Source organism: Myxococcota bacterium, from assembly GCA_041389495.1.
Lineage (GTDB): Bacteria > Myxococcota_A > UBA9160 > UBA9160 > UBA4427 > JAWKRT01.
Genome location: JAWKRT010000001.1, coordinates 1 through 55,471, shown reverse-complemented (window position 1 = coordinate 55,471; position 55,471 = coordinate 1). Strand labels below are relative to the sequence as shown.

Below are 55,471 nucleotides of genomic sequence, written 5' to 3'. Positions count from 1 at the left end.
CCGTCGCGCGCGCGTTCGGCGCGCTCGGCCTGCACCGCGTCGAGGCGAACATCCAGCCGGCGAACGCGCGCTCGATCGCGCTCGTGCGCGCGCTCGGGTTCCGCTGCGAAGGGCTCTCGCCGCGCTACCTGAAGGTGGGCGGGCGCTGGCGCGACCACGAGCGCTGGGCGCTCCTGCGCGAGGAGTGGCGCGCGGCGCCCCCGCGCCGCGCGTAGCCACGCAGCGCTATCGTCGGCCGCCGTGATCGCGGGCGCCGCCTACGTCCACACCAACATCGTCGCGCGCGACTGGCGCGCGCTCGCGCGCTTCTACGAGGCCGTGCTCGGCTGCGTGCCCGTGCCGCCCGAGCGCGACTACGCGGGCCCGGCCCTCGAAGCGGGAACGGGCCTCGCGAGCGCGCGGCTGCGCGGCGCGCACCTGCGCCTGCCCGGCTGCGGCCCCGACGGGCCGACGCTCGAGATCTACACCTACGACGAGCAGCTTCCGGGCCTTCCCACGGCGGTGAACCGCCCGGGCCTCACGCACATCGCGTTCGCCGTGGCCGACGTCGCGGCGGCACGCGACGAGGTGCTCGCGAACGGCGGCGCGCCGGTCGGGGACGTCGTCGAGCTCGTCGCGGCGACGGGGGCGCGCGTCACCTGGTGCTATGTCGCGGACCCCGAAGGCAACATGATCGAGCTGCAGTCCTGGCGGCCGCCCGAACCCGCGGCGGCCGACCGCGGCGCGTGACGCGGTGACGCTCGACGTCGCCGTCGTCGGCGCAGCCGCATTCGGCGCGTCGCTCGTGTCGCTCTTCTCGGGCTTCGGGCTCGGCACGCTCCTGATGCCGGTCTTCGCGCTCTTCTTCCCGGTCGACGTCGCGATCGCGTCGACGGCGGTGGTGCACGCCGCGAACAACCTGTTCAAGTTCGGGCTGCTCGCGCGCGGTGCGCGGCGCGAGGTCGTCGCGCGCTTCGGCGTGCCGGCCGTCGTCGCCGCGTTCGCGGGCGCGGCGGTGCTCACGGAGCTCGCGCAGTCCGACGCGCTCGCGCCGCTCGCGACCTGGCAGCTCGGCGGGCGCACGGCGCACGTCACACCGCTCGGCCTCGTCGTCGGCCTCGCGATCGTCGCGTTCTCGCTCGCCGACCTCGTGCCCGGCGTCGCGCGTCTCGAGGCGCCGGCGCGCTGGCTGCCGCTCGGCGGCGCGCTCTCGGGCTTCTTCGGCGGCCTCTCGGGACATCAGGGCGCGCTGCGCGCGATCTTCCTGGCGCCGCTCGGGCTCGCGCCGGCCGAGTTCGCGGCGACGCAGGCGGTGATCGCGCTGCTCGTCGACGGCGCGCGCCTCGCCGTCTACGGCGTCGCGTTCGGCGCGACGATGCGCGGCGACGCGTCGATCCCGTGGACGAACGTCGCGGCGGCGACCGCGTGCGCGTTCGCGGGCGCCTACCTCGGGAAGCGCCTCCTCCCGAAGACGACGGTCGGCGCGCTGCGCGCGCTCGTCGGCGCGCTGCTCCTCGTCGTGGGCGCGGCGCTCGCGACGGGCCTCGCCTAGCTTCTGCGCCCCCGCCGCGCCCCTCGCGGCACACCCGGAGCGCGCGATGCCCGCCGTCGTGAAAGCCGTCCTGCTGCTCGTCCTCTCCAACGCGTTCATGACCTACGCCTGGTACGGCCACCTGCGCGACCTCGCCGGCCGCCCGGCCTTCGTCGTCGCGCTCGTCGCCTGGGGCGTCGCGTTCTTCGAGTACCAGCTCCAGGTGCCGGCGAACCGCATCGGCTACACGGCGCTCTCGCTCCCGCAGCTCAAGATCCTGCAGGAGATCGTCTCGCTCGCGGTGTTCGCGCCGTTCTCCATCTTCTACATGCGCGCGCCCATCCACTCGGACTTCCTGTGGGCGGGGCTCTGCCTGCTCGGCGCCGTGTTCTTCCTGTTCCGCTCCTCGTGGCTCGGCGCGCCGGCGGCCTGACGCGGCCACCCACGCATGCTCCCCCTCGGCGGCGCCGCGTTCCTGATGTTCGGCTTCTCGCTCGTGCTGCTCGGCGTGTGCCAGCCGGGCATCGCGCAGTCGCTCGCGCTCGACCACACGCGCTTCGGCCTGCTCGGGTCGGCGCTCTCGGCGGGCATCGGGACGAGCGTGCTCGCCTCGGGCTGGCTCGTGGATCGCTACCCGCGCCGGCCGATCTTCGTCGGCTCGGCGCTGCTCGCGGGCGCCGCGCTCGCGAGCGTCGACGACGGCATGGGCTTCGGCCGCGCGCTCGCGCACGTGGCGCTCCTCGGCGCGGGCTGCGGCGTGTACGACACGCTGCTCAACACGGTGACCGTCGAGCGGTGGGGCGAGAACGCGGTGCGCCCGATGTCGCTCCTCCACGCGGCCGTTCCCCTCGGCGCCGTCGTCGCGCCGTGGCTCGTGCACGCGGCGGGCGGGAGCGGCGAGTGGATCGCCGTCTCGCGCGCGGCGGGCGCATGTTATTTCGCGCTCGCGGCGTGGGCCGCGTTCGTGCCGCTGCCGCCGCCCTCGGCGCGCGCACCGGGCGCGGCGCGGGCCGCGCCCGGGAGCTTCACGAGCGCGGCCTTCCTCGCGCTCTGCGCCGTCGCGTTCGCGTACATCGGGATCGAGGCCGCGCTCACGCTGTTCGCGACGCCCTACGCGATGGGCGCGCTCGCGCTCGGCGAGGCCGAGGGCGGCCGCGCGATCAGCGGGCTGTGGCTCGGCATCGGGCTCGGGAGGCTCCTGCTCCTGCTGCCGACGCGCGGCGTCGACGCGCGGCTCATGGCGGCGTCGGGCCTCGCGGCCGCGGCCGTGGTCGGGCTCGGCGTGCTCTTCGAGGTGCGCCTCGTCGACTGGCTGCTCGGCGCGTGCGGCGTCGCGGTGTCGGCCGTCTTCCCGCTCATGATCGCGCTCGCGGGAAGGCTCGTGCCGCAGGCGCCGGGGCGCGCCGTCGGCCTCGTCGCCGGCCTCGGCTCGATCGGCGGCTTCGCGCTGCCGTGGATCACGGGCGCGCTGTCGGACGCGGTGGGCATCGCGGCCGGCTTCGGGAGCCTCGCGCTGTGGTGCGCGGCGATCGCGGCCGCCGCCGTCGTCGCGCACCGCGCGCACCCGACGACTCGTTAGGCGCGCGGCCGTGCTCCCGCCGGCCGCTCGTTCGCTCGTTGGGCGCGGCACCGCGCCCGGTCGGCGGGCCGCGTCAGACCGAGACGGGCAGGACGGCCGCGAGCACCCAGCCGAGCACGACCGCCTGGAACGACGCCGCGAGCAGCGCGCGGCCGCCGCCCGCGCGCATCGCCGCGCACGGCAGCTCGAGCACGAGCAGGAACGAGCCGAGGATCGGCAGCATCAGCGACACGACGCGCGGCAGCACGCCGAGCGCCGTCGCCGCGGCGAGCGCACCGACGACGAGGAGCCGTCCCGCGAGCGAGAGTGCGACGCCGCGCGCGAGGCCGCCGCGCCGCACGCCGCCCTCGAGCGCGAGGAACGCGGGCAGGAGGAGCGCCGCACACGCGAGCGCGATCGCCGCGCGCGCCGGCGTGAGCGCGAGCCCGTGGAACACGCAGCCGAGTGGCGCGAGCAGGAGCAGGAGCGCCACTCCGCCGGCCGCGCCGGCGGCGAGCGCGGCCGCGGGCTCGCGCACGAGCGCGCGCACGTCGAGGCGGCCGAGCGCGGCGAGCCCCGCGAGCGCGAGCGCGCCCGCGATCGTCAGGTAGGGAACGGCGAGCTCGCCGATCTCGAGCGAGAGCGCGGGCAGCGGCGAGCCGAGCGCGATCGCGGGAAGCGCGGCGACGAGCGAGACGACGAGCACGCCGAGCTCGACGGCGCCGGCGGGCGCGTCGCCCGGCCGCGCGGGCGCGGCGGGCGCGCGCGCGCCGAGCGCATCGCCCGGCGCGAGGCGCGCGCACGCGAGCCCGAGCCCCGGCAGCACGAGCACGGCGAGCAGCGCGCCGAGAGCGGCCGTCGCGCGCCGCGGGTCGTCGAGGCCCGCGGGCTGCGCGCGGTCGCGCCCGTCGATCGCGTCGAGCCAGCGCACGATCTCGCGCACGGCCGCATCGTCGGCCACGATGCCGACGTGGCTCGCGCCCGCGACCATGACGTGCGCGACCGCCGTTCCGTTCGCGAAGTCGCCGTGCACTTCGCCGTCCGCGAGCGACGCGCCGCCCGCGAGCCGCGACGCCAGGCGCTTCACGCCGTCGTGGAGCTCGCGCCGGTCGCCCTCGGCGTAGACGAAGAGCGCGTTCGCGGGCGCGTGCGGGCCCGCGATGCGCCAGCCGCCCGCGATCATCACGGCGCCGTCGATCGTCGGGTCCCACGACGCGTAGCCGAGCGCGGCGCCTGCGCCCATCGAGTGGCCCATCACCGCGATGCGCGCACCGTCGACGAGCGGGCTCGCGCGCAGGTAGTCGACCGCCGCCTCGAGCTCGTCGTGGAAGTCGCTCTTCGGGTGCGAGCGCGCGGCGCGGAAGCCGCCCGCGCGGCGGTTCTCGCCGTGGCCGGCGAGGTCGAGCGCGAGCACGGCGTAGCCGGCGTTCGCGAGCGAACGCGCGAGCGGGCTCATGTTCGCGCGGTCGGACGCGAAGCCGTGCGCGAGCACGACCGCCATCGGGCGCTCGCCTTCGGGCGCGGGCTCGGGCAGGCCGAACGCGCGCGCGCCGGGACGCGGCGGCAGGTAGAGCGTCGCGGGCGTCCACTCCGCGATGCGCAGGTCGACGTGGGTGGGGCCCTCGGCCTGCTGCGCGGCGAGCCGGAGCAGGAGGCCGAGCAGCAGCACGAGCGCGCCGGCGCTCGCGAGCGAGAGCATGCGTTGCATGCGCACAGGAGACCGCTCGCGCGCGCGGAAGTCAACGCGCGTCGGAGGGCGCGGGCCCGATGCTAGGATCGGCCGCCATGCCCGTCCTCGTCACCGGCGCGAACGGCCACCTCGGACGCGCGCTCCTCGAACGGGCGGACGACGGCGCGCGCTTCCGCGCCGCCGTGCGGTCGCAGCGCGCGGCCGCGCAGCTCGAAGCGCTCCCCGCGAGCGCGCGCCCGCCCGTCGCGCTCGTCGACTACGCGGACGAAGCGGCGATGCGCGAGGCCGCGCGCGGCTGCGAGGCCGTCGTCCACCTCGTCGGCATCCTCAAGGAGGCGAAGGGCGCGAGCTACCGCGACGCGCACGAGGAGAGCTGCCGCGTGCTCGCGCGCGCGGCGGCCGCGGCCGGCGTGCGGCGCATCGTGTACCTGAGCATCGTCGGCTCGCGGCCCGGCGCGCGCAACGCGTGCCTCGCGTCGAAGGGCGCGGCCGAGGAGACGCTGCTCGCGGGCGCGGTACCGGCCACGATCCTGCGCGTGCCGATGGTGCTCGGGCGCGGCGACTACGCGGCTTCCGCGCTGCGACGCCAGGCGCTCGCGCCACGCGCGCGCCTCGTCGGCGGCGGCCGCACGCTGCAGCAGCCGATCGACGCGCGCGACGTCGTCGACGCGATCCTCGCCGCGGCGGCCGACACGGGCGACGAGCGCGCCGCGCTCGACCTCGGCGGCCCCGAGTGCCTGCCGCACCGCGAGCTCGTGGCGCGCGCGGCGCGCGCGCTCGGCCGCCCGGCGCCGCGCATCGCGTCCGTGCCGCTCGCGCTCGCGCGCGCGTTCGCCGCCGCCGCGGGCGCGCTGCTCGCGAACCCGCCGATCACGAGCGCGATGCTCGGCGTCCTGCAACACGACGACCGCGTCGACCCGCAGCCCGCGTGCGCGCGGCTCGGCATCGCGCTCACGCCGCTCGACGACACGCTCGCCCACTGCCTGCGCGCCGACGACGCCGCGCCGGCCCCGGAGACGCGATGACCAACGCTCCCGCTCCCGCCGCTCCGCGCAGCTTCGCCGCGCGCGGGGTGCGCCTGCTGCCGTGGCTCGTCACGATCGCGTGCTTCGCCTATCTCTACACGCGCATGGCGGGCGCGGCCGCGCGCGAGCACACGACGGTGCTCGCCTACCTCGGGCGCGCGTTCGCGAACGTGAGCTGGCCGCGCTGGCTCGCGCTGATGGTCCCGTACTCGTTCCTGTTCTTCCTCGTCGACTCGGCCGTCGTGTGGCGCGTCGTCAACTGGTTCAACACGCGCGTCGCCTACCGCGACATCCTGCCCGTGCGCGGAAGCTCGTACATCCTGTCGATCCTGAACGAGCAGGTGGGGAAGGGCGCGATGGGGCTCTACCTCTATCGCCGCCACGGCGTGCCGGGCTGGGAGCTCGGCTCGAGCATGCTCTTCATCATGCTGTGCGAGCTGCTCTACCTGTCGACGTGGGCGACGGTGGGCTGGTGGATCTCGGGCGACGCGCTGCCCGAGGTGTTCGCGCTGATCCCGCGCGTGTACGTCGGCATCCTCGTCGCGTTCGCGCTCTTCCACCTCTTCATGACCGGCGCGATCGCGCCCGGCGTGAGGCTGCGAGAGCGCCCCGTCTTCCGCGCGTTCCGCGAGGCGCGCTGGCACTACTACCCGACGATCATCGCGCTGCGCTCGCCCGCGCTGCTGACGGCGGTCGTCGTCTACACGCTCGCGCTGCACCTGTTCGGCGTCGACGTCGGCTTCGGCTCGATGCTCGGCTACCTGCCGGTGATCTTCTTCGGCGCCGCGACGCCGGGGCCGATGCGCTCGGTCGCGATCACGCTCTGGGTCGTGCTCTTCCCGAACCAGGACCCGGGCGCGATGACCGCCTTCGGCCTCGTGCAGCACAACTTCTTCATCTTCTTCAACGCGGCGATCGGGCTGCTCTTCCTGCGCCGCGCGAACCGCGAGCTGTTCGGCGAGGCGCCCGCCGGCGGCGGCGCCTAACGAGCGCGGCGCGCGGCGAGCGCGCGGTCGAGCATCGAGGCGAGCGTCGTCGCGACGAGCGCGAGCCCGAGGGCGTGCACGAGGCCCGCGGGCGGCCACCCGAGGCCGAGCCCGTCGCGCACGACGGGAACCCCGAGCAGCGCGAAGTAGGCGATGCCGTTCCAGCGCCCGAGCGCGCTCGCGCGCAGCGCGCGCCCCCGCGTCGCGCGCGAGTCGACGACGTACTGCACGAACGCCGCCGCGACGAGCGCCGGCAGCGCGAGCGGCGCCTCGCCGCGCAGCGCCACGGCGAGCAGGCCGAGCGACGCGAACGTCGCGTCGGTGGCGTGGTCGAGGAGCCCGCCGAGCGGCGATGCCTCGCCGTAGCGGCGCGCGACGCGCCCGTCGACGAGGTCGGTCGCGACTGCGAGCCAGAAGAGCGCGAACGCCGCGCCGTGTGCGCCGCTCGCGATCGCGAGCGCGCACGCGGGCGCGGCCGCGAGCCGCACGGCCGTGAGCGCGTTCGCGCGCGTGCGCCAGCGCGGCGCCGCTTCGCGCGGCGACCCGCTCGGCGCATCGACGGGGCCCGGGTGCTCCACGGCGCGAACCATAGATCGCGCTCCGCGCGCTCGCGCGCGCCCGCGGCGCGGCTACTGTCCGGGCCGCAATGCGGAGAGGAGCCCGGGCGACGATGCGGAGAAGAACGACGGGAAGGGCGATGGCTGCGGCGGGCGTGCTCGCGCTCGCCGTCGCGGCGTGCGGCGGGGGCGACGAACCGAACGCGAACGCGCGAGCGTCCGAGCCGGGTGCGCCCGCGCGAGCCTCGAGCGCGGGAGCCGAAGCGCCCAAGGCGCGCGGCGCCACATCCGATGCATCCGCCGGCGCAGCGTCGGGCACGCCGTCGCAGTCGGAGCTCGTCGCGCGCGGCGAGCGCATCTACAACGTGAACTGCATCGCCTGCCACCACCGCGACCCGACGCAGGACGGCGGCCTCGGCCCGGCGATCGCGGGCTCGCCGCGCGCGCTCGTCGAGGCGCGCGTGCTGCGCGGCGAGTACCCGCCCGGCTACACGCCGAAGCGCGACACGCGCCTCATGATCCCGCTTCCGCACCTCGAGCCCGAGATCGACGCCCTCACCGCCTTCCTCGCGAGCCGCGCGCAGGGCGGCGCGAACTAGCGAACGACCGCCGAGAACGAAGAAGGGCCCCGGAGCGCGGCGCTCCGGGGCCCTCTTCGTCCGGTCCGCGCGCGCGGCGCGCCGCGGTCAGCTGTTCAGGAAGAAGCCGATCGCCCAGAGCACGGCCGCGAGGCCGAGGCCCCCGTGGATCGTCCCCGAGACGGTGGTGAGCGGCTTCTGCGTCGCGGCGCCGGGCCCGATCAGCCCGTTGATCTCGACGAGCACGATCAGGCCGCCGGCGACGAGCCAGTAGAGCATGTCGTTCGCGCCGTTGTTGAGCGACTGCAGGTGGCTCGCCGACGCCATGAAGAAGAGCATCGGGATCGAGAAGAGCGTGTTCGTGCGCGAGGCCATGCCGGCCTTGCCGCCGCGCGCCGGCGCTTCGGGGATCGCCTGGCCGCCGCCCGCGACCTGCTCGGCCGAGCGGATCACGACCTGCTGCGCCGGCCAGATCACGAACCACACGTTGGCCCACATGAACGTGCCCATCAGACCGCCCGTGAGGATGCGCGTCATGTAGCCGTCGGTGAGCGAGAAGCCCTGGTGGAGCTTCATCAGCACGATGGTCCAGCCGGAGAGGAACGTGAACATGGCGCCCCAGCGGAACCACCAGAGCGCGTTCGGCACGAGGCCGCGCGTCATCGCGCCCTTGGCCTGCCCACCGAGCTCGCTGCCGAAGAACGGCGTCTGGATGAAGTTGAAGTAGTAGAGCACGCCGATCCACGTGATCCCGGCCAGGAAGTGGATCCAGCGGAGCAGGAACTCGCCGTATTCCATGGTGCTTCTCCTCGGGGCTGGGGCCGGGGGCGGTGACATCGCGCCGCACCGGGCCCGGGGCGGCGGATTCTATCCGCGAATCCCTCGCAGCCGCGAGCCTTTTCGGGGAGAGCTGCAGGACGCCCCGCGCGCCCGCCGCCGCCGCTCGGCGCCCACGGCGCCGGCCTCGCGCGCGCGAAGCGGTGCTCCGGGCGGGGCTCAGTCCGCCCAGACGGGGATGCGGCTCGCGATGCGCCCCCAGCCGAGCTCGGCGAAGAGCGGCTCGACGGCCGCGCGATCGGCGCCGCGCAGCGCGAGCTCGCGCAGCCCGGCGCGCAGGCCGGGCACGTCGGCGCGCACCGTCGCGAGCGCGCGCGTCGCGAGCGCGGCGTCGCGGTGCGTGGCGATGCGCAGGGCGGCGCGCGCCGCGCCGCGGATGCCGAGCCCGTCCCAGCGCGCCGCGTCGGCCGGGATGTCCTCGATGCGCCGGAACGCGCGCAGCGCGGCCGCCGCCGTCTTCGCCCCGACGCCCGGCACGCCCGGCAGGTTGTCGACCTTGTCGCCGACGAGGCCGAGGTAGTCGGGGATCTGCGCGGGGTCGACGCCGAACTTCGCGCGCACCGCGTCCGCGTCGACGACGTCGTCCTTGCCGAAGTCCGCGAGCCACGCGCGCCCGTCCTCGCGCACGAGCTGCGAGAGGTCCTTGTCCGTCGTGTGGATCGCGACCTCGACGTCGGGCTTCGCGAGCAGCCCTCGCGCGAGCGTCGCGATCACGTCGTCGGCCTCGAAGCCCTCGCACTCGAAGACGGGGAAGCCGAGCGCCGTGGCCGCCCGCCGGCACAGGTCGAACTGCAGCTCGAGGTCGGCGTCGGGCTCGCCGCGCTGCGCCTTGTAGGCCGGGAACAGCTCGTTCCGGAAGCTCGTCATCGCGTGGTCGAAGCAGACGGCCATGTGCGAGGGCCGCCGCTCGCGCAGGTGCCGCAGCAGCATGTTCGCGAAGCCGTAGGCCGCGTGCGTCGGGCGTCCGTCGGGCGCGCGCATCTCCGACATCGCGAACCAGGCGCGGAAGATGTAGACGTGCCCGTCGACGAGGTGGACGGTGCGCGGGGCCATCGCTAGTCGCCGGTGCCGCGCGGCGCGGGCGCGGCGTCGAGCGGCACGAGCCGCAGCGGCGTCGACGCGTCGTAGTCGCGCAGCCAGCCGATGGCGCGGTCGGCGAAGCCGTACTTCGCGCGCATGCGCGCGTTCACGTCGCGCCGCGCGTCGTCGCCCGGGCGCTCGACGACGCGGTAGCGCCGCGTCGCGCCCGCGCGGTCGAGCTCGACGGTGCCCGCGCGCACCGCGTCGGCCACCCAGCCCTTGCCGGCCGACCCGCGCACGAGGAGGCCCGCGTCGTCGTCGACGACCCAGATGCGCGTCGCGCGCGCCCCCGCGCCGCCCGCGGCCGCGCTGTGGATCACGACCACCTCGCCCATCTCGGAGAGCCCGATCATCGACGCGGCGAGCGCGACGAGCACGCCGCCCGCGCCGCCCGCGATGCGTCCGAGCCGCCCGACGGCCACGTCCGCGCCCCGCCTAACGCCGGCTCTCGAGCACGAGCTCGGCGACGTGGTCGGCGGCCTTCTCGACGTCGAGCTTCGACGTCTCGCCGTCGCGGCGGCGCACCACCTCGACCTTGCCCTCGGCGAGGCCCTTCGGGCCGACCGTGATGCGGAACGGGATGCCGACGAGCTCGGCGTCCTTGAACTTGACGCCCGGCCGCTCGTCGCGGTCGTCGAGGATCGCGTCGATGCCGGCGGCGAGGAGCTTCTCGTAGATGCGCTCGCCGGCCTCGAGCGGCTCGACCTGCTTCGCGTCGAGCACGCTCACGACCACTTCGTAGGGCGCCACGTTCACGGGCCAGCAGATGCCCTTCTCGTCGTGGTGCGCCTCGACGACCGCCGCGACGTTGCGGCCGATGCCGATGCCGTACGAGCCCATGATCACGGTGCGCTGCTTGCCGTCCTCGCCGAGGACCTTCACGTCGAGCGCTTCCGCGTACTTCGTGCCGAGCTTGAAGATGTGCCCGACCTCGACGGTCTTCGCGACGCCGAGCGCGCTCTCGCACATCGGGCACGCCTCGCCCGCCTTCACCTCGCGCAGGTCGAGCCAGCCCTTCACGTCGATGTCGCGCTCGACGTCGACGCCGCGCAGGTGGAAGTCGTCCTCGTTCGCGCCCGTCACCATGTTCGCGCGTCCGCGCAGCGCCTCGTCGGCGATCGCGAAGTGCGCGACGCCGACCGCGCCGAGCGAGCCCGCGTGCGCGCCCATCGCCGCGACGATCTCGTCGCCCGTCGCCGGGCGCAGCTCGCTCGCCTCGACCTGGTCGCGCAGCTTCTGCTCGACGAGCTGGTGGTCGCCGCGCAGCAGCACGAGCACCGTCTTGCCGTCGACGACGTACACGAGCGTCTTCACCTGCCGCTCGGCCGGCGCGCCGCCCTGCATGCGCGCGAGGTCGTCGATCGTGCGCACGCCGGGCGTCGGGAACTTCTCGGGTGCGGCGCTCGCCGCGGGCGCGTCCTCGACGGGCGCGAGCTTCGACGTCGCCTTCTCGAAGTTCGCCGCATACCCGCAGCTCGCGCAGACGGCGACCCAGTCTTCGCCGGCGTCGCTGCGCGCCATGAACTCGATCGAGTCGCTGCCGCCCATGTTGCCCGACGACGCCTCGACCGCGATCGCGTCGAGCCCGAGCCGCGCGAAGATCTTGCGATAGGCCTCGAAGTGGCGGTCGAACGACGCGTCGAGCCCGGCCTCGTCGAGGTCGAACGAGTACGAGTCCTTCATCGTGAACTCGCGCACGCGCAGGAGCCCGCTCTTCGGACGCGCCTCGTCGCGGAACTTCGTCTGGAACTGGTACCAGGCCTGCGGCAGCTGCTTGTACGAGCGCAGCTCGCTCGCGATCACCGAGAAGATCTCCTCGTGCGTCATGCCGAGCGCGAGGTCGGCGCCCTTGCGGTCGCGCAGGCGGAAGAGCTCCTCGCCCATCGTCTGCCAGCGCCCCGAGCGCTCCCACGGCTCGCTCGGCTGCAGGCACGGCAGCACGAACTCCTGTGCGCCGATCGCCTCCATCTCCTTGCGCACGATCGCCTCGACCTTGCGCGCGACGCGCTGGCCGAGCGGCAGCAGCGCGTACGAGCCCGCCATCAGCTGGCGGATGAAGCCGCCGCGCACGAGCAGCTTGTGGCTCGCCGCCTCCGCATCGGCCGGGTCGTCGCGAAGCGTCGGAATGAAGGCCTTCGACCAGCGCACGAGGTTCTCCGTTCGGGCACGACCGCGAGGGAAGGGGCGGCGGCCGGCGGAGAATAGCCGCGCGCCCTCAGAACGCCGTGCCGCGCTCCTTCGTGTAGGGGCCGAAGGCGTCGTCGATGCGCTGCGTGACGGGGCCGCGTCCGCCGAGGCCGACGACGGCGCCGTCGAACGTGCCGACGGGCACGATGCGCGCGCCGCTTCCCGTCAGGAAGACCTCGTCGGCGGCGAACAGGTCGAAGCGGCCGAGTGAGGCCTCGCGGGCGGCGATGCCGAGGCGCGCGGCGAGCTCGAGGACGCTCGCGCGCGTGATGCCCTCGAGGCAGCCGTCGGACGGCGGCGGCGTCGTCAGCACGCCGTCGCGCACGGTGAACACGTTCGCGACGGCGGCCTCGGCGACGAGGCCCTGCGCGTTGAGGATGAGCCCCTCGTCCGCGCCCCGAAGCCTCGCCTCGCGCTTCGCGAGCACGCTGTTGAGGTAGTTGAGGCTCTTGACGCGCGGGTCGAGCGCGTCGGCCGCGGGGCGGCGCACGCTCACGGTGACGAGGTCGATGCCGCGCGCGAGCTTCGCGGCGTCGTAGAGGCGGATGGCGTCGGCGATGCAGAAGAGCGTCGGGCGCTCGCATAGCGTCGGGTCGACGCCGAGCCCGCCCGCGCCGCGCGTCGCGACGAGCCTCAGGTAGGCCTCGTCGCGGCCGTAGGCGCGCGCCGTCTCGAGCACGGCCTTCTCGACGCCCTCGATGCCGCCGGGCAGCGCGAGGCCGATCGCGTCGAGGCCGGCGCGGAAGCGGCGCAGGTGGTCGGCCAGCCGGAACACGCGCCGGTGGTAGACGCGCATGCCCTCGAAGACGCCGTCGCCGTAGAGCAGGCCGTGGTCGGTCACGGAGACGCGCGCGTCGGCGGCCTCCACGATGCGTCCGTCGATCCATACCTTCATCGGGAATCCTTCATCGGGAGTCTCCTGGTGCGCTTCGCGCGCGGCGGGGCACCGGCGGCGCGCGGCGCGCGCCGTTCGCGTCGGCGGCCCGCGCCGCCGGACGGGGGTCGAGTTCGAGGCGCGCGGCGATCGCGTCCGCCGTCTTCCGCACGCGCTCGCCGAGCGCGCCGACGCCGAGCTCGGCGACGCGCGGCGACGACGCGGCGAGCGCGACCTGCGCGACGAGCTGGCCGCCGCGCAGCACGGGCGCCGCGATCACGGAGAGGCCCGCGATCCACTCGTCGACGTTCGCCGCGTAGCCGCGCTCGCGCGCGAGCTCGACTTCCCGCGCGAGCGCGCGCGCGTCGACGTGCGTCGCGGCGGTGAAGGCCTCGAGCGGCGGCGCGCTCGCGCCCGCGTTCGCTTCGGCGGGCTCGAGTGCGTCGGGCGCGAACGCGAGCTGGAGCTTGCCGACGGCCGTCGCGTGCGCGGGCACGGCCTGGCCGACGCGCGGCGCGGCGCGCAGGAAGCCCGTCCCCTCGACCTTGTCGAGCACGACGAGCCGGCCCGCGCGCGCGGCGACGAGGAAGAGCGTCTCGCCGAGCGCCTCGGCCTCGCGCTCGAGCACGGGGCGCGCGGCGGCGACGACGGGCTCGCGCTCGAGCACGCCGAGCCCGAGCGCGAGGAGCCCGATGCCCGGCCGGTAGCGCCCGCGCTCGTCCTGCTCGACGAGGCCGCGGTGGCGGAGCGCGCCGAGCAGGCGATGCACGCTCGACTTCGGCATCGCGAGCGCGCGCCCGATCGCGCTCACGCCGGTGGAGCCGCCCTGCGCGTGCAGGTGGAAGAGGATGTCGATCGCCTTGTCGACGGTGCCGAGCGGCGAGTCGGCGCGGAGATCGGGAGGGGAGGCCATGCGAGGGTCCGGGGGCTGCGGGCGAATTCGTTCCGGATATCAGAACTACTGTCTCATATCCGGAACAACAGCTACCACGGACCGCCATCGGGCTGCAAGGGGTCGGGCTCCGCGCCGCCGAGCGCGGCGAGGACGCCCGTGTGCGTCATCAAGGATGGATGGAGCGCAGCGGCCGCCGGGCCCGCCCCGCCGCACGGCGCCGGCCCGACCTGCCACGCGCCGACGAGCCCGAGCCACGGCGCGGCGCCGAACGCCCGCGCCAGGTAGGCCGCCTCGAGCCCGTCCTCGCCGAAGAGCGCGGTGCCGCGGCGCGCGCACGACAGCGCGAGCCCGAGGGCCGCGGGCGCGGCGCGCGGCGCTTCGCGAAGGCGCTCGGCCGCGGCCGAGAGCGCGTCCCGCGCGGCGAGCGCGTCGCGGTGCGCGAAGGCGAGGAGCGAGCCCTCGCGAACGGGCTCGGGGAGCGCGATCGCGCCGGCCGCGGCGTCGATGCCGACGATGGCGCGGACGTGCGCCGGGTGCGGGGCCGCCTCCAGCGCGGAGCCCGCTTGCGCCGCGTGCGAAGCACACGCCGCGTCCGCGCACGGCGGCGGCGGGAGCGCGACGAGCACGCTGCGCAGCGCGCGGCGCTCGTCGTCCCAGAGCGCGCCCGCCGCGTCGCGCAGCTCCTCGAGCGCGCTCGCGCCCTCGAGCTCGTGCACCCAGTGGCCGCTCGCGCGCCCGACGCGCAGCGGCGGGCCGAGCCGCACGCCGGGCGCGAGCTCGACGGCGGGCGGCGCACCCCCGCGCACGCGCACCCCGAGCACGCCGCCGCGCACCCGCTCGCCGTTCGCGACGATGGTGGCCGCGCCACCGCCGGGCCCCTCGACGCCCGCGCCTAACACACGCGCCGGCGCGCAGGCCGCGAGGCCGCGCACGAGCGCGCGCGCGTCGAGCTCGCCGGCGCAGGCGACGACGAGCAGCGCGTCGCGGCCCGCGGCGTCGAACGGGCCGAGCGCGTGGGCGAGCTCCTCGCCGACCTCGGCCTCGCGACCGCGCGCGTCGTCGACCGCGTGGACGCGCGAGCCGCCGCGAAGCGCGACGATGCCGACGCCCGGGAGGCCGACCCGCTCGTGGCCGGGGGCGAGCAGCCCGCCCACCTGTGCCGCCGCGACCTCGCGCGCGCCGAGCGCACGGCCGAGGGCCTCGGCCGCGTCGCGCTCGAGCGCGCCGTGGGAGGAGGTCGCGAAGAGGAGGGCGAGGTCGCAGCCCGGCGCGGCGCCCGAAGGCCGCGCGCCCGCAGGCCCATCGGCGGGGCTGCCAGCGAGCTGGCCGGCGAGCCGCTCGGCCGCCCGCTCGATCGCCTGCTCCGGGCGCGGGCTGCCGTCGACCTCCACGAGCGCGTGCACGGCCGGCGAGTATAGGGGCGGACTTCGCCCGTTTCGGGGGCATGGGGCGTCGGCTAGAGTCGGCGCGTCCGGCCGACGCCCTCCTCGACGCCGGACGGGGCCCCGGAGAGCCTTCCCTCCATCGCCGGGCCCGACCGCGGTTTCTTCGAGCTCGAGCAGAAGGATCCTGGCTTGGATCCAGTCGAGGGCATGGTGGCAGATTTCGTGATCATCGAGCGGCAGAGCGACCTCGAGGCTCTCGCTCAGGATCTCCTGAAAGAGAAGATCGTCGCCGTCGATACCGAGGCCGACAGCTTCTACCACTACTTCGACAAGACCTGCCTCGTCCAGATCGCCACCGCGAAGAACACGTACCTCGTCGACCCGCTCGCGCTCGGCGGGCCGTCGGAGCTGGCGCCGCTCGCGCCGCTCTTCGCCTCGCCCGACGTGCGCGTCGTCTTCCACGCCGCCGAGTACGACATCTACGTGCTGAAGCGCGACTGCGGCTTCGAGTTCGCGAACCTGTTCGACACGATGGTGAGCGCGCAGCTGCTCGGCTACCCGGCCGTCGGGCTCTCGGCGCTGATCGAGCACCACTTCGGCGTGAAGCTGCCGAAGGACGAGCAGCGCTCCGACTGGTCGCGCCGCCCGCTCACCGACGAGCAGCTCACCTACGCCGCGTCCGACGTGCAGTACCTCATCCGCCTGACGGACAAGCTCGAGAGGGAGCTGCGCAAGGCGAAGCGGCTCGAGTGGGCGCAGGCCGAGTTCGAAGCGCTCACGAAGCGCCAGTGGCCGAGCCGCGGCTTCGACAAGCTCGGCTACCTGCGCATCAAGGGCGCCAAGAAGCTCGACCCGAAGTCGTTGGGCGTGCTGCGCGAGCTCTATCTGCTGCGCGACAAGCGCGCGAGAGAGATCGACCGCCCGCCCTTCAAGGTGCTCGGCAACCGCACGCTGCTCGACATCGCCGAGGCGAAGCCGCGCACGCAGGCCGCGCTCGCCGAGATCAAGGGCGTCTCCGAGCTCATCGTGCGCCGCATGGGCAGCGACCTCCTCGAGGCCGTGCGCGAGGGCAAGAAGGAGGGCCACGGGCCCATCCCGAAGCTCGAGGGCAACGGCCGCCGCCGCATGGACCGCCGCGCCGAGCGCCGCCTCACCCACCTCAAGCGCTGGCGCACGACGCGCGCCGGCGAGCTCGGCCTCGACCCCGGCGTCCTCTGCCCGAACTCCGCCCTCGAGGCCATGGCCATCGACCCGCCCGATTCCGCCGCCGCCCTCGACGGCCGCAAGGAGATCAAGGGCTGGTTCGCGAAGGAGTTCGGCGACGAGGTCGCCGGCGTCCTCGCCGACCGCGCGGGCGACGCCGAGGACGACGGCGCGGCGGACTAACGTCGGCCGCGCTTTCGCGCGCGGCTCGCGGCTCGCGGTCGCAGCCTTCCCGCGCCAGGAGCGAGTGCTCCTCGGCCTCGCTCGCTGCTCGGGAGGGGAGGCCTCGATGCTCCGGCCGCGTTCGTGCCCGCTGCGCCGCATCGTCTCGCGGCTCCCGCTGCTCGGCGTGCTCGTCGGTCTCTCCATCTCACCTAACGAGGGTTCTGCAGTCTCGTTCACGGGGCTCGGGGATTTCGCGGGTGGGGCCTTCCACAGCGTTGCGCTCGCTGCGTCCGCCGACGGCTCCAGCGTCGTCGGCTACGGCACCAGTGCATCTGGATTCGAGGCGTTCCGCTGGACTTCGGGCGGTGGCATGGTCGGGCTCGGCGAGCTCGCCGGCGGACGCTCCCATAGCGTCGCCTACGGCGTGTCCGGCGATGGCTCGACCATCGTCGGCTACAGCATCAGCGCGTCCGCTGGCGAGGCGGTCCGCTGGACCGCGGGCGGAGGCATCGTCGAGCTCGGCGGCCTCACCACCTTCTTCATCGGTACCAGCGCGAACGACGCCTCTGCCGATGGCAACAGCATCGTCGGGTACAGAAGCAGCCCGTTCGGATCCGAGGCGTACCGCTGGACGGCGAGCGGCGGCATGGTCGGCCTCGGCGACCTCGCCGGCGGGAGCTCCAACAGCCTGGCCACGGGCATCTCCGCCGATGGCCTCACCGTCGTCGGCTACGGCACCAGTGCATCCGGAATCGAGGCGTTCCGCTGGACCGAGGGCGACGACATGATCGGGCTCGGTGATTTCGCCGGCGGGGACTACTTCAGCGTTGCCAACCGAGTGTCCGCCGATGGCTCCACGATCGTCGGTGCGGGCACGAGCGCATCCGGACTCGAGGCGTTCCGCTGGACGACGGCCGACGGCATGGTCGGCCTGGGCGACCTCGCCGGCGGCAGCTTCGACAGCGTCGCCTATGGCGTATCCGCCGATGGCGCGACGATCGTCGGCAAGGGCAGCAGCGCATCCGGAGACGAGGCGTTCCTGTGGACCGCCGGCGACGGGATGCGAGAGCTCGACGTCGTGCTCGGCTCACTCGGCGTCGATCTCGCGGGCTGGATCCTCTCCTACGCCTACGGAGTCTCGGCCGACGGAAGGACGATCGTCGGCTACGGCACCAACCCGAGTGGCTTCACCGAGGCATGGGTCGCCGTCATCCCCGAGCCGGGCACGGGCGCGCTCGCGGCCGTCGGGCTCGCGGCGCTCGCGGCTCGGTCGCGGCGTCGGCAACGGCGCTGAGTCGGCGCGGCGTGCGCACTCGCATCCGCTCTCTCGCTCGCGCCCGGAACGAAAAAGGCCCCGGCTGACCTTCAGCCGGGGCCCGTGGTTCGGGTAGATCTGTCTGGCGAGGAAGAGGGAAGGATGCGATCTGGGGGAAAGCGCCTTGGGTCTCGGGTCCTCGGCCAGGAAACCGACCGGGCCGGGGAACGCGCCCGTTTAATCCCCGACCCGGCCGTATCAGATCTCCTGACGGTCGGGGGCTAGAGCAGGATGCGTGCCAAGGCGTGGGCGCGGTGATCGCGGGCCAAGTCCGCGATTCATCGCGGTCCGGCGGCCCGGCCCGGCGCCGTCCTCTGCCAACCACGGATGCACCCACGACGAGTGCACCCTCCGGATGCGGGGCGACCCTGTCTCGGAAACATGTTCAGAATCGTATGTTTGGGATAGATGCCACATCCGGCGGCGGTGCCACTCGCGGCGGCGCCCTGGCCGGTCGGCGGTGCGGCGCGGTCATGGCGGGCGGGGCGACCTCGGGCGCGATCGCGTTCGCATTCCGGGTCCCACGCGCGGCCCGCGCGGCAACGGCGCGCGCCGCGACCGCCGCGGCGACGCTCGCTGCGGCCGGCGGGGCCCCGCTCGCTGCGACAGGCAGGGCCGCGCTCGCTGCGGCCGCCGCGGCCGCGCTCGGGTTGGGCCTGCTCGGAGCGGCGGGCGGCTGCGCCGGGCACGCCGCGACGCCGCCCGAGCCCGCACCGGCCGCGCGGCGCTCCTTCCACTTCCTCCCGCCCTCCATCCTCGAGAGCGCGAGCGAGCGGTACTGCGCCTGGTACGGCGAGGCGCGCGACGGCGTCCTCTACTTCGGGATGGCGCCGTTCTGGAGCGCGATGCGCGACGCGGGCGGCGACCCGTCGGGCGACCTGCGCGCGCCCGGCCCGCAGGCCGTCGGCCGCTTCGACCTGCGGAGCGAGCGCATGCTCGCGCCGCTCGACGTCGCTGCCGCGGCCGGCGCGCGCGCCGGGACGTGGGACGTGCTCCCGCACCCGAACGGCCGCGTCTACTTCACGACCTTCTTCGAGCCGGCGGGCTGGGTCGAGCCCGCGAGCGGCGCGGTCGTGCACCTGGGCGCGCTCGGGCTCGGGCTGAACGAGCTCGCGCTCGGGCCCGGCGGCGCCATCGGCGTGTCGCGCTACGGCGGCACGGGCGGCGACCCGGACGCGACCGGCTCGCTCGTCGTGTTCGCGCCCGACGGCGCGCTCGTGCTCGAGGCCCCGCTCGCGCCGCCCGACGGCTTCGTCGTCGCACCCAAGACGATCGCCTGGGATCCGGGCGGCGCGCGCTGGTGGATCGCGACCGACCTCGTCCGGCGGCGCGACGACGCGCCCGCGCCCGCATCGCTCCACCCCGCGATCGTGCTCGACGCGCACGGACGCGAACGGGCGCGCATCGAGGCCGACGCCGAAGGCCGCGAAGTCGAGCTCCAGTTCGTGCGCTTCGCACCCGCGCCCGCGCCGCAGGCGGGCAGAGGCGCGGGAGACGGCGCGGGCGTCGGCGCGCGCGGCGTCGGGGCGGTCGTGGTCGGCGACGAGCTGCGCCTCGCCGAGCTCGCGGGCGGCGCGGATCCGCACGCGCTCGTCGCGCCGGGCCGCGGCCTGCTCCTCGACGCGCACTTCCCGCGCGCGCTCGACTTCGTGCAGGACGTCGCGTTCGCGGGCGACGGCGCCGTGCTCGTGACGCGCTGGTCGGGCATCGTCCACGTCGTCCGCGAAGGCCGCGTCGAGTCGCTCCGCATGCCGCGTCACGCGAGCGCGCGCGACGGCGCCGCGGGGCTCTACTACGCAGCGGCGGCGACGCCCGCCGGCGACCTCTGCGCCACCGTGTGCGACGACGCCGTCGCCGTCGAGTGCGCGGCGGCCGCGCCGCCGCGATAGCGCGTGTAGACTCCGCGCGTGTTCGCCGAACGCCGACAGCGCGTCCTCGACGCGATGGGCCGGGACGCGGTCGCCGTCGTCGTCGGCGCGCGGCTCGCGACGCGCGCGAACGACACCGAGTACCCGTTCCGCCAGGACAGCGACTTCTGGTACCTCACGGGCTTCGACCATCCCGACGCCGTCGCCGTGCTGCGCACCGACGGCGGCCCGCCGTTCACGCTCTTCGTGCAGGCGCGCGAGAAGGAGGCCGAGATCTGGACGGGCTACCGCCCGGGCGTCGAGGGCGCGAAGGCCGACTTCGGCGCCGACGAGGCGTTCCCCGTCTCGGAGCTCGCGGACGAGATCCCGAAGTGCCTGGCGAAGGCGAAGCGCGTCTACCACCAGCTCGGCCGCGACGCGAAGCTCGACGCGCTCGTCGTCGGCGCGCTCGACTCGATGCGGCGCCGCTCGCGGCAGGGCGTCGTCGCGGCGCCCGGCATCCTCGACCCGCGCGAGCTCGTGCACGAGCTTCGCCTGTTCAAGAGCGAGGACGAGCTCGCGCGCATGCGGCGCGCGGCGGCCATCACCGCCGAGGCGCACCGCGAGGCCGCGCGGCTCGCGCGCGACGGCGTCTTCGAGTACGAGCTCGAGGCCGTGCTCGACTACACCTATCGACGGCGCGGCGGCTGGGGCCCGGCGTACGGCACGATCGTCGCCGGCGGCGCCAACGCCACCGTCCTCCACTACGTGCGCAACGACGCGCGCCTGCGCGCGGGCGACCTGGTGCTCGTCGACTCGGGCTGCGAGCTCGAGGGCTACGCCTCCGACGTCACGCGCACGTACCCGGTCGGCGGACGTTATTCGGCGCCGTGCCGCGCCGTGTACGAGGTGGTGCTCGAGGCGCAGCGCGCCGCGCTCGCACTGTGCCGGCCGGGCGCCACGCTGCCCGAGATCCACCGCGCGACGGTGCGCACGCTCGTCGAGGGGATGGTGTCGCTCGGCCTCCTGCACGGCACGGTCGACGACCTCGTCGCGAAGGAGGCGCACCGCGCCTACTACATGCACAACACCTCGCACTGGCTCGGCCTCGACGTCCACGACGCGGGCTCGTACACGAAGGGCGACGACGCGCGCCCGCTCGAGCCCGGGATGGTGTTCACGGTCGAGCCCGGGCTCTACGTGGCGAAGGACGACGCGAACGCGCCGGAGAGCCTGCGCGGCATCGGCGTGCGCATCGAGGACGACGTCGTCGTGACCGCGGACGGCTGCGAGAACCTCAACACCGCGATCCCGAAGCGCATCGACGAGGTCGAGGCCTGGATCGCAGGCTAGGCGAGAGCGCGCGAACCGCGGACGGGAGCACACCGACGACATGGCCGACATCGAGTCCCTGCTGAAGGAGAAGCGCGTCTTCAAGCCGTCGAAGGAGTTCGCGAAGGAGGCGAGCTGGAGCCGCAAGCAGGTCGCGGAGTACCGCGAGCTCGGGAAGAGCCCGCAGCGCTTCTGGGCGAAGATGGCGAAGGAGCACGTCTCCTGGTTCTCGCCCTGGAAGAAGGTGCTCGACTGGAAGCCGCCCTTCGCGAAGTGGTTCGTCGGCGGGAAGCTCAACGTCTCGTACAACTGCCTCGACCGGCACGTCGAGGGGCCGGGCGCGTGGCGGCGCAACAAGGCCGCGATCGTCTGGGAGGGCGAGCCGGGCGACACGCGCGTCCTCACGTACGGCGAGCTCCACCGCGAGGTGTGCAAGTTCGCGAACGTGCTGAAGGCGCAGGGCGTCGCGAAGGGCGACCGCGTCGCGCTCTACATGCCGATGATCCCCGAGCTCGCGATCGCGATGCTCGCCTGCACGCGCATCGGCGCGCCGCACTCGATCGTGTTCGGCGGCTTCTCGGCCGAGGCGCTGCGCGACCGCATCGAGGACGCGGGCGCGAAGGTCGTCGTCACGGCCGACGGCGGCTTCCGCAAGGGCGAGCCCTTCCCGCTCAAGCCCGCCGTCGACGCGGCGGTCGACGGCGCGTCGTGCGTCGAGCGCGTCATCGTCGTGCAGCGCACGAAGAGCGGCACGGCGATGAAGGCGGGGCGCGACCTGTGGTGGCACGACCTGATGGCCGAGGCGTCGGCCGACTGCAAGCCCGCGAAGCTCGACGCCGAGCACCCGCTCTTCATCCTGTACACGAGCGGCACGACGGGGAAGCCGAAGGGCATCCTGCACACGACGGGCGGCTACCTCACGCACGTCGCGACCACGCACAAGGCGATCTTCGACATCCGGGACAGCGACGTGTACTGGTGCACGGCCGACATCGGCTGGATCACCGGGCACAGCTACGTCGTGTACGGGCCGCTCGCGAACGGCGCGACGACGCTGATGTACGAGGGCACGCCGACGCACCCGGCGCCCGACCGCTGGTGGGACATCATCGAGCGCTGGCGCGTGAACGTCTTCTACACGGCGCCGACGGCGATCCGCACGTTCATCCGCCTCGGCGACTCGCTCCCGAAGAAGCACGACCTGTCGTCGCTGCGCCTGCTCGGCACGGTCGGCGAGCCGATCAACCCCGAGGCGTGGATCTGGTACCACGAGGTCATCGGCGGCAAGCGCTGCCCGATCGTCGACACGTGGTGGCAGACGGAGACGGGCGGGATCATGATCTCGCCGCTCCCCGGCGCCGTCGGCACCAAGCCGGGCTCGTGCACGCTGCCGTTCCCCGGCATCCACCCCGAGGTGCTCGGCGAGGACGGCAAGGTCGCGAAGCCGCCCGGCGGCGGCCTGCTCGTCCTGCGCAAGCCGTGGCCCGGCATGCTGCGCGGCATCTGGGGCGACCCGGCGCGCTTCCGCGAGACCTACTGGTCGAAGTTCGAGAACACCTACTTCGCGGGCGACGGCGCGCACCGCGACGGCGACGGCTACTTCTGGGTGATGGGGCGCGTCGACGACGTGATGAACGTGTCGGGGCACCGCATCGGAACGATGGAGGTCGAGAGCGCACTCGTGTCGCACGACGTGGTCGCCGAGGCCGCCGTCGTCGGACGACCCGACGACATCACGGGGACGGCGATCGTGGCCTTCGTCACCCCGATCGGCGGCACGCACGCCGACGATGCGCTCGCCGCCGACCTGCGCAAGCACGTGACGAAGGAGATCGGCGCGATCGCGCGCCCCTCCGAGATCCGCTTCACCGAGGCGCTGCCCAAGACGCGCTCCGGCAAGATCATGCGCCGGCTGCTGCGCGACATCGCCGCCGGCAAGGAGACCGTCGGCGACACGACGACGCTCGAGGACTACAGCGTGCTCGCCAGGCTGCGCGCGCACGAGGACTAGGAGGCGCGATGCCGGAGAGCGGTGCGCTCGAATCCCTGATGCGCGAGGTCGCGGCGCGCAACCCCGGCGAGACCGAGTTCCACCAGGCCGTGCACGAGGTGATGTCGGACGTCGTGCCGTTCCTCGAGGCGCATCGCGAGTACGACCGCGACGCCATCCTCGAACGCCTCACCGAGCCCGACCGCGTCATCTCGTTCCGCGTCACGTGGGAGGACGACGAGGGCCGCGCGCACGTGAACCGCGGCTACCGCGTGCAGTGGAGCAACGCGATCGGCCCGTACAAGGGCGGCCTGCGCTTCCACCCGAGCGTCACGCAGAGCGTGCTCAAGTTCCTCGCCTTCGAGCAGACGTTCAAGAACTCGCTCACGACGCTCCCGATGGGCGGCGGGAAGGGCGGCTCGGACTTCGACCCGAAGGGCAGGAGCGACCGCGAGGTCATGCGCTTCTGCCAGGCGTTCATGACCGAGCTCTTCCGCCACGTCGGCGCGACGACCGACGTGCCGGCCGGCGACATCGGCGTCGGCGCGCGCGAGATCTCCTTCCTGTTCGGGCAGTACAAGCGTCTCTCGAACCGCTTCACGGGCGCGATCACCGGCAAGGGGCTCGCGTTCGGCGGCAGCCTCGTGCGCACCGAGGCGACGGGCTACGGCGCCGTCTACTTCGCCGAGAACATGCTCGCGGCGCGCCGCGACGGCCTCGCCGACAAGGTCTGCGCGATCTCGGGCTCGGGGAACGTCGCGCAGTACGCGGCCGAGAAGCTGATGCAGCTCGGCGCGAAGGTCGTCACGATGTCGGACTCGTCGGGCTACGTGTACGACGCCGACGGCTTCGACGAGGAGAAGCTCGGCTTCGTGATCGACCTCAAGACGCGGCGCCGCGGGCGCATCTCGGAGTACGCGAAGGAGTTCGGCGCCGAGTTCCACGAGGGCGAGCGTCCGTGGCGCGTGCCGTGCCAGCTCGCCTTCCCGTGCGCGACGCAGAACGAGCTCGACGAGGACGACGCGCGCGCGCTCGCGTCGAACGGCGCCATCGCCGTCATCGAGGGCGCCAACATGCCGACGACGCCGGCGGCCGTCTCCGTGCTGCGCGACGCGCGCGTCGCGTTCGCGCCCGGAAAGGCCGCGAACGCGGGCGGCGTCGCCGTCTCCGGCCTCGAGCAGACGCAGAACATGCTGCGCACGACGTGGACGCGCGAGGAGGTCGACCTCGAGCTGCGCCGCATCATGAAGCACATCCACGAGCAGTGCGTGACGATGGGGCAGCCGCGCGACGCGTCCGCGCCCGTCGACTACGCGCGCGGCGCGAACGTCGCGGGCTTCCGCAAGGTGGCCGACGCGATGCTCGCCTACGGGCTCGTCTAGCCGCGCGCCCGCCTAACGTCCGGCCGCGGCCTCGCCCTCTGCAGCGGCGCGCAGGCGCGCGACCGCCTCCGCGGTCTCGCGGTAGAGCGCGTCGACGTCGACCGCGCCGTAGCGCGGGCCGCCGTCGTCGAGCAGGCCCTCGTCGCGCGAGCGCGCGTGCGCGCCGTAGCGCCGCGAGATCATCGTGACGGGGAAGAACCAGTTGCCGGTCTTCCCGAGCCGCAGCGCGCGCGAGCGGCCGAGGTCGTCGTCGACGATCGCCCACTCGAGCCCGAGCTGCTCGGCCATCACGTCGCCCAGCACGACGCCGAGCGCCTGCTGCGCGTACGCGTCCGTCGGCGCGACGACGTGCGCGTCGACGAGCTGCTGGAGGATGGGGAGGTCCTCGAGCGCGCCGCCGCGCGGCGCGAGGCCGACGTGCTCGCGCGCGAGCTCGCGCACGAGCGCGCGCTGCTCGTCGAGCGACGCGCGGTCGTCGGGCGAGAGCGCCGCGGACGCGTCGTCCTCGCTCTCGCGGAAGCGCGGGAACATGTCGCGCGCGGCCTCGCGCAACGCCGCCTCGCGCGGGCTCGCGCGTTCGGCCGTGCGCGCGCCGAAGCTCTGCGCATTCCAGTACGCGGCGGCGAGGCCGACGACGGCGAGCGCGTAGACGACCATCTGGCGGCGCGCGGCCACCTCGCGCCGCCGCCGTCGCTCCGCGCGCCGCGCGCGCGCGGCCTCGCTCTCGTCTCCGTCCGTCGTCCGCTTCATCGCCACCGGCCCCGCTGCGCGGCCGTGCGCGCGTTCCCTACGATGCGGCGCCATGGACGCCGACCGCAACTCCGCCGATTCCTCGGACTCCGCGCGCAGCGCCGACGGCGCGGTCGTCGCGCCGCACGGCGTCGTCCTGCTCGACGACCCCGACAACCTCTGCTTCGGCTGCAGCCCGTTCAACGAGCGCGGGCTGCGGCTCGTGTGGCGTCGCGCCGGCGGCGAGGTGCGCGCGCGCTACACGGCCGACGCGCTGCTGCGCGGCGCGCCCGGCGTCGTGCACGGCGGCATCCAGGCGACCCTGCTCGACGAGACGCTCGGCGTCGCCATCCACCAGGCGATCGGCGACCCGTCCGACCTCCATCTCGTGACGGCCGACTTCGAGCTGCGCTACCGGCGACCCGCGCCGACGGCAACGCCGCTCGAGCTCGTCGGCCGGCTCGACCGCCGCGAGGGCCGCAGCTACTTCGCGTCGGGCGAGATCCTCGCGCTCGACGGCACGGTGCTCACGCGGGCGACGGCGCGCTGGGTCGCGGTACCGGTGGCGGCTCCGGAACGTGCGCTCACGCCGGTGCCCGGCGGGCGCACGGACGCGAGCGACGCCTAACGAGCGCCGAGCTCGCGGCACGTCCAGCCGCCCTTCGGATCGCGCCGGAGCAGGACGCCCGCGCCGAGCGCGATCGGCCCGCCCTCCCAGCGCTCGCCGGTGAGCTCCTCGGCGATCGCGCGGATCACGCCGTGGTGGAGCGCGCCGACGACCGAGTGCAGCCCGCGCGCCGCGACGCGCGCGAGCCCGCGAGACACGCGCGCGCGGAAGGCGGCGCGGTGCTCGCCGCCCGGGAAGGCGAAGTCGTCGCTGCGCTCCTGCCAGTGCCGGAAGCCCGGCGGATCCTGCGCGGCGATCTCCTCGGCCGTGAGCCCCTCCCACTCGCCGAAGTCGATCTCGCGGAGCTCCTCGACGATCTCGATCGGCGCGTGGGGAAAGAGGATGCGCGTCGCCTGCCACGAGCGCTGGAGGGGGCTCGCGATGGCGAGGTCGAAGCCCTGGTCGGGAAGCCGGCGCCGGGCCGCGCGCATCTGCGCGCGGCCCGCGTCGGAGAGAGCGACGTCGGTCGAGCCGTGGTAGCGGACGCTCGACTCGCCGTCCGTTTCACCGTGTCGCACGAGCGCGAGACGTTGCATGCGTCGTCCTCCGGCCTTCGGACGCCCTGCGCGCCGCGCGCGTTCCCGCGCGCGCCGACCGAGGGGCGCATCGGGTGCAGATCCGGCGCGAGCATGACTCACGCGTGCGCTCCTTTCGAGGCGCGGCGCGAGCGATAGACTCGCGCGCACTCGCGAACGAACGTCCGGAGGGGGGAACCGTGCGCAAGCTCCTGCTGCTTCTCGTGCTCGCCGCGATCGCGGGCGGCGCCGTGTTCGCCTGGCCGCGGCTCGAAGGCGAGGCGCCGACCATCACGGCCCCCGCGCGCGTCGCGCTCGGCACCGGCGGCGCGCGCGTCGAGGTCGAGTGGGCGGACGCGCAGACGGGCCTGCGCAGCGTCGAGGCGTTCCTCGAGGTCGACACCGATGCGCGCCCGCTGCTGACGCGCTCGCTCCACGCGCGCGCCTGGCCCGGCGCGCTGCTCGCGGGCGCGGCGGACAGGCAGACGAACGAACGCGTCGAGATCGCGCTCGACCCGAAGACACTCGCCGTTCCCGACGGCCCCGCCACGCTCGTGCTCCGCGCGAGCGACTGGGCGTGGTCGGACTTCTTCGCCGGCAACCAGGCGGAGCTCCGCGTGCCGGTCGTCGTCGACACCGCGCCGCCGCGCATCGCCTCCGACACGGGCCTCACCTACGCGACGCGCGGCGGCTCGGCGGTCGCGGTCTACCGCGTGAGCGCCGACACCGTCCGCCACGGCGTGCGCGTCGGCGACGCGTTCTTCGCGGGCACGACGCTCGCCGACGACCGCGAGGCCTGCATCTATGCACTGCCGATCGATGTCGAGCCGGGCACCGTGCCCGTCGTCGTCGCGACCGACGAGGCCGGCAACGAGGCGACGGTGCGGCTCGCCGTGCGCGTCAAGGACGTTTCGTTCCCGACCGTCCCGATCTCGCTGTCGCAGCGCTTCCTCGACAACGTCGCCGCCGAGTTCGGCGACGGCGGCGACGCGGTCGCGACCTTCCGCCGCGTCAACGAGGAGCTGCGCGTCACGAGCGAGCAGACCATCCGCGGCGCGGTCGGCGCGCCCACGCCCCGCCGCTTCCGCGGCGCCTTCGAGCAGATGGCGAACTCGAAGGTGACGAGCGACTTCGCCGAGCTGCGCCACTACACGGTCGACGGGCAGCGCGTCTCGCAGGCGCGGCACTACGGCTTCGACCTCGCGTCGACCGCGCACGCGCCGATCACGGCGTCGAACGACGGCGTCGTCGTGTTCGCCGGCCCGAACGGCATCTACGGCAACCTCGTGATGCTCGACCACGGGCTCGGCGTGACGTCGCTCTACGGGCACCTGTCGTCGATCGACGTCGCGGTGGGCGACGACGTCCTGAAGGGGCGGGAGCTCGGCCGCTCGGGCGCGACCGGGCTCGCCGGCGGCGACCACCTCCACTTCGCGATCCTCGTCGGCGCGACCTACGTCGACCCGCGCGAGTGGTGGGACGCGAAGTGGGTGCGCGAGCACGTCGACGCGCTGATCGCGCCCGACGCGCTCGCCTCGACCGGGCCGTGAGCGACGCGCGCGAGGCGGGTGCGCGCCGCGCGCGCACGCGGCGCCTGCGCGCGGCGCTGCTGCGCTGGTACGACGCGAACCGGCGCGACCTCCCGTGGCGCCGCACGCGCGACCCGTATGCCATCTGGATCTCCGAGACGATGCTCCAGCAGACGCGCGTCGAGACGGTGATCCCGTACTACGAGCGCTTCCTCGCCCGTTTCCCGACCGTCAAGGATCTCGCGACCGCGGACGAGGACGACGTCTTCGCGCACTGGGCGGGGCTCGGGTACTACTCGCGCGCGCGCAACCTGCAGCGCGCGGCGCGCGAGGTCGCGTTCGCGCACGGCGGCGCGTTCCCGCGCACCGCGGAGGCGCTGCGCGCGCTGCCCGGCATCGGCCCCTACACGGCGGGCGCGCTGGCGTCGATCGCGTTCGACGCACCCGAGGCGATCGTCGACGGCAACGTCGTGCGCGTGCTCGCGCGCCTCGACGGCGTCCGCGACGACACGGCGCGCAAGCCCGTGATGGACGCGCTCTGGGAGCGCGCGGGCGAGCTCGCGCGCGGCGAGCGCCCGGGCGACCTGAACCAGGCGCTGATGGAGCTCGGCGCGCTCGTGTGCACGCCGCGCTCGCCGCGCTGCCTGGTGTGCCCCGTCGCGAAGACGTGCGACGCGCGCGCGCACGGCGACGCCGACGCGCTGCCGGTGAAGACGCGGCGGACGACGCAGACGCCGATCGAGGCCGTGTGCGCGTGGGCGCCGCGGCGCGGGCGCGTGCTGGTCACGAAGCGCCCGGCTGCGGGGCTCATGGCGGGCATGTGGGAGCTCGCGGGCGGCGACCTCGCGCCCGGTGAGGCGCCGGCCGACGGCCTGCACCGCGCGCTGCGCGAGCGCACGGGCCTCGCCGTCGCGCGGGTGCGCTTGCTAGGCGAGGTGTCGCACACCTTCTCGCACCGCGTGCTCCGCCTCCACGTCTTCGCGGCCGACGCGCCGCGCGGGCGCGTTCGACTCGACGGCCCGCAGGCGCACCGCTGGGCGACGCCCGCCGAGCTCGACGCGCTCGCGATCGGCGCCGCGACGCGCAAGGCGATCGCGCTCGCGCGCGCGACCGCCGACTAGCGTCCCGCGATGACTGCGCGCCGCACGCCGCCCTCCGACGACTTCGCGCGCGCGGTCGGCGACGCGAAGCCGCTGCCCAGGGGGCCCGAGCGCGTGCGCGCGCGAAAGCCCCCCGCGGCGCCGGCGGGCGCAGGTGCGCGGGAGCGGGAGCGGGAGCGGGAGCGGGAGCGGACGACGCGCTCGCGCGGCGCTGCGGGCGGCGCGTCCGACGCGTTCGCACGCGAAGACGCCGACGACCCCCGCCTCGCGCGCCGCGCGAGCGTGAAGGCGCGGACGTTCGCGCGCCTGTGCAGCGGTGCGCTCGCGCCGACGCGCGAGGTCGACCTGCACGGGCTGCGCGCCGCGGCCGCGCGCGAGCGCGTGCGGCGGGAGGTCGCCGCCGCCGCGGCGGCCGGACAGGCCGTCGTGCGCATCGTCCACGGGCGCGGCCGGCGGGGCGGCGGCTTCGCCGTGCTGCGCGCCGAGCTCCCCGAGTGGCTCGCGGCGCTGCCGCGCGTGCTCGCGTTCGCCCCGTCGCCGGGCGGCGAGGCGCAGGCCGACGGCGCGCTCGTCGTGCTCGTCCGCACGGGCGACTAGCGAAGCGCGCCGACGCTCGGGTGCGAGGCGCCCGGCCGTCGCACGCGGCGGCGCGGCGCCCGCCTCAGTCGCCCACCGCGGCCGTGCACGGCGACGAGGAGCTCGGCGACCCGTCGCGCGGGAAGCGACACGCGAGCCGGATCTTCTTGCGCGGGCTCGCGGCGATCGAGGCGGCGAGCGTACCGTGGCCCGGCGTGTGCGACGTGGTGCGCCAGGAGCACAGCGCGTCGTCCGCGTCTGCCACGCACTCCTCGGGAACCGCGCCGACGACGCCCACCACGGCGTCGAGCGTGCGCGCGCTCCCGAGCTCCGCGAGCGCCTGCGCGCGCGCTTCGCGCGCGCGCTCGTTCTCCGCTTGCTGCTTCAGGCCGCGCTTGCCGTAGCGGCGCAGCGCGACGAACTCCTCGCGGTTCGAGCGCCGCGGGAACGCCTCGCAGCCGCGCGCCACGCGCGCTCCGCTCTCGCGCTCGAAGCGGCACACGAGCCCGACGCGCGCGTCCGTGCGGATCGCGCGCGCGAGCGGCCGCCACGCGGCGTCGCGGTCGCCGAAGTGCCACTCGCAGAGCTCGGTGCGGTCGCCGGGCAGCGCCGCGCAGCGCACGGGGGGCCGACCGAGCGCAGCGATCGCACTCGCGCGGTCGCGCCCGAGCTCGAGGAGCCCGTCGTCGACCGGCTCGGCCGAGACGACGCCCGCGGCGAGGACCGCGGCGACGAGTACCGCGAGCAGCGGGAGCGGCGCGGAGGCGCTCGCGCGCAGCCCGCGGCGCGCGCCCGCGCGCGGGCAGCTGCGGTCGGGCGCTCCGCGCGAGGCGCGGCGCGCCACGGAGGGCGACGGGGCGGCGGGCGACGACATGGCGCTGTGGACCTCGGGTGGGCGCCGCGCGGTGACGCGGCCCGTGCGCCATCCTCGCACGCGAGGCGGCGGGGCGCGGTACTCTCCGCGCCTCGATTCGCCCTCGTCCTCCCCGCCGTGGAGCCCATTCCTCTTGAGCAGCTCGTTCGGCCGCGCCTTCCGCATCACGACCTTCGGCGAGTCGCACGGCGGCGGCGTCGGCGTCGTCGTCGACGGCTGCCCGCCGCGGCTCGCGCTCGACGTGGCGGAGATCCAGCGCGATCTCGATCGACGGCGCCCCGGGCAGAGTCGGCTCACGACGCCGCGACAGGAGGCCGACCGGGCGGAGATCCTCTCGGGCCTGTTCGAGGGCCGCACGCTCGGCACGCCGATCGCGATCCTCGTGCGCAACACCGATGCGCGGCCGAGCGCCTACGAGCACATGAAGGACGTCTACCGCCCGTCGCACGCCGACTTCACCTACGAGGCGAAGTACGGCATCCGCAACTGGCAGGGCGGTGGGCGCGCGAGCGCGAGAGAGACGATCGGGCGCGTCGCGGCGGGCGCGGTGGCGCGCAAGCTCCTGCGCGAGGTCGCCGGCATCGAGGTGCTCGCGTGGGTGTCGCGCGTGCACGAGGTCGAGGCGAAGGTCGACCCCGCGAGCGCGACGCTCGCGCAGGTCGAGGCGAACGAGGTGCGCTGCCCGGACGCCGAGGCCGCGCGCGAGATGGCGGAGCGCATCGACGCCGCGCGCCGCGCGGGCGACTCGCTCGGCGGCGTCGTCGAGTGCGTCGCGCGCAACGTGCCGCCCGGGCTCGGCGAGCCCGTCTTCGACAAGCTCGACGCGCAGCTCGCGCACGCGATGCTCTCGCTCCCGGCCGCGAAGGGGTTCGAGATCGGCAGCGGCTTCGCGGGCACGCGCATGACGGGCCTCGCGCACAACGACCCGTTCGTCCCGGGCGAGGGCGGCGCGCCGCGCGCGCCGAGCAACCGCAGCGGCGGCGTGCAGGGCGGCATCAGCAACGGCGAGCCCATCGTGCTGCGCGTCGCGTTCAAGCCGACGGCCACGATCGCGAGCGCGCAGCAGACGGTCGATCGCGCGGGCCACGCCGTCGTACTCGAGGCGCAGGGCCGCCACGACCCGTGCGTGCTCCCGCGCGCCGTCCCGCTCGTCGAGGCGATGACGTGTCTCGTGCTCGCCGACGACTGGCTCCGCCAGCGCGCGAACGAGGTGCTCTAGCGCGCGCCGGCCGGCGCGCGCGACTCAGGGAAGCAGCACGAAGCCCGTCGCGAACGCGACGGCGGATGCGAGCAGCGCGGCGAGCGCGAGCCGCGCGTGCGGCGCGCGCAGGGGGAGCGCCCCTTCCTCGAGCCGGTGCCCCGTCACGCCCGCCGCGACGAAGAGCGCGAGCGTCGCGACGCCGACCCAGGCGTGCAGCGTGCGGAAGGGCGTCATGTCGCGCGCGAGCACCGCGGCGACGGGCCCGAGCGCGAAGCCCGCGACGAGCAGCGGGAGCGCGAGCTTCGCGCGGAGCAGGTGCGAGCGCCGCAGGGCCGCGAGCCCCTCGCCGCGCCGCGCGCGGCGCCGCCGCAGCTCGAGCCCGCTGCGGAGCGCGGCGAACGCGATCGCGAGCGCCGCCGCCATCCACGTCGGGTGCAGCCAGGCGAGTCCGCGCAGCAGCGCATCGCGGCCGTCCGGGTCCACGACGCTCGCTATTCGACCCTGTGGACGGCGTCGCTCGGGATGCGCTCGAGCAGCGACGCGACGGCGCGCTCGAGGTAGCCCTCGTCGCGCGACTCGAGCGTGAGCAGCACGCGGTAGTGCTCCTCGCCGATGCGCGGGTACGAGCCGAGCATGAGCTCGGGGAAGTCCTGGAGCAGCGCGTTGAGCGAGTGCGCGATGTCGCTCTCGTGGCGCGTCACGTACACGCGCCGCAGCTGGAACGGCACGCCGCGGAAGCGCTCGCGGATCGACTGGAACTTCTTCTGCAGCAGCTCGGGGATGCCCGGAAAGATGTGGACGTTCTCGACCACGACGATCGGGAACCACAGGTCGCCCGAGTCGACGAGCACGGCGCCCGAAGGGATCATCGCCATCTTGCGCTGGCTCGCGTTGGGCGCGCGGCCCTGCGCGCGCTCCATCCGCTCGATCATCGAGGCGTTCTCCTCGATGGCGCGGCCGAAGGCCTGGGCGACCCCCTCCATCGTGAGGTCGTCGTGCGTAGGCCCGATTCCGCCCGACGTGAACACGAAGTCGTAGGCCGCGCTCATCGCGCGCACCTCGCGCGCGATCCCGTCGACGTCGTCGGGGATGGTGAGGATGCGCTCGAGATCGACGCCGAGCTCGCGCAGCTCGCGCGCGAGATAGGGCGAGTTCGTGTCGACGACCTTGCCCGACAGGATCTCGTTCCCGATCACGAGCAGGCCGGCAGTGGGCATGGCCGGCATCCTACCAGAGGCCCCCGCGCGCGAGCCCCGCCGCGCGGAGCGCGCACCCGCGCAGTATGCTCGGCCGCCGTGAGCACGCCGCGGCACGACTCGTCGAGGGACGACGCGCACGACCCGGCCGCGGCGGAGGCCGGGCCGGGCGCGCGGCCCGCGCTCGTGCCGGTGCGCTTCGAGCCGTCGGGCGTGCGCGTGCAGGTCGCCGTCGGCACGAAGCTGCTCGAGGCGGCGCGCGCGGCAGGTCTCCCCGTCGCGAGTGCGTGCGGCGCGGACGGCGTGTGCGCGCGCTGCGGAATGCGCGTCCTCGAGGGCGCCGACGCGCTCGCTCCCGAGACCCCGCGCGAGGTCGAGATCAAGCGCCGCAACCGCATCGACGCCGAGCTGCGCCTCGCCTGCCGCACCGAGGTGCGCGCGCCGCTCGTCGCGACCACGACGTACTGGTGACGGCGAGCCCCCGTCCGTGAACGCGATCGTGCTGATCGACCACGGGAGCCGGCGCGCCGAAGCGAACGCGCAGCTCGAGGCGCTCGCGCGCGAGGTGCGCGCGCGTCGGCCCGACGCCCACGTGGCGACCGCGCATCTCGAGGTGGTCCCGCCCGACCTCGCGCACGCGGTCGCCGCGTGCGTCGCCGCGGGCGCGACGCGGGTCGTCGTCCATCCCTTCTTCCTGTCGCCGGGCCGCCACACGCAGGAGGACCTGCCGCGGCTCGTCGACGCGGCGCGCGCCGAGCACCCGGGCGTCGCGATCGCGCTCTCCGAGCCGCTCGGCCTCGACGCGCGCATCGTGGACGTGGCGCTCGCGCGGATCGATGCGGCGCGCACCGACGCGCCGGAGCGCGCGTGACCGACGGCGCGCGGCGCGCGCGGCCCGCCGCGAAGCTCGCGCTCGCGGCCGCCGCGCTCGCGCTCGCGCTCGTCGGGGCCGAGCTCGCGCTGCGCGCGCTGCCCGCGACGACGCTCGGCTACGAGGTGAACGCGACGGGCTTCATCCGCCCGCGCGAGTTCGCGCGCGACGATGCGCACAACACGCTCGGCATGCACGACGTCGAGCCGGCGCCGAAGGCGCCGGGCGCGCGGCGCGTGGTGCTGCTCGGCGACTCGTACGTCGCGGCCGTCTCGGTGCCGCTCGCGCAAGGCGTGGCGCGGCGGCTCGAAGCCCACCTGCACGAGCGGCCGGGGCTCGGGCCGGTCGACGTCGTCGCGCTCGGCAAGGAAGGATGGGGACAGCGCGAGGAGCTCGCCGCGCTCGCGAAGCACGGACGCGCACTCGCGCCCGACCTCGTGCTGCTCCTCTTCACGACGCGCAACGACGTCTACAACGACGCCGAGGGCTTCGACGCGAAGCGCGCCGAGCAGGAGGCCCTCGCGCGCGCCGCGCGCGAGGGCCTGCCCATCGCCGAGCTCGTTCCGTTCGAGAGTGCGATCGGCCTGTGGGTGCGCGGCTCGGCGCTCAACCAGCTCGTCGCGCACCGGCTCACGCTCGCGCGCATCCGGCGCGACGCGCCGCCGCCCGTGTCGTTCCGCGCGTTCGCGCCCGCCTACGCGGACGAGTGGGCGCCGGCGTGGGCCGCGACCGAGCGGCTGCTCGTGCGCATCGAGCGGCGCGCGCGCGCGCTCGGCGCGGGGTTCGCCGTCGCCGCGGCGTCGACGCCCGAGGGCGTGCTCGACCCGGCCGAGGGCGCGGCGCGGCTCGCCGCCTCGCACCCCGACTACGCGGGCGTCGCCTTCGACGTCGATCTCGTCGACGCGCGCCTCGCGCGGCTGTGCGCGGAGCGCGGGTTCGCGTTCGCGGCTCTCCAGCCCGCACTGCGCGCGCTTCGCCGCGAGACGGGCCGCGAGCTCCACTGGCGCTACGACGGGCACTGGAACGCGTTCGGCAACGATGCCGCCGCGCGCCTGCTCGCGGAGCTCGCGGCGGAGCGGCTCGGCCCGGCGCGCGCCGACGCGGCGAGCGGGACGGCGGCGGGCGCGGCGCCGGGCGACGCCGGTTGACCGCGGCGCGCACGCTGGCGGATCATCGCCGCAACGACTCGAGGAGAACCCCATGGCCCGCGTCATCAAGCTCGGCGTCAAGCGCCCCGTCACGAAGCCGCTGCTCCCCGATCCGGAGCCGGCGGTCGTGCGCCACACGATCCTGTCCGTCGACGATCACCTGATGGAGCCGCCGCACACGTTCGAAGGACGCATGCCGCGCAAGTTCGAGGAGCGCGCACCGCGCGTCGTCGAGACGGAGGAGGGCCACCAGATCTGGGTGTACGAGGACACCCCGTTCTTCCAGGTCGGCTTCATGTGCGTCGCCGGCCGCCCGCGCGAGGACCACCGCGTCGAGCCGGCGCGCTTCGACGAGATCCGGCGCGGATGCTGGGACATCCACGCGCGCGTGAAGGACATGGACATCGGCGGCATCTGGGCGTCGGTGAACTTCCCGTCCGGCGTCACCGGCTTCGGCGGCACGCTCTTCAGCGAGAGCAAGGACCAGGAGCTCGGCCTCGCGTGCGTGCGCGCGTGGAACGACTGGCTGTTCGAGGAGTGGCACGGCTCGTACCCCGATCGCATCGTGCCGCTCGGCATCACGTTCCTGTCCGATCCGGCGAAGGGCGCCGAGGAGATCCGTCGCAACGCGAAGCGCGGCTTCACCGCGGTGACGATGCCCGAGCAGCCGCACAACCAGGGATTGCCGCCGATCTTCGACGCGTACTGGGAGCCGATCATCCGCGCGTGCGCCGAGACCGAGACGGTCATGAACCTGCACGTCGGCTCGTCGGGCTTCGCGAAGATGCCGCCGGGCGCGCCCGGGCTCGAGCTCGGCGCGACGCTCTTCCAGGCGATGGCCTTCGAGTCGTGCGCGCAGTGGCTGTGGAGCGGCTGGGCCGCGCGCTACCCCGCGCTCAAGATCGCGATGAGCGAGGGCGGCATCGGCTGGGTCGGCGGGCTGATCGACCGCCTCGACAACATCATGGCGCGGAGCGGCTACGGCTCGGGCTGGCCCGACAAGTCGATCTCGCCGTCCGACTGCCTGCGCCGCAACTTCTGGTTCTGCATGATCGACGACCCCTCGACCGTCGTGACGCTCCCGGCGATCGGCGTCGAGAACGTGCTCTTCGAGAGCGACTACCCGCACGGCGACGGCACGTGGCCGAACACGCAGAACGTGTTCGTCGACCTCTGCGGCGACCTGCCCGTCGAGCAGCGCCGCATGATCGCGTGCGAGAACGCCTCGAAGCTCTACCGCCACCCGCTCCCGGAGAAGATCGTCCCGTAGCCGCGCGGCGGCGGCGCGCCGCGCGGTCGGCCGAACCGAGCGACTCGCTAGGCGCGCTCGGCGAGCTCCCACGCGTAGAGGCCCGCGAGCACGAGCGCGTGATCGATCGCGCCGGCGCGCACCGCGTCGTGGAGCCGCGCGCGCGCGAGCAGCTCGACGCGCGTCTCCTCGGCGCCCTCGTTGCGGATGGGAGCGACGCGCTCGCAGCCCGTCGCGACGAAGGTGTGGACGCGGTTGCCGAAGAGCGCGGGGTTCGGGTTCACGCGGCCGACGGCCGCTACCGCGCCGGCGCGGTAGCCCGTCTCCTCGAGCAGCTCGCGCGCAGCGGCTTCGGCGGGCTCCTCGCCGGGGTCGACCATGCCGCCCGGGATCTCGAGCGTCGTCGCGTGCAGGCCGTGGCGGTACTGGCGGACGAGCACGAGCTCGTCGCCCGGCGTCAGCGCGACGACGTTCACCCAGTCGGCCGAGTCGAGGCGATAGAAGTCGTGGAGCGCGCCCGTGCGCGGCGAGCGCGCTCGCTCGCGGCCCACGCGGAAGACGCGGCAGTCGTGGAGCTGCTCGGTCTCGACCACCTCCCAGGGCGGCGGTGCGAGGCCTTCGGACGACGAGTTCGGCATCGCGCGAACCTAGCAGCCGCTCCGCTCGCGATCGCGAGCTGCTAGCCTCGGCGCGCGCCGCCGGCGCGCCGCGTCGAAGGGGGCTCGTCATCGCGCACGCACACGGAGCCCCCGCGTCCCAGCGCGACAAGCACCTCGTCCTCGTCGCGCTCGCGATCGCGGTCGGGCTCGCCGGCGCGATCGGCGCGCTGCTCTTCCGGCTCATGATCCGCGCCGTCACCGCCTTCGCGTTCGAGGGCCTGGACGGCCTCGGCGCCATGCTCGACGCGGGGCTCCTGCGCGAGGCGGAGGATCCGATCGCCCCCGCGCGCGAGCTCGCGTGGACGTGGCGCATCGCGATTCCCGCGATCGGCGGCGCGGTCGTCGGGCCGCTCGTGTGGCTCTTCGCGCGCGAGGCCCGCGGCGACGGCGTGCCCGAGGTGATGAAGGCCGTCGCGCTCCGCGGCGGCATCATCCGCCCGCGCATCGCGGGGCTCAAGGCGCTGACCTCGGCGATCACGATCGGCTCGGGCGGCTCGGCCGGCAGCGAGGGCACGATCGTCCAGATCGGCGCGTCGATGGGCTCGACGCTCGGCCAGCTGCTCGGGCTCAAGGTGCGCGAGCTGCGGACGCTCGTCGCGTGCGGCGCGGCCGCCGGCCTCTCGGCGACGTTCAACGCGCCCATCGCGAGCGCGCTCTTCGCCGCGGAGATCGTCGTCGGCGACTTCGGCGTCTCGAACTTCAGCCCGATCGTCATCGCGTCCGTCGTCGCGACCATCGTGTCGCGCTGGGCGCTCGGCAACCACGCCGCCTTCCCGGTGCCGCCGTACGAGATCGTGAGCCCGCTCGAGGTGTTCCCGTACATGGTGGCAGGCGTCGTCGCGGGCCTGGTCGGCGTCGCGTTCATCCGCACCCTCTCGTTCACCGAGGACCGCTTCGCCGCCGTGCCGCTGCCCGAGTGGGGGAAGGCGGCGCTCGGCGGCGCGCTCACCGGGCTCGTCGCGCTCGCGCTGCCGCAGGTGTACGGCGTCGGGTACACGTCGGTCGGCGCGGCGCTCGCCGGGAAGCTCGCCGCGGGCACGCTCGGCGCGCTGCTCGTGGGCAAGCTCGTGGCGACGTCGCTCACGCTCGCGTCGGGCGGCTCGGGCGGCGTGTTCGCGCCGTCGCTGTTCCTCGGTGCGATGACCGGCGGCTTCCTCGGCCACTACATCCACGCGTGGTTCCCCGACGCGACCGCGACCTCGGGCGCCTACGCGCTCGTCACGATGGGCGCCGTCGTCGCGGCGACGACGCACGCGCCGATCAGCGCGATCCTGATCATCTTCGAGATGACGCAGACGATCGACATCATCCCCGGGCTCATGGCGGCGTGCGTGTTGTCGACGGTGGTGTCGCAGCGGCTCTCGCGCGACTCGATCTACACGACGAAGCTGCGGCGCCAGGGCGTCGACATCTTCACGCAGGACGATCCGAACGCGCTGAAGCAGCTGTTCGTGCGCGACGAGATGCAGCCCGAGCCCGAGGTCGTGCCGGCGAACGCGCGCTTCGAGGCGCTGCTCGACCTCGTCGTGCAGAGCCACCACTCGCAGTTCTTCGTCGTCGACGAGGGCGGCCGGCTGCTCGGCGCGATCTCGCTCGACGAGGTGCGGCGGCTCATCTACGACCGCGAGGCGCTCTCGGGCGTCGTCGTCGCGGGCGACCTCGTCGAGCGCAAGCCCGTGCTCAAGCCGAGCGACGACCTCGACCTCGCCTCGCGCCTGTTCACGGCGTCGCGCATGGACGAGATCGCGGTCGTCGCCGAGGACGACCCGACGAAGATCGTCGCGACGCTGCGGGAGCGCGCGGTCGTCGAGGCGCACGGGCGCGAGATGATGCGCCGCGATCTCGCGGGCGGCCTCTCGGCCAACGTGAGCGCGGTGGCGCAGGGCGGCCGCGTGCACCTCGGCGCCGGCTACGCGCTGCAGCAGATCGTCGCGCCGCCGTCGGCGTTCGGGCGCTCGCTGTCCGACCTCGACCTCCGGCAGCGCCTCGGCGTGCAGGTCGTCCTGATCCGCGAGATCGGCGGCAAGCACGTGCGCGTGCCGGGTGCCGCCGACGTCGTGCGCGAGGGCGACGCGCTCGTCGTCGCGGGAACGAACGCCGCGCTCGACACCCTCGAGCAGCTCTCGGTCGCCGGCGTCTGAGCGCGCGGCGCTAGTTCCCCTTCTGCTTCGTCTTCGCGATCACCTGCAGCGAGAGCATGCCCGTCGGCGCGACGCTCGCGCGGTCGAGCACGCCGGCGGTGCACATGAGCTTCGTCGACGTCGACAGCACGCGCGCGCTGCCGTGCGTGACGTCGCCGGGAGCCAGGATCGCGGCGTCCTTCGTCGTGGCGATGATCTCCGGCAGCATGTCGTCGATGGCGATCTCGAACGTCACCGTCTGGCTCGGCGCGACGTTCGCGACGACGCCCTCTCCGAGCGTGACGTCGTTCGCCGTCACCGTGCCGTCCTCCGCGAACACCTCGACGGCGATCGCGATCGGCTTGCTCTTCTCGAGCGACGTGCACATCACGACCGTCCCGAGATCGGCGTTCGCGGTGACGCCCGGGATCGAGAAGACGTGCTTCGCCTTCGTCGTGCCGCCGAGCAGCGGCGGCGCGTCGGCGAGGCCGGCGTGCGCCGGCCGCGCGAGGGCGGCGCACGTCAGGGCGAGCACTCCCGCGCGCGCGATCGATCGATGCGACATGAGCCACCTCCGGTCGCGGCGCGCGCCGCGACGCCAGTCCCCGGTCTACGGCGCGGCCGCTCCGAGCTCGATCCGCACGCCGGTCGCGCCGGGCTGGACGGGGCTCGCGAGCGCGCCGGTGAGGTCGCTCGGCCCGCGCGTCATCGCGTCGCCGTCGGCGTCGAGGCGCGCGGTGAGCGCGATGTCCCCGGCGAAGGGCATGCCGGCGATCATCGCGTTCTCGGGGCCGATCTCGAAGTCGAGCGGGAAGGTCGGGTCGGGAAGGCGGAGCACGGCGAGCGGCGGGCCGCCGGCCGCGCCCGCGCGACGCGCGATCACGAACAGCGTGGCGCGCGCGGGCGCCGCGCCGCGCGCGGCCTCGGCGACCTCGACGCGGCCGCGGATGGGCGCGCCCGCGCCCTGCGCGCCGGCCGCACCGTTCGCCGCGTTGCCGCGCGTCGCACCCCCCGGCGCGGGCGGCATCGCGGGCGCCGCGCTCGCGCCGCCCGGGCCGCCGGCGCTCTCCGCCTCGGGAAAGATGCGCGCGAGGTCGGGCTGCGAGGGCTGCTCGTCGGGGTCGAACGGCTCGACGTTGCGGTCGCACGCGGCGAGCGCGAACGCCGCCACGAGCGCGAACGCGAGCGCCGCCACGCGCGACGCGGACGTCTGCCGTCGGCGCACCTCCTGGCCGGCGCGTCGCATCAGCCGGCCGTCACGCCGCGGTCGACGCTCAGGATGCTGCCGTGGAAGCTCCTGGCCGCGTCGGAGGCGACGAACGCGATCGCCTCGGCGATCTCCTCGGCGTCCGACATGCCGCGCATGCCGACGAAGCGGCCGAGCAGCTGCGGGTTCACGTCCTCGGGGAGCGAGGCGTTCGCCGTGATGGCCGTCTTCGTGCCGGCCGGGCACACGCAGTTGATGCGGACGCGCGACTTCATGAACTCCATCGCCATCGCGCGGGTCATGTTGACGACCGCGCCCTTGCTCGCGCAGTAGGGCACGCTGTAGGCCTGCCCCATGAGGCCGGCGTTCGACGCGACGTTGACGATGTTCCCCTGGCTCGCGAGCAGGTGCGGCATCGCGGCCTGCGACAGGAAGAAGACGCTCGACGTGTTGACGCCGAGCACGCGGTTCCACTGCTCCTCGGTCACGTCCTTCATGTGGCCGAGCGGGGCGATGCCGGCGACGTTCAGCAGCACGTCGAGCTTCCCGAACGCGTCGACGGCGCGCTGGACGGCGGCGGCGCACTCGCCCTGGCGCGAGACGTCGAACACCGCGCCCTCGAACTTCCCGCCCGCCTCGCTCACGAGCGCCGCCGTCTCGGCCAGGCCCTTCTCGTTGATGTCGAGCCCGAACACCGACGCGCCCTCGCGCGCGAAGAGGAGCGCGCACGCGCGCCCCATGCCCGATGCCGCTCCCGTGATCAGCGCGACCCTGCCCTCGAAGCGCGCCGCGCCCGCTGCTGCTGCCATGTCGTCTCTCCCGTCGGTGTCCGCTCGTGCGAGGCGCGCAACTGTACGTGACCGCGTCGCGGCATGGCCACGCACCGCGTGATAGTCTCCGCCGACGACGGAGCCCGGGGGTGGTCCGGCGCGCTCGCAGGGCGCGGCGCGGGCCTGAGAGCACACTCCTCGAACCTGATCTCGGCCGTCCACGCGGCGCTCGGCGCGCGCGAGGCCGGCGAGCGTAGGGAAGGGCTCGGCTGGCACCGCCTCGCGGCGCTCCGTTGCACGCCGCGCCCGCCCCTCCCCCGCGCGCTCTCCCGCGAGCAGCGCGCGCGGCGGCGGCGCGGCGCAGAGGAGGGCCGCCATGTCCCGCGACCGCACCGCTCCCGCACCGTCCCCGCGCTCCGCGTCGTACGCGCTGCCCGCGGTGGGCGGCAACCCTTCGTCGCGCGGGGTCGGCACGACGCCCGGCAGCTTCGCGAACCGCGCGGAGGTCGGCGGCGCGCGCACCTTCAGCTCGCCCGACACGCCGGGCATGCCCGCGCCCTCGGAGAAGACGGCCTGGGACTTCATGCCGCCGGGCTGGACGGAGCGCGCCGACGGCACGCGCCGCGCCGAGCCCGCGCCGCAGGCCGGCCCGCTCGCGCCCGAGAACGCCTACCGCTTCGACCCGCCGCCCGGGTTCGCGCCCGTGACGCAGCTCGAGCACGCGCGGCTCGGCGTCGTGACGCCCGAGATGCGCCGCGTCGCCGAGCGCGAGCCGCACCTCACGCCCGAGCAGGTGCGCGACGAGGTCGCGTGCGGCCGCATGGTCATCCCGGCCAACCGCGTCCACCTCGCGCACGCGCTCGACCCGATGGCGATCGGGCGCGCCAGCAAGACGAAGGTGAACGCGAACATGGGCGCGTCGCCGGTGTCGAGCGGCACGGATGCCGAGGTCGAGAAGCTCCGGTGGGCCGAGCGCTGGGAGGCCGACACCGTGATGGACCTCTCGACGGGCGGCGACCTCGACGCGACGCGCGAGGCCATCGTCGCGAACGCGCGCGTGCCGATCGGCACGGTACCCATCTACTCGATGATCCTCGGCCGCAAGGTCGAGGACCTCACGCCGGCGATCGTGCTCGAGGCGCTCGAGCACCAGGCGCGGCAGGGCGTCGACTACTTCACGATCCACGCGGGCGTGCTGCGCGAGCACCTCCCGCTCGTCGCGAAACGCGCGATCGGCATCGTGTCGCGCGGCGGCTCGCTGCTCGCGAAGTGGATGATCCACCACCGCGCCGAGAACCTGATGTACGCGATCTGGGACGAGATCTGCGACGTCCTGCGGCGCTTCGACGTGACGTTCTCGATCGGCGACGGGCTGCGGCCGGGCGGGCTCGCGGACGCGACCGACGCGGCGCAGCTCGGCGAGCTGCAGGTGCTCGGCGAGCTCACCGAGCGCGCGTGGCGGCACGGCTGCCAGGTGATGGTCGAGGGCCCGGGTCACGTGCCGTTCGACCAGATCGAGTTCAACATGAAGCTGCAGCGGCAGCTGTGCCACGGGGCGCCGTTCTACGTGCTCGGGCCGCTCGTGACCGACATCTTCCCGGGCTACGACCACATCGGGAGCGCGATCGGCGCGACCGCCGCCGCGTACCACGGCGCGGCGATGCTCTGCTACGTGACGCCGAAGGAGCACCTCGGCCTGCCCAAGAAGGACGACGTCAAGCAGGGCTGCGTCGCGTACCGGATCGCGGCGCACGCGGCCGACGTCGCACTCGGCATCCCGGGCGCGCGCGACCGCGACGACGAGCTCACGAAGGCGCGCGCCGCGCTCAACTGGGAGAAGCACTTCGAGCTGTCGTTCGACCCGGACACCGCGCGCGCGTACCACGACGAGGATCTCGACGTCGACACCGACTTCTGCGCGATGTGCGGGCACGACTGGTGCTCGGTGCGCATCAGCAAGGAGATCGTCGAGTTCGCGTCGGGCAAGGAGGCCGCGTACGCGTGGGACGCACCGAAGGTGTCGCTCGCGTTGACGGGCGAGCAGCGCGCCATCCTCGAGCAGCGCGGCGTGCTGTCGCCGGCGGAGATCCACCGGCTCGCGAGCAAGACGCGCGCCGCGGTCGGCGCGCGCGCCGCGAAGGCGGCCTGCCACAGCGACGTCGCCGACGAGGACGCGGCGCGCGAGCTGCAGTCGCGGAAGCTCGATCCGGTGACGCTCGAGCCGATCGACCCGGCGGCCGATGCCGCCTCGCTCGGCTGAGCGGGCGGCGTCGCACTCGCGAGATGGCGGGCCGCGCAAACGAAAGCGGCCCGGGACTCATCGTCCCGGGCCGTCCCGTCGGAGTCTCCCCCCCCTGGCTCGACTCCGATCCAGCTGCCCGCACTTGTCGGCCGTCGCGCACCGGGCTTGAGCGCTCCTGCGCACGATCTGCGAGCCCGGGCGAGCGCACGACGAGTGCAGGACGCGCCGCCTGGCGCCGTGCGCGCGACGGGGCGCGGGGGCTCCGTGCCGCGGCGTGAGCCGGCCATCGGGCTGCGGACCCTGCGCTGGCTGCTGCTCGGCGGCTGGTTCGGGTCGTGGGCGCTCTTCGCGTTCGCGGTCGCACCGATCGCCTTCCGCGTCCTGCCGTCCGGCCTCGAGGCCGGGCGACTCGTGAGCCCGCTGCTGCGGGCGCTCCATCTCTATGGGCTCGTCGCCGGCACCGCACTGTTTGCGATCGCGATCGCACAGGGCGAGCGGCGCATGCTCGCGTGGACGGCCGCCGTCCTGGCCGCGCTCTGCGCCTTCACCGAGTTCGGCATCACGGCCGCGATCGGCGGGATGCGCCCGAGCACCTTCGGACCGGCGACGCCGGCCGGCGCGGCCGAGCGTTTCGCCCACCTCCACCAGGCCTCGCGCGTGATCTTCGGGGTGGTCCTCGCCGGCTCGGCCGCGCTGATCGCGATGTACGCGCGCGAAGACGTGGCGCGTCGCGATGCGACCAAGGGGCGGTGACGGAGGGCAGAGCGCGCCGAATCCGCGCAGATTTCCACCGCTTTTTCCATAGCCGGGCCCCAGACCGTGGTGTATCCTTCCCGCCCTGTTGCTAAATTATCCTTTGGAATCAGGTACTTAGCGCGACTTTCCCGATCGACCCGCGCTCCCGGCACGTCGCGGCCCCGCCCACCGCCACCCTCGCGCCGGAGCGAGTCCGCGAGCCCTCCCCACTCCGGGCTTCGAGATGCGAAATCGCCGAGCCGCCGGAACCCCGTCGGGAATCGCGGCACCGTAACCGCCGACACCGAGGTCAGGAGACAGCCGAATGGACACGGAAGCAAAAGAGGCCCGCATCAAGGCCACCGTGGAGTTCACCGTCTCCGGCAGCGGGCTCGAAGATGCGCTCGCCGAGTACGACGAGCTCACCGTCGCTGGCATGCTGCGCGAGCTGCTCGACAAGTCGATCGCGTGCGACAACATCGTGGTCGAAGTCGTCTCGGGCCCCAACACGCTCGAAGACTACGACGCGATCGCCGAGTAGTCGCCGCCCTCCTACCCGAACAAGCTCAGCTGCTCCGGACCGCGCGACCCCGAGGCCGCCGCGGGCGGCGGTGCCTCGCTCGCGGCCCGTCGCGCGCGCTCGGCAGCCCAGGCATCGCGAAGCGACGGAACGTCGCGCGCCGCGCGCAGCGGAGCGGGTGCGCCGACGACGGGCGCCACGAGCGCTGTGCGGGCGGGCCGGTAGATCTGCGCCCGCTTCGCCCACGCGAGCAGCTCGCGATAGAAGCGGTGGAAGCGCGGGCTGTGATCGAAGTGACGCAGGTGCGCGAGCTCGTGGCACAGGGTGTTCACGAGACTCGAGTACTTGAGCAGCTCGCCGCTCGTGGCGTGGCGCAGGCGGATGCGGATCGTGCCGTCGGAGTAGCAGATGCCGTAGCGGCGCTTCACGTTGGCGCGCTCGGCCTCGATGCAGCGGTACCGCAGCGCGAACCGACGCGCGATCTCGAGCGCGTCGCGGTTGAGGCGCTCGATCGTCTCCCGGTTCTCGCGCTGTCGCCGGACTCGCCCCGTCACGCGCCGGGCGAGTCTTCCGACGCCGCACGGGCGCGTCAAGGCCGCGAGATATCGCCGGGTCGGAAGCTACCCTCGCCGCGATGACGGAAGACGTGCCGCAGCCCGCGCCTCCGCCCGGCGAGCCCCGGCCGCTCGCGCTCTTCCCGCTCGAGAACGTCGTCCTCTTCCCGCGCGTCCGCGTGCCGCTCCACATCTTCGAGCCGCGCTACCGGCAGATGGTGCGCGACGCGACCGGCGACGAGGGGGTGCGCGCGATCGGCATGGCCGTCGTCCTCCCCAGCCACACCGCCGGAATGTCCGGGAGCCCTCCGCTCTTCGACGTCGGCTGCGAGGGCGTGATCGAGCAGCTCGAGGCGCTCCCGAGCGGTCGGTTCAACCTCGTGCTCGCCGGCACGACGCGCTTCCGCATCGTCGACGAGGAGCCTTCCGACGGCGAGCGGCTCTACCGCGTCGCGCGCGTCGTGTCCGTTCCCGATTCGAACCCGGAGGAGGACGCCGCCGGCGTCGCGGCCGCGCGCCACGACGTGCTCCAGGCGATGCGCGACCTGCTCGCGAGGATCGCGCCGGCCCGCATCGAGGCCTTCGCGCGCCAGCAGTTCGAGCGGCTCGGCGACGAGGAGTTCGTCAACTCGTTCGCGCAGTCGATCGACTTCGCGCCGTCCGAGAAGCAGGGGCTGCTCGAGGCCGACCGCGTGCTCGAACGCTACGAAAAGCTCGTCGGTCTGCTGCGCTTCCGGTTGGCCGAGCTGGCGTCGGGCCACTCGCCCGGGTCGGGCGTGTTGCAGTGAACATCGCGCTTCCTCGCATGGCATCCACGAGCGAGGAAATCGTCGGAATTCGTCGGAATCCGTAGATTCCATTCTCGTGCCCGTCCGCGCGCGACGCGCGCGAATCGCGCTCCAACTCGCTTCCACATCGCCAGCGAACTTCGCGGATTCCCGTCGCGTTCGGGCTTCGAAACGCCGGTTCTCGACGGTGTGGGGCGCCTAACGCCGCGATCCGCGCGTGTGTAGCTCGGGTGTCGTTTTCGCGAAGAATCGAATTTGCGGGATCGTCCGGTCCTGTGGATACTCCGCTCCGTTTCGGACGGCCCCGGCGATATCTGGTGAGAGGTGGCCGGAACCGTCCAAAAACCCGAAAAATCGAAGAGATCTCATGACCTTTCCCCCCGAGGTCTGGGACGGCGTTCTACACCGCCTCGCGGCGGAGGTGCCCGTCTTCGCGCTCGACTCGTGGCTCGCTCCGCTCGTCCTCGAGCCGGGCGACGACGAGCTGCGACTCCTGGCGCCGACCGCGTTCCACCGAAACCGCGTTCGCGATTCGCTGCTTCCGCGCATCGTCGCCGCCGTGCGGGCGGAGCTCGGGCGCGCGCTCGGCGTCCGCGTCGAGGTCGGCGGATGCGAGGACGCGCGCGCCCGCGCGCGCGCCCGTGCGCGCGCCGTGCTCGGCGCCTGCAGCGCGCCCGCGCACGCCCCGGAGCGCAGGCCCGACGACGGCGTCGCACCGACGTCGGCGACGACCGGACTCCCGGAGGAGACGCCGGCTCCGCGGCGCGTCCTCGCGCTGCGCGCGACGCCCGCCGAGCCGCGCGCGCGCCGGAGCGTCGCGCCCGAGCCGACCTTCGACGACTTCGCCGTCGGCCCCGCGAACGCGCTCGCTCGCGAGGCCGCGCTCTCGATCGCGACCGCGCGCCACGACACGCTGCGCCTCCTCTACCTCCACGGCGCTCCCGGCATGGGGAAGACGCACCTCGCGCGCGCGATCTGCAGCGAGGCGCGCATCCGCGAGCGCGCTCGCTACACGACCGCCGAGGCCTTCACGAATGCGTTCACCGCGGCGGTGAAGTCGAAGACGATGCCGGCGTTCAAGCGCAGGCTGCGCGAGCACTGCGACGTGCTCGTCGTCGACGACGTCGCCTTCCTCGCCGGCAAGCGCGGCACGCAGGAGGAGCTCTTCCACACCGCCGAGCAGCTGCTCGATGCGGGCGGGCGCGTCGTGCTGACGGGCGATCGCGCGCCGCACGAGCTCACCGGGCTCGAGCCCCAGCTCCGCGGCCTCGTCGCGCGCGCCTTCGTCGCGCCGATCGAGGCCCCCGACCCGGCGCTCCGCCGGGAGATCGTGCGGGCGAAGGCGGCCGCGGGCGGCGTCGGCATTCCGGCCGAGTGCGTCGACCTGCTCGTCGAGGCGTTCCCCGGCAGCGTGCGCGACCTCGACGCCGCGCTCGCACAGGTGGTGACGACCGCATCGCTGCTGCGACGTCCGATCACCGCCGACCTCGTGCACGACGTGCTCGCCGCGAAGGGCGCGGCCACCGACGCCCGCCGACCGCGCCCGACGCCGGAGCTCGTCGTCCGCATCGTCGCGCAGTTCTTCCAGACGACGCCCGAGGCGCTGTCGTCGCGGTCGCGGCGGCGCGACGTGCTCGTGCCTCGCCAGCTCGCGATCTTCCTGGCGCGCCGCTTCACGGACGCCTCGCTCGCCGAGATCGGCCGCGCGCTCGGCCGCGAGCACCCCGCCGTCCGCAACGCGATCGCGGCGGTCGAGCGCCGAGCGCTCGAGCGAGCGCCCGCGCGCTACCAGCTCGAGGCCGTGTCCGAGCGCGTGCGCGAGGTGCTCGAAGGCGGGCCCGCGCCCGTGCGGCGGCCGGCGTTCGTGCGCCTCGTGCGCGACGAGGTCGACGCCGCCGCGTCGTCGGACGGCGCCGCCTAGCATCGAGCGCGTCGCGGGGCCTCCGGCGAGCTAGCCCGCGGCCTGCAGCTGCCGCTGCGCGCGAACGCCGTCGCGGAAGCGCGTCGGGCCCGCGAGGCTCGCCTCGCGGCCGGGCTCGAGCGAGGGCGGGTCGAGCGACGGGTCGTCGAAGCGGCGCAGCGCGCGGTAGGTCGTGCTGCGCTCGACCGGCACGCGCCCGAGCTCGCGGACGAGGCGGCGGAATTCCTCGGGCGGCGTGTTCTCGCCGAACTCCGAGCCCGACTCGCGGCTGATCGACTCCTCCATCAGCGTGCCGCCGAAGTCGTTCGCGCCGGAGGACAGACCCATCTGTCCGAGCTTCGGCCCCATCTTCACCCACGACACCTGGACGTTCTCGATCCACGGGCGCAGGAAGAGGCGCGCGACCGCGATGATGCGGAGGTCGTCGGGCATCGACGGCCCGGGGCGCGCGCCCATGAAGTTGTAGAGCAGGTTGCGCTCGTGGATGAAGCCGAGCGGCACGAACTCCGTGAAGCCGCCGTCCGCGAAGCGGCCCGTGCGCTTCTGGATGTCGCGAAGCGTCTCGAGGTGGGCGGCGACGTGGTGCGGCTTCTCGATGTGGCCGTACATCAGCGTCGACGTCGAGCGCAGCCCCACCTCGTGGGCCGTGGTCACGATCTCGATCCAGCGCTCGCGCCCGATCTTGTTCGGCGAGAGGATCTTGCGCACCTCGTCGTCGAGGATCTCGGCCGCCGTGCCGGGCATCGTTCCGAGCCCCGCGTCGACGAGCCAGCGCAGGTACTCGGCGAGCGGCATGCCGCTCTTGCGGTGCCCGAAGTCGATCTCCTCGGGCGAGAACGCGTGGATGTGGAGCTGCGGGAACTCGGCCTTGATGGTCTCGAGGATCTCGCGGTAGTGCGTGTGGTCCTTGCTCGGGTGGATGCCGCCCTGGATGCAGACCTCGGTGGCTCCGCGCGCGACGGCGTCGCGGCACTTGCCGAGCAGCACCTGCATCGGGTGGTCGTAGGCGTCCGCTTCCTCGCGGTGGCGCGCGAAGCCGCAGAAGCTGCAGCCCACGTAGCAGACGTTCGTGAAGTTGATGTTGCGGCACACGACGTAGGTGACGTCGTCGCCCTTGTCCGCGCGCCGCGCGACGTCGGCCGCGCGCAGCAGCGCGTGCAGGTCGGGGCCCTGCGCGAGCAGCAGCGTCTCGGCGTCCGCCGCCGACAGCTCGCGGCCGTCGAGCGCGCGGTCGAGGAGCACCGCGACCTCGTGGGACACATCGTCGAACAATCGCTCGAGCATGCTAGGCGGCCTCCTCTCCGGACTGCGTCGTTCGTCGCGCGAAGCCGGCGTCGTTCGCGAATCGCGCGATGGCCTCCCGGACCCTCTCGTCGAGGAAGCCGGGACGCTCGTGGATGAACCTCGGATACACGGGCAGCCGCTCGACGAGCCGCTGCCCCGCGCCCTCCGTCGCCTCGCGCAGCGCGCGAAGCGCCGGCCAGGGCGCCTCGGGATTGATGAAGTCGACCGTCACGGGCGAGACGCCGCCCCAGTCGTTGAGCCCGGAGCGCAGCAGCAGCGGCAGCACCTCGGGCGCGAGGTTCGGCGGCGCCTGCACGTTCTGCGCGGGCCCGAGCACGAGCCGCGCGAGCGCGACCCAGCCGGCGACGACCGCGTCGGGGAGCGACGGCGCGGCGCGCATCTTCGTGCCGGGCTTCGGGTGGAACGGCTGGACGATCACCTCCTGGATGTGACCGAAGCGATCGTCGAGCGCGCGCAGCGCGAGCAGGGTGTCGACGCGCTCCTCGTCGTTCTCGCCGATCCCGAGCAGGATGCCCGACGTGAACGGGATGCGGAGCTCGCCCGCCTCCTCGTGCATGCGGATGCGGACCTTCGGATCCTTGTCCGGCGCGTGCATGTGCGGCATGCCCTTGCCGCGCAGGCGCTCGCTCGTCGTCTCCATCATGAGGCCCATCGAGGCGTTCCACGGACGCAGCCGCTCCATGTCCTCCGCGGACAGGATCCCGGCGTTCGTGTGCGGCAGCATCCCGCCCTCGAACGCGACCCGGCAGGCCTCGACGAGCAGATCGGTCGTCGACCCGAACCCGCGCGACGCGAGCTCGTCGCGGTACGAGCGGTAGGCGACCTCGGGCTTGTCGCCGAGGCAGAAGAGCGCCTCGATGCAACCCGTCGCGACGCCGCCGCGCACCTCGTCGGCGACCTCGTCGAGCGTGTAGGTCTTCGCCTCGGGCGAGTCCGGGAGCTTCGCGAACGTGCAGTAGCTGCAGCGGTTGCGGCAGAGGTTCGTCAGCGGGACGAAGATGTTGCGGCTCACCGAGACGCGGTCGCCGTGGCCGCGGCGCTTGCTCTCGGAGGCGCCCTCGAGCACGGCCTCGCGAACGGCCGCGTCGCGCAGCCCCGATGCCAGGCGCAGCGCCGCGCCGCGCTCGAGCCGGCCGTCCTCGACCGCGGCCTTCACGAGGTGCTGGGCCTCGGAGGGCGAAGGCGGCAGGACTGACGAGGACAGGCTCACGGGTGGACCCTTGCTCGCGCGGCCGCACGCGTGGACGCGGGCGCGAGGCGGCTGCGAGCGCCGCATCGTAGCGCTCCGCACCACGCCGCTGTCGATCGAACGCGCCGCGCTGCCCTCGCAGCCGCGAGGGCGGCGCGCCGCGGCTGCGCGCCTCCATTCCTGATGGGAGCCATCGGGATCTGGCTTGACTGCCTCGCGCCCGGATCGGTATCGTCCGCCCTTCGCGCGCCCCGCCCGCAAACCGCCGTTCTGTCGCGGCTTTCCGGGCGCGAGTCGCCGAGTGTCCCGCGTCGCAGCGCAGCATCGAACCGCCCGACACGTCCCGCAACGCGCCCGTCGCCCGCGCCGCACAGCGCCCGCGACGCCGCGAAGCGGATCCGAGGAACCCGCCATGCCCCACGACGGCGCATCTCCGAACTCCACCCCCGCGAAGGCCGGCGCGACCTGGGCCGAGCGCCTCGCCGAGCGCATGGACACGGGCTGGGCGCAGGAGATCGACGACTTCGAGAGCCAGCTCGAGCTGCGCAAGCAGGGGAAGATCGACGAGAAGGTCTTCGCCGAGACGCGCCTGCGCCGCGGCGCCTACGGACAGCGCTACGACGCCGGCCAGCGCCACGACGGCATCACGGAGCGCACGCTCGCCTTCCCCGACGTCCCGACGAAGGGGCCCGACACCGTCTGGGACGCGCCCGGCATGCAGCGCATCAAGATCCCGTACGGCGGCATCTCGCCCGAGCAGCTCGAGGTGCTCGCCGACTGCGCGGAGGAGTACAGCGACGGCATCCTGCACATCACGACGCGCCAGGACGTCCAGCTGCACTTCGTCCACATCGAGGACACGCCCGACATGATGCGGCGCCTCGCGGCCGTCGACATCACGACGCGCGAGGCCTGCGGCAACTCCGTGCGCAACGTGACGGCGTGCCCGCTCGCGGGCGTGTGCCGCACCGAGGCGTTCGACGTCTCGCCCTACGCGAGCGCGCTGATGCGCTTCCTGCTCGGCCACCCCGACGTCCAGGACTTCGGCCGCAAGTTCAAGCCCGCGTTCTCGGGCTGCGAGCAGGAGGCCTGCGGCCTCGTGCAGCTCCACGACGCGGGCTTCGTCGCGCGCGTGAAGGACGGGAAGCGCGGCTTCAAGGTGGTGGTCGGCGGCGGGCTCGGCACCGTCCCGTACCAGGCGAAGACGCTCTCGGAGTTCACGCCCGAGGAGGAGCTGCTCCCGCAGATGCAGGCCGTCGCGCGCGTCTTCGCGCGGCTCGGCGAGAAGAAGAACCGCGGGCGCGCGCGCATCAAGTTCCTCGTCGCGAAGCTCGGCATCGAGGAGTTCCAGCGCCTCGTCGAGGAGGAGCGCGCGGCGCTCCCGCACGACCCGCGCCACACCGCCTTCCTCGCCGACATGCCGCACACGCAGGGCGAGCCCGCGCGCCCGGCCGCGCCCGCCGCGAAGCTCGACGGCCCGGACGGGTTCGCCGAGTTCGCGCGCACGAACGTGACGCCGCAGCGCCAGGACGGCTACGTCGTCGTCACGCTGAACCTGCCGCTCGGCGACCTGACGTCCGAGCAGACGCGCGCGCTCGCCGACATCGCGCGCAGCTTCGCGGGCGACAACCTGCGCACGACGGTCGAGCAGAACATCGTGCTCCGCTTCGTGCCGCAGGCCGACCTCCCCGCGCTCTACGCCGAGCTGCGAGCGGCCGGCCTCGCCGCGCCCGGCGCGCAGACGATCGTCGACGTCACGTCGTGCCCCGGCACCGACACGTGCAAGCTCGGCATCGCCGCGTCGCGCGGCGTCGGCGGCGTGCTGCGCAAGCGGCTCGCCGAGAAGAGCGCCTCGCTCGACGAGGCCGTGAAGGGGCTGCACGTGAAGGTGAGCGGCTGCTTCAACAGCTGCGGCCAGCACCACGTCGCCGACATCGGCTTCTACGGCAACTCGCGCAAGGCGGACGGCCGCACGGTGCCGCACTTCCAGGTCGTGCTCGGCGGGGAGTGGACGAACAACGCGGGCGCCTACGGCCTCGCCGTCGGCTCGGTGCCGAGCCGCGTCGTGCCCGACGTCGTCGACGCGCTCACCGACCGCTTCGTGCGCGAGCGCGAGCCGGGCGAGGACTTCCAGACCTGGGTGGGGCGCGTGGGCAAGCGCGACGTGCGCAAGTTCCTCGACCCGTTCATGAAGATCCCCGCCTACGACGAGGACCCGAGCTACTACAGCGACTGGGGCGACGTGCGCGAGTTCACGATCGGCGACCTCGGCGTCGGCGAGTGCGCGGGCGAGGTCGTCTCGCTGTTCGGCATCGAGGTGGTGCGCGCCGAGTCGCAGGCGTTCGACGCGCAGTGCGCGCTCGAGGAAGGCGACTTCGCCGGCGCCGACGAGCTCGCGTACACGGCGATGTGCACGGCCGCGCGCGCGCTCGTGCGCATGCAGTACATCGACGTGACCGAGAAGCCCGAGGAGATCGTCGCCGAGTGGAAGCGGCGCTTCTTCGACACCGAGCTCTTCTTCGACAAGTACGCGAAGGGGAAGTTCGGACAGCACCTGCTCGACCGGCACGCGCGCGGGCGCGTCGACGTGACGCGCGACCTCGCGGCCGCGATCGTCGAGGAGGCGCAGCTCTTCATCGAGGCGTGCCACGCCTGCGAGACGCGGCTCGCCGCGCTCGAGGCGATCGGAGCGGGCGGCGACGGCCCCGTCCGGATCGGCGCCTGACGGCGCGCACCGAGCCCCCGCCTCGCTCGTACCCCGGAGACCCGCGAACCCATGCATCCGCAGCGCATCGCCCTCAAGCTCTTCGTCGCGCCCGACCCGTCGGCGCCCGTCGACCTCGCTCCGTTCACGCCGCTCTTCCACGAGTTCATCCAGAAGTCGAGCGTGCCGGGCCTGCTGATCGACGTCGCCGACTACGCCCACGTGCCGAACGGGCCGGGCATCGTGCTGATCGGGCACGACGTCGACTACGGGCTCGACGCGGTCGGCGGCCACGCGGGCCTGCTCACCGTGCGCAAGCGCTACGGCCGCGCTGCGCTCGCCGACGTCCTCCCGGATGCGCTCGCGAAGGCGATCGCCTGCGCGAAGGCGATCGAGGCCGACGGCCGCACGGGGCTGCGCTTCGCGCTCGACGCAGTCGAGCTGCAGCTGCTCGATCGACTCGTCGCCCCGAACGACGACGACGCGTTCGCCGCCGCGAAGGCCGCGAGCACGCCGGTGTTCGAGGCGCTCTTCGGCGCGTGCGCGATCGAGCGCCGCGGCGCCGACGATGCGCGCAAGCCGCTCGCCCTCGTGGCGCGCGCAGAGCGGGCGGCGACGGCCGACGAGCTGCTCGCGCGCCTCGCGCGCTGAGGAGCCCGCATGGCGAACGCACAGAGCGACTGGGACATCACGGTCGAGGACCTCGCGCGGTTGCGCGAGGAGGGCGCGGACTTCTTCCTGCTCGACGTGCGCGAGCCGCACGAGGTCGCGATCGCGACGCTCGGCGGCGTGAACATCCCGCTCGCGCGCGTCGCGCAGAGCCTCGCCGACATCCCGCGCGACCGGAAGGTCGTCGTCCACTGCAAGCTCGGGGGACGCAGCGCGAAGGCCGTCGTCGCGCTGCGCCAGCTCGGGTACGACGACGTCTGGAACGTCGCGGGCGGGATCACCGCCTGGTCCGAGCGCATCGACCCCGACGTGCCCACCTACTGATCGCCGCGCACCGCCACCGTGTCGCGGCGGCGCCGCCGCGCGCGCACCGGCGGCCCCCGGCGAGCGGAGCCCGCCCCACGTGCCCGCCGCACCGACCGACCGTCTCCGGCGCGCGATCGCGGCGATCGACGCGGCGAACGCCGCCGACCCGCACACGCTCGTCGTGCGCGGCGAGCCCCGGCCGAAGGAGCTCGCGCACGCCGAGCTCGCGAGCGCGTGGGTCGCGCGGCTCGTCGATGCGCCGTCCGAGGAGCTCGTGCTCGCCGCGCGCGCACACCACCTCGAGCGCTGGGCGATCCCGCGCGCGAGCCACCCGATGGGCCGCGCCGGCTACCACCGCTGGCGGCGCGCGCTGCAGGCGCACCACGCCGCGCGCGCGGGCGAGATCCTCGCGCGAGAGGGCTACCCGGAGTCCGCGATCGCGCGCGTGCAATCCCTCCTCCGCAAGGAGGGCCTCGGACGCGGCGACGCCGAAGCGCAGGCCTTCGAGGATGCGCTCTGCCTCGTCTTCCTGGAGACGCAGCTCGTCGAGACGGCCGCGAAGCTCGACGACGAGGCGAAGGCGCTCGACGTGCTGCGCAAGACGCTCCGCAAGATGAGCACGCGCGCGCGCGAGCTCGCGGGCGCGCTGCCGCTCGACGAGGGCGCGCGCGCGCTCGTCGAGCGCGCGCTCGAGAGCGGACCCGGCAGCGACGGAACGGACGACGGGGCGTCGTGACGGAACGGGGCGCCGCCGGCGACCTCGCGCGCTTCGCCGCCGTCGGCGGGCTCGGGACGCTGACGAACCTGGCCGTGTTCTGGCTCGTCGTCGACGCGCCGCGGACGTCCTTCGCGCCGCCGCTCGCGGGCGCGGCCTGCGCGTTCGGCGTCGCCGTCACGCAGAACTACGCGCTGAACGAGCTGTGGACGTTCCGGGGGCGGGCGCCGGGTCGCGCAGGGCTCTCGCTGCGTCGTTATGCGAGCTTCGTCGCGGCGTCGCTGCTCGGGTTCGCGGTGAACGCCGCCGTGCTCGTCGCGCTGCTCGCGACCGTCGAGCTGCCAGCCGCGTCGATCGCGCAGGCGATCGGAATCGCGGCGGGCATGGGCTTCAACTTCGCCGCCTCGCGGCTCGTCGTCTTCCGCCGCGGCCGCTGAGCGGAGCGCGGCCGTGGGGTATGCTGCGCGGCCGCCGCGCCGCGCGCCGAGGAGCACCGAATGATTCGCGATGGATTCTGCGAGACCGTCGGCAGCACGCCGCTCATCCGGCTGCGCAAGCTCTCGGAGGAGACGGGCTGCACGATCCTCGGCAAGGCCGAGTTCCTGAACCCGGGCGGCTCGGTGAAGGATCGCGCGGCGCTCTACATGATCCTCGACGCGGAGGAGCGCGGCGATCTCGAGCCGGGCGGCGTCGTCGTCGAGGGCACGGCCGGCAACACGGGCATCGGGCTCGCGCTCGTCGGCAACGCGCGCGGCTACCGCACCGTCATCCTCATGCCCGACACGCAGAGCCAGGAGAAGAAGGACATGCTCCGGCTGTGCGGCGCCGAGGTGCACGAGGTGCCCGCCGTCCCGTTCAAGAACCCGGAGCACTACGTCCACCAGGCCGAGCGCATGGCGCAGGAGCTCGCGAAGACGGAGCCGCGCGGCGTCCTCTACGCGAACCAGTGGGACAACCTCTCGAACCGCAACGGGCACGTCCGCAGCACGGGCCCCGAGATCTGGCAGCAGACGGGT

The 55,471-nt window shown here is 74.3% G+C and carries 56 protein-coding genes (1 of these 56 cut by a window edge); 35 read left to right on the top strand and 21 right to left on the bottom strand.

What is annotated here, in order from left to right; translation table 11 throughout:
* The 5 genes in view from R3E88_00280 to R3E88_00260 are tightly spaced (at most 46 nt apart) and all read left to right on the top strand, a layout consistent with a single transcriptional unit that may run on beyond the window.
* Positions 1-215, top strand: the 3' portion of a protein-coding gene (locus R3E88_00280) for a GNAT family protein (protein MEZ4214886.1). It extends 412 nt beyond the left edge of the window; 215 of the gene's 627 nt are visible here — the last part of the coding sequence; the start codon falls outside the window, past its left edge; it ends in the stop codon at positions 213-215.
* 25 nt (positions 216-240) lie between these two features.
* The gene (locus tag R3E88_00275; protein MEZ4214885.1) at positions 241-729 is read left to right on the top strand and encodes a VOC family protein; all 489 of its coding nucleotides are present in this window, start codon (positions 241-243) and stop codon (positions 727-729) included.
* Positions 730-733: 4 nt separating this feature from the next.
* Positions 734-1,531, top strand: a complete 798-nt coding sequence (locus R3E88_00270) for a TSUP family transporter (GenBank protein ID MEZ4214884.1) — start codon at positions 734-736, stop codon at positions 1,529-1,531.
* Positions 1,532-1,577: 46 nt separating this feature from the next.
* Positions 1,578-1,943 (top strand): DMT family protein, encoded by a 366-nt coding sequence (locus R3E88_00265; protein ID MEZ4214883.1) that lies wholly within the window; start codon positions 1,578-1,580, stop codon positions 1,941-1,943.
* A 15-nt stretch (positions 1,944-1,958) separates the two neighbouring features.
* Entirely contained in the window at positions 1,959-3,089 is a 1,131-nt protein-coding gene (locus R3E88_00260) for an MFS transporter (GenBank protein ID MEZ4214882.1), read from the top strand.
* A gap of 73 nt (positions 3,090-3,162) precedes the next feature.
* Here the strand turns inward: R3E88_00260 and R3E88_00255 are convergent, their stop codons facing one another.
* On the bottom strand, positions 3,163-4,776 hold the full coding sequence (locus R3E88_00255; protein ID MEZ4214881.1) for an alpha/beta fold hydrolase: 1,614 nt from the start codon (positions 4,774-4,776) through the stop codon (positions 3,163-3,165).
* A 77-nt stretch (positions 4,777-4,853) separates the two neighbouring features.
* Here R3E88_00255 and R3E88_00250 point away from each other — a divergent pair, with 77 nt between their 5' ends.
* Both R3E88_00250 and R3E88_00245 read left to right on the top strand, forming a co-directional pair.
* Complete coding sequence (locus R3E88_00250) at positions 4,854-5,783, top strand: NAD(P)H-binding protein (protein ID MEZ4214880.1); 930 nt, start codon at positions 4,854-4,856, stop codon at positions 5,781-5,783.
* Positions 5,780-6,769 (top strand): hypothetical protein, encoded by a 990-nt coding sequence (locus R3E88_00245; protein MEZ4214879.1) that lies wholly within the window; start codon positions 5,780-5,782, stop codon positions 6,767-6,769. The genes R3E88_00250 and R3E88_00245 overlap by 4 nt, the downstream gene beginning before the upstream one ends.
* Here the strand turns inward: R3E88_00245 and R3E88_00240 are convergent.
* Positions 6,766-7,347, bottom strand: a complete 582-nt coding sequence (locus R3E88_00240; protein MEZ4214878.1) for a CDP-alcohol phosphatidyltransferase family protein — start codon at positions 7,345-7,347, stop codon at positions 6,766-6,768. The two genes, R3E88_00245 and R3E88_00240, sit on opposite strands and share 4 nt — an antisense overlap.
* 119 nt (positions 7,348-7,466) lie before the next feature.
* Here R3E88_00240 and R3E88_00235 point away from each other — a divergent pair, with 119 nt between their 5' ends.
* Positions 7,467-7,925: a cytochrome c gene (locus R3E88_00235; GenBank protein MEZ4214877.1), complete on the top strand. Its 459-nt coding sequence runs from the start codon at positions 7,467-7,469 to the stop codon at positions 7,923-7,925.
* A gap of 87 nt (positions 7,926-8,012) precedes the next feature.
* On the opposite strand, the gene R3E88_00230 is transcribed toward R3E88_00235, so the two are convergent.
* From R3E88_00230 to R3E88_00200, 7 genes are all read right to left on the bottom strand, one after another.
* Positions 8,013-8,702, bottom strand: coding sequence for a urate hydroxylase PuuD (locus tag R3E88_00230; GenBank protein MEZ4214876.1), 690 nt, complete (start codon positions 8,700-8,702; stop codon positions 8,013-8,015).
* Between the two features lie 198 nt (positions 8,703-8,900).
* On the bottom strand, positions 8,901-9,794 hold the full coding sequence (locus tag R3E88_00225; GenBank protein ID MEZ4214875.1) for a 5'-3' exonuclease H3TH domain-containing protein: 894 nt from the start codon (positions 9,792-9,794) through the stop codon (positions 8,901-8,903).
* A 2-nt stretch (positions 9,795-9,796) separates the two neighbouring features.
* Positions 9,797-10,243: a hypothetical protein gene (locus tag R3E88_00220; protein MEZ4214874.1), complete on the bottom strand. Its 447-nt coding sequence runs from the start codon at positions 10,241-10,243 to the stop codon at positions 9,797-9,799.
* Between the two features lie 13 nt (positions 10,244-10,256).
* Positions 10,257-11,969 carry a proline--tRNA ligase gene (locus R3E88_00215; protein MEZ4214873.1) on the bottom strand — a complete coding sequence of 571 codons (1,713 nt, stop codon included), beginning with the start codon at positions 11,967-11,969 and terminating at the stop codon, positions 10,257-10,259.
* A gap of 67 nt (positions 11,970-12,036) precedes the next feature.
* Positions 12,037-12,903, bottom strand: coding sequence for a branched-chain-amino-acid transaminase (gene ilvE / locus R3E88_00210; protein ID MEZ4214872.1), 867 nt, complete (start codon positions 12,901-12,903; stop codon positions 12,037-12,039).
* A 10-nt stretch (positions 12,904-12,913) separates the two neighbouring features.
* Positions 12,914-13,795, bottom strand: a complete 882-nt coding sequence (locus R3E88_00205) for an IclR family transcriptional regulator (protein MEZ4214871.1) — start codon at positions 13,793-13,795, stop codon at positions 12,914-12,916.
* A gap of 71 nt (positions 13,796-13,866) precedes the next feature.
* Complete coding sequence (locus R3E88_00200) at positions 13,867-15,180, bottom strand: FIST C-terminal domain-containing protein (GenBank protein ID MEZ4214870.1); 1,314 nt, start codon at positions 15,178-15,180, stop codon at positions 13,867-13,869.
* A gap of 171 nt (positions 15,181-15,351) precedes the next feature.
* Between R3E88_00200 and R3E88_00195 the strand changes: the two genes are divergently transcribed.
* The 6 genes from R3E88_00195 (at position 15,352) to gdhA (ending at position 24,396) form a co-directional block, all read left to right on the top strand.
* Positions 15,352-16,548 (top strand): HRDC domain-containing protein, encoded by a 1,197-nt coding sequence (locus tag R3E88_00195; protein MEZ4214869.1) that lies wholly within the window; start codon positions 15,352-15,354, stop codon positions 16,546-16,548.
* A 106-nt stretch (positions 16,549-16,654) separates the two neighbouring features.
* On the top strand, positions 16,655-17,824 hold the full coding sequence (locus tag R3E88_00190) for a PEP-CTERM sorting domain-containing protein (GenBank protein ID MEZ4214868.1): 1,170 nt from the start codon (positions 16,655-16,657) through the stop codon (positions 17,822-17,824).
* Positions 17,825-18,495: 671 nt separating this feature from the next.
* Positions 18,496-19,734, top strand: a complete 1,239-nt coding sequence (locus tag R3E88_00185) for a hypothetical protein (GenBank protein MEZ4214867.1) — start codon at positions 18,496-18,498, stop codon at positions 19,732-19,734.
* Between the two features lie 18 nt (positions 19,735-19,752).
* A complete protein-coding gene (pepP, locus tag R3E88_00180) occupies positions 19,753-21,045 on the top strand; it encodes a Xaa-Pro aminopeptidase (protein MEZ4214866.1) in 1,293 nt (430 codons plus the stop codon).
* A gap of 40 nt (positions 21,046-21,085) precedes the next feature.
* The gene (acs, locus tag R3E88_00175; GenBank protein ID MEZ4214865.1) at positions 21,086-23,035 is read left to right on the top strand and encodes an acetate--CoA ligase; all 1,950 of its coding nucleotides are present in this window, start codon (positions 21,086-21,088) and stop codon (positions 23,033-23,035) included.
* Positions 23,036-23,043: 8 nt separating this feature from the next.
* Positions 23,044-24,396 carry an NADP-specific glutamate dehydrogenase gene (gdhA, locus tag R3E88_00170; GenBank protein ID MEZ4214864.1) on the top strand — a complete coding sequence of 451 codons (1,353 nt, stop codon included), beginning with the start codon at positions 23,044-23,046 and terminating at the stop codon, positions 24,394-24,396.
* Between the two features lie 12 nt (positions 24,397-24,408).
* Here gdhA and R3E88_00165 read toward each other — a convergent pair whose 3' ends face one another.
* Entirely contained in the window at positions 24,409-25,146 is a 738-nt protein-coding gene (locus R3E88_00165; protein ID MEZ4214863.1) for a DUF3806 domain-containing protein, read from the bottom strand.
* A gap of 52 nt (positions 25,147-25,198) precedes the next feature.
* Between R3E88_00165 and R3E88_00160 the strand changes: the two genes are divergently transcribed.
* A complete protein-coding gene (locus R3E88_00160) occupies positions 25,199-25,753 on the top strand; it encodes a PaaI family thioesterase (protein MEZ4214862.1) in 555 nt (184 codons plus the stop codon).
* On the opposite strand, the gene R3E88_00155 is transcribed toward R3E88_00160, so the two are convergent.
* Entirely contained in the window at positions 25,750-26,328 is a 579-nt protein-coding gene (locus R3E88_00155) for a histidine phosphatase family protein (protein MEZ4214861.1), read from the bottom strand. The two genes, R3E88_00160 and R3E88_00155, sit on opposite strands and share 4 nt — an antisense overlap.
* Before the next feature lie 179 nt (positions 26,329-26,507).
* Between R3E88_00155 and R3E88_00150 the strand changes: the two genes are divergently transcribed.
* The 3 genes from R3E88_00150 to R3E88_00140 all read left to right on the top strand — a co-directional run bounded on the left by R3E88_00150 (position 26,508) and on the right by R3E88_00140 (position 29,533).
* Positions 26,508-27,857 (top strand): M23 family metallopeptidase, encoded by a 1,350-nt coding sequence (locus R3E88_00150; protein ID MEZ4214860.1) that lies wholly within the window; start codon positions 26,508-26,510, stop codon positions 27,855-27,857.
* Positions 27,854-28,957: an A/G-specific adenine glycosylase gene (gene mutY / locus R3E88_00145; protein ID MEZ4214859.1), complete on the top strand. Its 1,104-nt coding sequence runs from the start codon at positions 27,854-27,856 to the stop codon at positions 28,955-28,957. The genes R3E88_00150 and mutY overlap by 4 nt, the downstream gene beginning before the upstream one ends.
* A gap of 261 nt (positions 28,958-29,218) precedes the next feature.
* A complete protein-coding gene (locus R3E88_00140) occupies positions 29,219-29,533 on the top strand; it encodes a Smr/MutS family protein (GenBank protein MEZ4214858.1) in 315 nt (104 codons plus the stop codon).
* A 64-nt stretch (positions 29,534-29,597) separates the two neighbouring features.
* Here R3E88_00140 and R3E88_00135 read toward each other — a convergent pair whose 3' ends face one another.
* Positions 29,598-30,386 (bottom strand): hypothetical protein, encoded by a 789-nt coding sequence (locus R3E88_00135; protein ID MEZ4214857.1) that lies wholly within the window; start codon positions 30,384-30,386, stop codon positions 29,598-29,600.
* 133 nt (positions 30,387-30,519) lie between these two features.
* Here R3E88_00135 and aroC point away from each other — a divergent pair, with 133 nt between their 5' ends.
* On the top strand, positions 30,520-31,605 hold the full coding sequence (gene aroC, locus R3E88_00130; GenBank protein ID MEZ4214856.1) for a chorismate synthase: 1,086 nt from the start codon (positions 30,520-30,522) through the stop codon (positions 31,603-31,605).
* A 24-nt stretch (positions 31,606-31,629) separates the two neighbouring features.
* Here the strand turns inward: aroC and R3E88_00125 are convergent, their stop codons facing one another.
* Both R3E88_00125 and R3E88_00120 read right to left on the bottom strand, forming a co-directional pair.
* Positions 31,630-32,070 carry a DUF4079 family protein gene (locus R3E88_00125; protein ID MEZ4214855.1) on the bottom strand — a complete coding sequence of 147 codons (441 nt, stop codon included), beginning with the start codon at positions 32,068-32,070 and terminating at the stop codon, positions 31,630-31,632.
* A gap of 8 nt (positions 32,071-32,078) precedes the next feature.
* Positions 32,079-32,804, bottom strand: a complete 726-nt coding sequence (locus R3E88_00120) for a molybdopterin-binding protein (protein MEZ4214854.1) — start codon at positions 32,802-32,804, stop codon at positions 32,079-32,081.
* A gap of 78 nt (positions 32,805-32,882) precedes the next feature.
* Here R3E88_00120 and R3E88_00115 point away from each other — a divergent pair, with 78 nt between their 5' ends.
* From R3E88_00115 to R3E88_00100, 4 genes are read left to right on the top strand one after another with little or no spacing between them, the layout of a single operon-like run.
* A complete protein-coding gene (locus R3E88_00115; protein MEZ4214853.1) occupies positions 32,883-33,254 on the top strand; it encodes a 2Fe-2S iron-sulfur cluster-binding protein in 372 nt (123 codons plus the stop codon).
* A 16-nt stretch (positions 33,255-33,270) separates the two neighbouring features.
* Positions 33,271-33,654 (top strand): CbiX/SirB N-terminal domain-containing protein, encoded by a 384-nt coding sequence (locus tag R3E88_00110; protein ID MEZ4214852.1) that lies wholly within the window; start codon positions 33,271-33,273, stop codon positions 33,652-33,654.
* Positions 33,651-34,802 (top strand): SGNH/GDSL hydrolase family protein, encoded by a 1,152-nt coding sequence (locus tag R3E88_00105; GenBank protein ID MEZ4214851.1) that lies wholly within the window; start codon positions 33,651-33,653, stop codon positions 34,800-34,802. The genes R3E88_00110 and R3E88_00105 overlap by 4 nt, the downstream gene beginning before the upstream one ends.
* 52 nt (positions 34,803-34,854) lie before the next feature.
* Positions 34,855-36,072 (top strand): amidohydrolase family protein, encoded by a 1,218-nt coding sequence (locus R3E88_00100; protein MEZ4214850.1) that lies wholly within the window; start codon positions 34,855-34,857, stop codon positions 36,070-36,072.
* Positions 36,073-36,119: 47 nt separating this feature from the next.
* On the opposite strand, the gene R3E88_00095 is transcribed toward R3E88_00100, so the two are convergent.
* Positions 36,120-36,689: an NUDIX hydrolase gene (locus R3E88_00095; protein MEZ4214849.1), complete on the bottom strand. Its 570-nt coding sequence runs from the start codon at positions 36,687-36,689 to the stop codon at positions 36,120-36,122.
* Between the two features lie 203 nt (positions 36,690-36,892).
* Between R3E88_00095 and R3E88_00090 the strand changes: the two genes are divergently transcribed.
* The gene (locus R3E88_00090; protein MEZ4214848.1) at positions 36,893-38,851 is read left to right on the top strand and encodes a chloride channel protein; all 1,959 of its coding nucleotides are present in this window, start codon (positions 36,893-36,895) and stop codon (positions 38,849-38,851) included.
* A gap of 10 nt (positions 38,852-38,861) precedes the next feature.
* Here the strand turns inward: R3E88_00090 and R3E88_00085 are convergent, their stop codons facing one another.
* Genes R3E88_00085 through R3E88_00075 form a run of 3 tightly spaced genes read right to left on the bottom strand, consistent with a single transcriptional unit; the run spans position 38,862 to position 40,846 of the window.
* Positions 38,862-39,395 (bottom strand): hypothetical protein, encoded by a 534-nt coding sequence (locus tag R3E88_00085; GenBank protein ID MEZ4214847.1) that lies wholly within the window; start codon positions 39,393-39,395, stop codon positions 38,862-38,864.
* A 45-nt stretch (positions 39,396-39,440) separates the two neighbouring features.
* Entirely contained in the window at positions 39,441-40,076 is a 636-nt protein-coding gene (locus tag R3E88_00080; GenBank protein ID MEZ4214846.1) for a hypothetical protein, read from the bottom strand.
* Positions 40,076-40,846, bottom strand: coding sequence for an SDR family oxidoreductase (locus tag R3E88_00075; GenBank protein MEZ4214845.1), 771 nt, complete (start codon positions 40,844-40,846; stop codon positions 40,076-40,078). The genes R3E88_00080 and R3E88_00075 overlap by 1 nt, the downstream gene beginning before the upstream one ends.
* A 508-nt stretch (positions 40,847-41,354) precedes the next feature.
* Between R3E88_00075 and thiC the strand changes: the two genes are divergently transcribed.
* The 3 genes from thiC (at position 41,355) to R3E88_00060 (ending at position 44,325) form a co-directional block, all read left to right on the top strand.
* Positions 41,355-43,067 (top strand): phosphomethylpyrimidine synthase, encoded by a 1,713-nt coding sequence (gene thiC / locus R3E88_00070; GenBank protein ID MEZ4214844.1) that lies wholly within the window; start codon positions 41,355-41,357, stop codon positions 43,065-43,067.
* 246 nt (positions 43,068-43,313) lie between these two features.
* Complete coding sequence (locus tag R3E88_00065; protein MEZ4214843.1) at positions 43,314-43,802, top strand: DUF4149 domain-containing protein; 489 nt, start codon at positions 43,314-43,316, stop codon at positions 43,800-43,802.
* 307 nt (positions 43,803-44,109) lie between these two features.
* Complete coding sequence (locus tag R3E88_00060; protein ID MEZ4214842.1) at positions 44,110-44,325, top strand: hypothetical protein; 216 nt, start codon at positions 44,110-44,112, stop codon at positions 44,323-44,325.
* Positions 44,326-44,336: 11 nt separating this feature from the next.
* On the opposite strand, the gene R3E88_00055 is transcribed toward R3E88_00060, so the two are convergent.
* The gene (locus tag R3E88_00055) at positions 44,337-44,858 is read right to left on the bottom strand and encodes a M48 family metallopeptidase (protein MEZ4214841.1); all 522 of its coding nucleotides are present in this window, start codon (positions 44,856-44,858) and stop codon (positions 44,337-44,339) included.
* Between the two features lie 80 nt (positions 44,859-44,938).
* On the opposite strand from R3E88_00055, the gene R3E88_00050 reads away from it, so the two are divergent.
* Positions 44,939-45,646, top strand: a complete 708-nt coding sequence (locus tag R3E88_00050; protein MEZ4214840.1) for an LON peptidase substrate-binding domain-containing protein — start codon at positions 44,939-44,941, stop codon at positions 45,644-45,646.
* A 367-nt stretch (positions 45,647-46,013) separates the two neighbouring features.
* The gene (locus R3E88_00045; protein MEZ4214839.1) at positions 46,014-47,567 is read left to right on the top strand and encodes a DnaA/Hda family protein; all 1,554 of its coding nucleotides are present in this window, start codon (positions 46,014-46,016) and stop codon (positions 47,565-47,567) included.
* Between the two features lie 30 nt (positions 47,568-47,597).
* On the opposite strand, the gene cofH is transcribed toward R3E88_00045, so the two are convergent.
* Entirely contained in the window at positions 47,598-48,851 is a 1,254-nt protein-coding gene (cofH, locus tag R3E88_00040) for a 5-amino-6-(D-ribitylamino)uracil--L-tyrosine 4-hydroxyphenyl transferase CofH (protein MEZ4214838.1), read from the bottom strand.
* 1 nt (position 48,852) lies between these two features.
* Positions 48,853-50,082 carry a 7,8-didemethyl-8-hydroxy-5-deazariboflavin synthase CofG gene (gene cofG / locus R3E88_00035; GenBank protein ID MEZ4214837.1) on the bottom strand — a complete coding sequence of 410 codons (1,230 nt, stop codon included), beginning with the start codon at positions 50,080-50,082 and terminating at the stop codon, positions 48,853-48,855.
* 391 nt (positions 50,083-50,473) lie between these two features.
* On the opposite strand from cofG, the gene R3E88_00030 reads away from it, so the two are divergent.
* From R3E88_00030 to R3E88_00005, 6 genes are all read left to right on the top strand, one after another.
* Entirely contained in the window at positions 50,474-52,786 is a 2,313-nt protein-coding gene (locus tag R3E88_00030; protein MEZ4214836.1) for a nitrite/sulfite reductase, read from the top strand.
* 51 nt (positions 52,787-52,837) lie between these two features.
* A complete protein-coding gene (locus tag R3E88_00025; GenBank protein ID MEZ4214835.1) occupies positions 52,838-53,416 on the top strand; it encodes a hypothetical protein in 579 nt (192 codons plus the stop codon).
* Between the two features lie 9 nt (positions 53,417-53,425).
* Positions 53,426-53,758 carry a rhodanese-like domain-containing protein gene (locus tag R3E88_00020; protein ID MEZ4214834.1) on the top strand — a complete coding sequence of 111 codons (333 nt, stop codon included), beginning with the start codon at positions 53,426-53,428 and terminating at the stop codon, positions 53,756-53,758.
* Between the two features lie 79 nt (positions 53,759-53,837).
* On the top strand, positions 53,838-54,476 hold the full coding sequence (locus tag R3E88_00015; GenBank protein MEZ4214833.1) for a DUF4202 domain-containing protein: 639 nt from the start codon (positions 53,838-53,840) through the stop codon (positions 54,474-54,476).
* The gene (locus tag R3E88_00010; protein MEZ4214832.1) at positions 54,473-54,892 is read left to right on the top strand and encodes a GtrA family protein; all 420 of its coding nucleotides are present in this window, start codon (positions 54,473-54,475) and stop codon (positions 54,890-54,892) included. The genes R3E88_00015 and R3E88_00010 overlap by 4 nt, the downstream gene beginning before the upstream one ends.
* A gap of 60 nt (positions 54,893-54,952) precedes the next feature.
* The coding region (locus R3E88_00005) for a pyridoxal-phosphate dependent enzyme (protein ID MEZ4214831.1) at positions 54,953-55,471 on the top strand (519 nt) is incomplete at its 3' end.

What these genes read in the sequence shown, in the direction of transcription:
- R3E88_00265 (MEZ4214883.1), top strand. Translation starts at nt 1,578, where the DNA reads ATGCCCGCCGTCGTGAAAGCCGTCCTGCTGCTCGTCCTCTCCAACGCG.
- R3E88_00260 (MEZ4214882.1), top strand. Translation starts at nt 1,959, where the DNA reads ATGCTCCCCCTCGGCGGCGCCGCGTTCCTGATGTTCGGCTTCTCGCTC.
- R3E88_00255 (MEZ4214881.1), bottom strand. Translation starts at nt 4,776, where the DNA reads ATGCAACGCATGCTCTCGCTCGCGAGCGCCGGCGCGCTCGTGCTGCTG.
- R3E88_00250 (MEZ4214880.1), top strand. Translation starts at nt 4,854, where the DNA reads ATGCCCGTCCTCGTCACCGGCGCGAACGGCCACCTCGGACGCGCGCTC.
- R3E88_00245 (MEZ4214879.1), top strand. Translation starts at nt 5,780, where the DNA reads ATGACCAACGCTCCCGCTCCCGCCGCTCCGCGCAGCTTCGCCGCGCGC.
- R3E88_00235 (MEZ4214877.1), top strand. Translation starts at nt 7,467, where the DNA reads ATGGCTGCGGCGGGCGTGCTCGCGCTCGCCGTCGCGGCGTGCGGCGGG.
- R3E88_00230 (MEZ4214876.1), bottom strand. Translation starts at nt 8,702, where the DNA reads ATGGAATACGGCGAGTTCCTGCTCCGCTGGATCCACTTCCTGGCCGGG.
- R3E88_00225 (MEZ4214875.1), bottom strand. Translation starts at nt 9,794, where the DNA reads ATGGCCCCGCGCACCGTCCACCTCGTCGACGGGCACGTCTACATCTTC.
- ilvE (MEZ4214872.1), bottom strand. Translation starts at nt 12,903, where the DNA reads ATGAAGGTATGGATCGACGGACGCATCGTGGAGGCCGCCGACGCGCGC.
- R3E88_00205 (MEZ4214871.1), bottom strand. Translation starts at nt 13,795, where the DNA reads ATGGCCTCCCCTCCCGATCTCCGCGCCGACTCGCCGCTCGGCACCGTC.
- R3E88_00190 (MEZ4214868.1), top strand. Translation starts at nt 16,655, where the DNA reads ATGCTCCGGCCGCGTTCGTGCCCGCTGCGCCGCATCGTCTCGCGGCTC.
- acs (MEZ4214865.1), top strand. Translation starts at nt 21,086, where the DNA reads ATGGCCGACATCGAGTCCCTGCTGAAGGAGAAGCGCGTCTTCAAGCCG.
- gdhA (MEZ4214864.1), top strand. Translation starts at nt 23,044, where the DNA reads ATGCCGGAGAGCGGTGCGCTCGAATCCCTGATGCGCGAGGTCGCGGCG.
- R3E88_00165 (MEZ4214863.1), bottom strand. Translation starts at nt 25,146, where the DNA reads ATGAAGCGGACGACGGACGGAGACGAGAGCGAGGCCGCGCGCGCGCGG.
- R3E88_00160 (MEZ4214862.1), top strand. Translation starts at nt 25,199, where the DNA reads ATGGACGCCGACCGCAACTCCGCCGATTCCTCGGACTCCGCGCGCAGC.
- R3E88_00155 (MEZ4214861.1), bottom strand. Translation starts at nt 26,328, where the DNA reads ATGCAACGTCTCGCGCTCGTGCGACACGGTGAAACGGACGGCGAGTCG.
- R3E88_00135 (MEZ4214857.1), bottom strand. Translation starts at nt 30,386, where the DNA reads ATGTCGTCGCCCGCCGCCCCGTCGCCCTCCGTGGCGCGCCGCGCCTCG.
- R3E88_00120 (MEZ4214854.1), bottom strand. Translation starts at nt 32,804, where the DNA reads ATGCCCACTGCCGGCCTGCTCGTGATCGGGAACGAGATCCTGTCGGGC.
- R3E88_00100 (MEZ4214850.1), top strand. Translation starts at nt 34,855, where the DNA reads ATGGCCCGCGTCATCAAGCTCGGCGTCAAGCGCCCCGTCACGAAGCCG.
- R3E88_00095 (MEZ4214849.1), bottom strand. Translation starts at nt 36,689, where the DNA reads ATGCCGAACTCGTCGTCCGAAGGCCTCGCACCGCCGCCCTGGGAGGTG.
- R3E88_00090 (MEZ4214848.1), top strand. Translation starts at nt 36,893, where the DNA reads ATGATCCGCGCCGTCACCGCCTTCGCGTTCGAGGGCCTGGACGGCCTC.
- R3E88_00085 (MEZ4214847.1), bottom strand. Translation starts at nt 39,395, where the DNA reads ATGTCGCATCGATCGATCGCGCGCGCGGGAGTGCTCGCCCTGACGTGC.
- R3E88_00080 (MEZ4214846.1), bottom strand. Translation starts at nt 40,076, where the DNA reads ATGCGACGCGCCGGCCAGGAGGTGCGCCGACGGCAGACGTCCGCGTCG.
- R3E88_00075 (MEZ4214845.1), bottom strand. Translation starts at nt 40,846, where the DNA reads ATGGCAGCAGCAGCGGGCGCGGCGCGCTTCGAGGGCAGGGTCGCGCTG.
- thiC (MEZ4214844.1), top strand. Translation starts at nt 41,355, where the DNA reads ATGCCCGCGCCCTCGGAGAAGACGGCCTGGGACTTCATGCCGCCGGGC.
- R3E88_00060 (MEZ4214842.1), top strand. Translation starts at nt 44,110, where the DNA reads ATGGACACGGAAGCAAAAGAGGCCCGCATCAAGGCCACCGTGGAGTTC.
- R3E88_00050 (MEZ4214840.1), top strand. Translation starts at nt 44,939, where the DNA reads ATGACGGAAGACGTGCCGCAGCCCGCGCCTCCGCCCGGCGAGCCCCGG.
- R3E88_00045 (MEZ4214839.1), top strand. Translation starts at nt 46,014, where the DNA reads ATGACCTTTCCCCCCGAGGTCTGGGACGGCGTTCTACACCGCCTCGCG.
- cofH (MEZ4214838.1), bottom strand. Translation starts at nt 48,851, where the DNA reads ATGCTCGAGCGATTGTTCGACGATGTGTCCCACGAGGTCGCGGTGCTC.
- R3E88_00030 (MEZ4214836.1), top strand. Translation starts at nt 50,474, where the DNA reads ATGCCCCACGACGGCGCATCTCCGAACTCCACCCCCGCGAAGGCCGGC.
- R3E88_00025 (MEZ4214835.1), top strand. Translation starts at nt 52,838, where the DNA reads ATGCATCCGCAGCGCATCGCCCTCAAGCTCTTCGTCGCGCCCGACCCG.
- R3E88_00020 (MEZ4214834.1), top strand. Translation starts at nt 53,426, where the DNA reads ATGGCGAACGCACAGAGCGACTGGGACATCACGGTCGAGGACCTCGCG.